The sequence below is a fragment of the Candidatus Marithrix sp. Canyon 246 genome (assembly GCF_001723685.1).
Classification (GTDB): Bacteria; Pseudomonadota; Gammaproteobacteria; order Beggiatoales; family Beggiatoaceae; genus Marithrix.
In genome coordinates this window covers 1-57671 of the sequence record NZ_MCBX01000018.1, presented here as the reverse complement: position 1 = coordinate 57671, position 57671 = coordinate 1, and the positions used below count along the sequence as shown (strand labels likewise).

The 57671-nt window shown below is 34.1% G+C and carries 59 protein-coding genes, 1 tRNA gene and 1 pseudogene (1 of these 61 running past the window's edge); 22 read left to right on the top strand and 39 right to left on the bottom strand.

Annotated features, from left to right (window positions below; all coding sequences use genetic code 11):
* From BHU68_RS10615 to BHU68_RS17925, 8 genes are all read right to left on the bottom strand, one after another.
* Nucleotides 1–1237: the 5' portion of an ABC transporter ATP-binding protein gene (locus BHU68_RS10615; protein ID WP_069471164.1), read on the bottom strand. 317 nt of this gene lie to the left of the window's left edge; 1237 of the gene's 1554 nt are visible here — the first part of the coding sequence; the start codon lies at nucleotides 1235–1237; its stop codon lies beyond the left edge, outside the window.
* Nucleotides 1234–2598 carry an ABC transporter permease gene (locus tag BHU68_RS10610; protein WP_069471163.1) on the bottom strand — a complete coding sequence of 455 codons (1365 nt, stop codon included), beginning with the start codon at nucleotides 2596–2598 and terminating at the stop codon, nucleotides 1234–1236. The genes BHU68_RS10615 and BHU68_RS10610 overlap by 4 nt, the downstream gene beginning before the upstream one ends.
* Nucleotides 2598–3557, bottom strand: coding sequence for an ABC transporter permease (locus tag BHU68_RS10605; RefSeq protein WP_069471162.1), 960 nt, complete (start codon nucleotides 3555–3557; stop codon nucleotides 2598–2600). The genes BHU68_RS10610 and BHU68_RS10605 overlap by 1 nt, the downstream gene beginning before the upstream one ends.
* A 63-nt stretch (nucleotides 3558–3620) precedes the next feature.
* Nucleotides 3621–3905 carry a type II toxin-antitoxin system PemK/MazF family toxin gene (locus tag BHU68_RS10600; RefSeq protein ID WP_216092880.1) on the bottom strand — a complete coding sequence of 95 codons (285 nt, stop codon included), beginning with the start codon at nucleotides 3903–3905 and terminating at the stop codon, nucleotides 3621–3623.
* Entirely contained in the window at nucleotides 3889–4110 is a 222-nt protein-coding gene (locus tag BHU68_RS10595) for a hypothetical protein (protein WP_069471161.1), read from the bottom strand. The genes BHU68_RS10600 and BHU68_RS10595 overlap by 17 nt, the downstream gene beginning before the upstream one ends.
* 13 nt (nucleotides 4111–4123) lie before the next feature.
* Nucleotides 4124–6193, bottom strand: a complete 2070-nt coding sequence (locus BHU68_RS10590; RefSeq protein WP_069471160.1) for an ABC transporter substrate-binding protein — start codon at nucleotides 6191–6193, stop codon at nucleotides 4124–4126.
* A 182-nt stretch (nucleotides 6194–6375) separates the two neighbouring features.
* On the bottom strand, nucleotides 6376–6837 hold the full coding sequence (locus BHU68_RS10585) for a hypothetical protein (protein ID WP_253181233.1): 462 nt from the start codon (nucleotides 6835–6837) through the stop codon (nucleotides 6376–6378).
* Nucleotides 6809–6955, bottom strand: a complete 147-nt coding sequence (locus BHU68_RS17925) for a hypothetical protein (RefSeq protein ID WP_253180972.1) — start codon at nucleotides 6953–6955, stop codon at nucleotides 6809–6811. Before BHU68_RS17925 ends, BHU68_RS10585 begins: the two co-directional genes overlap by 29 nt.
* Before the next feature lie 60 nt (nucleotides 6956–7015).
* Here BHU68_RS17925 and BHU68_RS10580 point away from each other — a divergent pair, with 60 nt between their 5' ends.
* The 4 genes from BHU68_RS10580 to BHU68_RS16955 all read left to right on the top strand — a co-directional run bounded on the left by BHU68_RS10580 (nucleotide 7016) and on the right by BHU68_RS16955 (nucleotide 8985).
* Entirely contained in the window at nucleotides 7016–7591 is a 576-nt protein-coding gene (locus BHU68_RS10580) for a Uma2 family endonuclease (RefSeq protein WP_069471158.1), read from the top strand.
* Nucleotides 7592–7944: 353 nt separating this feature from the next.
* Nucleotides 7945–8505, top strand: coding sequence for an InlB B-repeat-containing protein (locus BHU68_RS10575; protein ID WP_069471157.1), 561 nt, complete (start codon nucleotides 7945–7947; stop codon nucleotides 8503–8505).
* On the top strand, nucleotides 8438–8818 hold the full coding sequence (locus BHU68_RS16960) for a hypothetical protein (RefSeq protein ID WP_141699488.1): 381 nt from the start codon (nucleotides 8438–8440) through the stop codon (nucleotides 8816–8818). Before BHU68_RS10575 ends, BHU68_RS16960 begins: the two co-directional genes overlap by 68 nt.
* Nucleotides 8788–8985 carry a C13 family peptidase gene (locus BHU68_RS16955; RefSeq protein WP_141699487.1) on the top strand — a complete coding sequence of 66 codons (198 nt, stop codon included), beginning with the start codon at nucleotides 8788–8790 and terminating at the stop codon, nucleotides 8983–8985. Before BHU68_RS16960 ends, BHU68_RS16955 begins: the two co-directional genes overlap by 31 nt.
* Before the next feature lie 133 nt (nucleotides 8986–9118).
* Here BHU68_RS16955 and BHU68_RS10565 read toward each other — a convergent pair whose 3' ends face one another.
* The 8 genes from BHU68_RS10565 to BHU68_RS10540 all read right to left on the bottom strand — a co-directional run bounded on the left by BHU68_RS10565 (nucleotide 9119) and on the right by BHU68_RS10540 (nucleotide 13068).
* On the bottom strand, nucleotides 9119–9364 hold the full coding sequence (locus BHU68_RS10565) for a hypothetical protein (protein WP_069471155.1): 246 nt from the start codon (nucleotides 9362–9364) through the stop codon (nucleotides 9119–9121).
* Between the two features lie 46 nt (nucleotides 9365–9410).
* The gene (locus BHU68_RS10560; RefSeq protein ID WP_069471154.1) at nucleotides 9411–9623 is read right to left on the bottom strand and encodes a hypothetical protein; all 213 of its coding nucleotides are present in this window, start codon (nucleotides 9621–9623) and stop codon (nucleotides 9411–9413) included.
* Nucleotides 9589–9765, bottom strand: a complete 177-nt coding sequence (locus tag BHU68_RS17295; protein ID WP_171899553.1) for a hypothetical protein — start codon at nucleotides 9763–9765, stop codon at nucleotides 9589–9591. The genes BHU68_RS10560 and BHU68_RS17295 overlap by 35 nt, the downstream gene beginning before the upstream one ends.
* Nucleotides 9766–9863: 98 nt before the next feature.
* Nucleotides 9864–9992, bottom strand: coding sequence for a hypothetical protein (locus BHU68_RS18090; RefSeq protein WP_256359163.1), 129 nt, complete (start codon nucleotides 9990–9992; stop codon nucleotides 9864–9866).
* A 130-nt stretch (nucleotides 9993–10122) separates the two neighbouring features.
* Nucleotides 10123–11859, bottom strand: coding sequence for a two-component system response regulator (locus tag BHU68_RS10555; protein ID WP_069471153.1), 1737 nt, complete (start codon nucleotides 11857–11859; stop codon nucleotides 10123–10125).
* The gene (locus tag BHU68_RS10550) at nucleotides 11846–12235 is read right to left on the bottom strand and encodes a response regulator (RefSeq protein ID WP_069471152.1); all 390 of its coding nucleotides are present in this window, start codon (nucleotides 12233–12235) and stop codon (nucleotides 11846–11848) included. The genes BHU68_RS10555 and BHU68_RS10550 overlap by 14 nt, the downstream gene beginning before the upstream one ends.
* Before the next feature lie 129 nt (nucleotides 12236–12364).
* Nucleotides 12365–12835, bottom strand: coding sequence for a sulfur carrier protein DsrE2 (gene dsrE2 / locus BHU68_RS10545; RefSeq protein WP_069471151.1), 471 nt, complete (start codon nucleotides 12833–12835; stop codon nucleotides 12365–12367).
* A gap of 2 nt (nucleotides 12836–12837) precedes the next feature.
* Nucleotides 12838–13068 (bottom strand): sulfurtransferase TusA family protein, encoded by a 231-nt coding sequence (locus tag BHU68_RS10540; protein WP_069471150.1) that lies wholly within the window; start codon nucleotides 13066–13068, stop codon nucleotides 12838–12840.
* A gap of 99 nt (nucleotides 13069–13167) precedes the next feature.
* Here BHU68_RS10540 and cysG point away from each other — a divergent pair, with 99 nt between their 5' ends.
* Nucleotides 13168–14541 carry a siroheme synthase CysG gene (gene cysG / locus BHU68_RS10535; RefSeq protein WP_069471149.1) on the top strand — a complete coding sequence of 458 codons (1374 nt, stop codon included), beginning with the start codon at nucleotides 13168–13170 and terminating at the stop codon, nucleotides 14539–14541.
* A 55-nt stretch (nucleotides 14542–14596) separates the two neighbouring features.
* Here the strand turns inward: cysG and BHU68_RS10530 are convergent, their stop codons facing one another.
* Nucleotides 14597–15850 (bottom strand): MJ1477/TM1410 family putative glycoside hydrolase, encoded by a 1254-nt coding sequence (locus BHU68_RS10530; RefSeq protein WP_069471148.1) that lies wholly within the window; start codon nucleotides 15848–15850, stop codon nucleotides 14597–14599.
* A 5-nt stretch (nucleotides 15851–15855) separates the two neighbouring features.
* Entirely contained in the window at nucleotides 15856–16107 is a 252-nt protein-coding gene (locus tag BHU68_RS10525; RefSeq protein ID WP_069471147.1) for a hypothetical protein, read from the bottom strand.
* Nucleotides 16108–16260: 153 nt separating this feature from the next.
* Here BHU68_RS10525 and BHU68_RS10520 point away from each other — a divergent pair, with 153 nt between their 5' ends.
* Complete coding sequence (locus BHU68_RS10520) at nucleotides 16261–17430, top strand: DUF481 domain-containing protein (RefSeq protein ID WP_069471146.1); 1170 nt, start codon at nucleotides 16261–16263, stop codon at nucleotides 17428–17430.
* Nucleotide 17431: 1 nt separating this feature from the next.
* Nucleotides 17432–17917, top strand: coding sequence for a hypothetical protein (locus tag BHU68_RS10515; protein ID WP_069471145.1), 486 nt, complete (start codon nucleotides 17432–17434; stop codon nucleotides 17915–17917).
* Between the two features lie 12 nt (nucleotides 17918–17929).
* On the opposite strand, the gene BHU68_RS10510 is transcribed toward BHU68_RS10515, so the two are convergent.
* Complete coding sequence (locus tag BHU68_RS10510; RefSeq protein ID WP_069471144.1) at nucleotides 17930–18805, bottom strand: phosphoribulokinase; 876 nt, start codon at nucleotides 18803–18805, stop codon at nucleotides 17930–17932.
* 24 nt (nucleotides 18806–18829) lie between these two features.
* Between BHU68_RS10510 and argH the strand changes: the two genes are divergently transcribed.
* The 8 genes from argH to BHU68_RS10470 all read left to right on the top strand — a co-directional run bounded on the left by argH (nucleotide 18830) and on the right by BHU68_RS10470 (nucleotide 27037).
* Complete coding sequence (argH, locus tag BHU68_RS10505) at nucleotides 18830–20206, top strand: argininosuccinate lyase (protein ID WP_069471143.1); 1377 nt, start codon at nucleotides 18830–18832, stop codon at nucleotides 20204–20206.
* A gap of 22 nt (nucleotides 20207–20228) precedes the next feature.
* Nucleotides 20229–20302, top strand: a tRNA-Arg gene (locus BHU68_RS10500).
* A 35-nt stretch (nucleotides 20303–20337) separates the two neighbouring features.
* A complete protein-coding gene (locus BHU68_RS10495; protein ID WP_069471142.1) occupies nucleotides 20338–20703 on the top strand; it encodes a hypothetical protein in 366 nt (121 codons plus the stop codon).
* On the top strand, nucleotides 20704–21450 hold the full coding sequence (locus BHU68_RS10490) for a sulfite exporter TauE/SafE family protein (protein ID WP_069471141.1): 747 nt from the start codon (nucleotides 20704–20706) through the stop codon (nucleotides 21448–21450).
* Nucleotides 21451–21513: 63 nt separating this feature from the next.
* The gene (locus tag BHU68_RS10485; RefSeq protein ID WP_069471140.1) at nucleotides 21514–23199 is read left to right on the top strand and encodes a c-type cytochrome; all 1686 of its coding nucleotides are present in this window, start codon (nucleotides 21514–21516) and stop codon (nucleotides 23197–23199) included.
* A 91-nt stretch (nucleotides 23200–23290) separates the two neighbouring features.
* Nucleotides 23291–24601 carry a sulfite oxidase gene (locus BHU68_RS10480; RefSeq protein ID WP_069471139.1) on the top strand — a complete coding sequence of 437 codons (1311 nt, stop codon included), beginning with the start codon at nucleotides 23291–23293 and terminating at the stop codon, nucleotides 24599–24601.
* A gap of 5 nt (nucleotides 24602–24606) precedes the next feature.
* Complete coding sequence (locus BHU68_RS17705; RefSeq protein ID WP_069471138.1) at nucleotides 24607–25347, top strand: hypothetical protein; 741 nt, start codon at nucleotides 24607–24609, stop codon at nucleotides 25345–25347.
* A gap of 43 nt (nucleotides 25348–25390) precedes the next feature.
* Nucleotides 25391–27037: a c-type cytochrome gene (locus tag BHU68_RS10470; protein WP_069471137.1), complete on the top strand. Its 1647-nt coding sequence runs from the start codon at nucleotides 25391–25393 to the stop codon at nucleotides 27035–27037.
* Nucleotides 27038–27097: 60 nt separating this feature from the next.
* Here BHU68_RS10470 and BHU68_RS10465 read toward each other — a convergent pair whose 3' ends face one another.
* Nucleotides 27098–28915: a multiheme c-type cytochrome gene (locus tag BHU68_RS10465; protein WP_069471136.1), complete on the bottom strand. Its 1818-nt coding sequence runs from the start codon at nucleotides 28913–28915 to the stop codon at nucleotides 27098–27100.
* A gap of 123 nt (nucleotides 28916–29038) precedes the next feature.
* Between BHU68_RS10465 and BHU68_RS10460 the strand changes: the two genes are divergently transcribed.
* Nucleotides 29039–31315: a hypothetical protein gene (locus tag BHU68_RS10460; protein WP_069472818.1), complete on the top strand. Its 2277-nt coding sequence runs from the start codon at nucleotides 29039–29041 to the stop codon at nucleotides 31313–31315.
* A gap of 197 nt (nucleotides 31316–31512) precedes the next feature.
* Here the strand turns inward: BHU68_RS10460 and BHU68_RS18160 are convergent, their stop codons facing one another.
* The 10 genes from BHU68_RS18160 to BHU68_RS10410 form a co-directional block, all read right to left on the bottom strand.
* Nucleotides 31513–31734, bottom strand: a complete 222-nt coding sequence (locus tag BHU68_RS18160; RefSeq protein WP_253182187.1) for a hypothetical protein — start codon at nucleotides 31732–31734, stop codon at nucleotides 31513–31515.
* Between the two features lie 651 nt (nucleotides 31735–32385).
* Nucleotides 32386–33807 (bottom strand): C13 family peptidase, encoded by a 1422-nt coding sequence (locus BHU68_RS10450; protein WP_069471133.1) that lies wholly within the window; start codon nucleotides 33805–33807, stop codon nucleotides 32386–32388.
* 4 nt (nucleotides 33808–33811) lie between these two features.
* The gene (locus tag BHU68_RS10445) at nucleotides 33812–35398 is read right to left on the bottom strand and encodes an AAA-like domain-containing protein (protein WP_069471132.1); all 1587 of its coding nucleotides are present in this window, start codon (nucleotides 35396–35398) and stop codon (nucleotides 33812–33814) included.
* Nucleotides 35399–35795: 397 nt separating this feature from the next.
* On the bottom strand, nucleotides 35796–36080 hold the full coding sequence (locus BHU68_RS10440) for a hypothetical protein (RefSeq protein ID WP_069471131.1): 285 nt from the start codon (nucleotides 36078–36080) through the stop codon (nucleotides 35796–35798).
* Nucleotides 36068–36967 carry a WD40 repeat domain-containing protein gene (locus BHU68_RS10435; RefSeq protein WP_069471130.1) on the bottom strand — a complete coding sequence of 300 codons (900 nt, stop codon included), beginning with the start codon at nucleotides 36965–36967 and terminating at the stop codon, nucleotides 36068–36070. Before BHU68_RS10435 ends, BHU68_RS10440 begins: the two co-directional genes overlap by 13 nt.
* Nucleotides 36968–37022: 55 nt before the next feature.
* Entirely contained in the window at nucleotides 37023–39638 is a 2616-nt protein-coding gene (locus BHU68_RS10430; protein WP_069471129.1) for a PKD domain-containing protein, read from the bottom strand.
* A gap of 61 nt (nucleotides 39639–39699) precedes the next feature.
* Nucleotides 39700–42051 (bottom strand): C13 family peptidase, encoded by a 2352-nt coding sequence (locus tag BHU68_RS10425; protein WP_083234205.1) that lies wholly within the window; start codon nucleotides 42049–42051, stop codon nucleotides 39700–39702.
* A 10-nt stretch (nucleotides 42052–42061) separates the two neighbouring features.
* Nucleotides 42062–43087, bottom strand: coding sequence for a hypothetical protein (locus tag BHU68_RS10420; protein WP_069471127.1), 1026 nt, complete (start codon nucleotides 43085–43087; stop codon nucleotides 42062–42064).
* Between the two features lie 107 nt (nucleotides 43088–43194).
* On the bottom strand, nucleotides 43195–45198 hold the full coding sequence (locus tag BHU68_RS10415; RefSeq protein ID WP_069471126.1) for a clostripain-related cysteine peptidase: 2004 nt from the start codon (nucleotides 45196–45198) through the stop codon (nucleotides 43195–43197).
* 199 nt (nucleotides 45199–45397) lie between these two features.
* Entirely contained in the window at nucleotides 45398–46990 is a 1593-nt protein-coding gene (locus BHU68_RS10410; protein WP_069471125.1) for a two-partner secretion domain-containing protein, read from the bottom strand.
* 165 nt (nucleotides 46991–47155) lie between these two features.
* Here BHU68_RS10410 and ppc point away from each other — a divergent pair, with 165 nt between their 5' ends.
* Nucleotides 47156–49963 (top strand): phosphoenolpyruvate carboxylase, encoded by a 2808-nt coding sequence (ppc, locus tag BHU68_RS10405; protein ID WP_069471124.1) that lies wholly within the window; start codon nucleotides 47156–47158, stop codon nucleotides 49961–49963.
* A 167-nt stretch (nucleotides 49964–50130) separates the two neighbouring features.
* Here the strand turns inward: ppc and trxB are convergent, their stop codons facing one another.
* The gene (trxB, locus tag BHU68_RS10400) at nucleotides 50131–51081 is read right to left on the bottom strand and encodes a thioredoxin-disulfide reductase (RefSeq protein WP_069471166.1); all 951 of its coding nucleotides are present in this window, start codon (nucleotides 51079–51081) and stop codon (nucleotides 50131–50133) included.
* 51 nt (nucleotides 51082–51132) lie between these two features.
* On the opposite strand from trxB, the gene BHU68_RS10395 reads away from it, so the two are divergent.
* On the top strand, nucleotides 51133–51570 hold the full coding sequence (locus tag BHU68_RS10395; protein ID WP_069471123.1) for a hypothetical protein: 438 nt from the start codon (nucleotides 51133–51135) through the stop codon (nucleotides 51568–51570).
* Here the strand turns inward: BHU68_RS10395 and BHU68_RS16950 are convergent.
* The 4 genes from BHU68_RS16950 to BHU68_RS16945 form a co-directional block, all read right to left on the bottom strand.
* A complete protein-coding gene (locus BHU68_RS16950) occupies nucleotides 51533–51847 on the bottom strand; it encodes a hypothetical protein (protein WP_141699973.1) in 315 nt (104 codons plus the stop codon). The two genes, BHU68_RS10395 and BHU68_RS16950, sit on opposite strands and share 38 nt — an antisense overlap.
* Nucleotides 51804–51974 (bottom strand): ATP-binding protein, encoded by a 171-nt coding sequence (locus BHU68_RS16515; protein ID WP_083234969.1) that lies wholly within the window; start codon nucleotides 51972–51974, stop codon nucleotides 51804–51806. Before BHU68_RS16515 ends, BHU68_RS16950 begins: the two co-directional genes overlap by 44 nt.
* A gap of 44 nt (nucleotides 51975–52018) precedes the next feature.
* Complete coding sequence (locus tag BHU68_RS10385; protein WP_069471121.1) at nucleotides 52019–52423, bottom strand: hypothetical protein; 405 nt, start codon at nucleotides 52421–52423, stop codon at nucleotides 52019–52021.
* Nucleotides 52424–52520: 97 nt separating this feature from the next.
* Nucleotides 52521–52709: a hypothetical protein gene (locus tag BHU68_RS16945; protein WP_141698812.1), complete on the bottom strand. Its 189-nt coding sequence runs from the start codon at nucleotides 52707–52709 to the stop codon at nucleotides 52521–52523.
* Between the two features lie 243 nt (nucleotides 52710–52952).
* On the opposite strand from BHU68_RS16945, the gene BHU68_RS10380 reads away from it, so the two are divergent.
* Nucleotides 52953–53798 carry a multicopper oxidase domain-containing protein gene (locus BHU68_RS10380; RefSeq protein ID WP_069471120.1) on the top strand — a complete coding sequence of 282 codons (846 nt, stop codon included), beginning with the start codon at nucleotides 52953–52955 and terminating at the stop codon, nucleotides 53796–53798.
* Between the two features lie 74 nt (nucleotides 53799–53872).
* On the opposite strand, the gene BHU68_RS16940 is transcribed toward BHU68_RS10380, so the two are convergent.
* Together BHU68_RS16940 and BHU68_RS16510 are read right to left on the bottom strand one after the other, a co-directional pair.
* Nucleotides 53873–54028 (bottom strand): PIN domain-containing protein, encoded by a 156-nt coding sequence (locus BHU68_RS16940; protein WP_141699486.1) that lies wholly within the window; start codon nucleotides 54026–54028, stop codon nucleotides 53873–53875.
* A gap of 5 nt (nucleotides 54029–54033) precedes the next feature.
* Nucleotides 54034–54207 carry an antitoxin gene (locus BHU68_RS16510; protein WP_083234968.1) on the bottom strand — a complete coding sequence of 58 codons (174 nt, stop codon included), beginning with the start codon at nucleotides 54205–54207 and terminating at the stop codon, nucleotides 54034–54036.
* A 189-nt stretch (nucleotides 54208–54396) separates the two neighbouring features.
* On the opposite strand from BHU68_RS16510, the gene BHU68_RS10375 reads away from it, so the two are divergent.
* Nucleotides 54397–54795, top strand: coding sequence for a hypothetical protein (locus BHU68_RS10375; protein WP_069471119.1), 399 nt, complete (start codon nucleotides 54397–54399; stop codon nucleotides 54793–54795).
* 15 nt (nucleotides 54796–54810) lie between these two features.
* Nucleotides 54811–55167, top strand: a pseudogene (locus BHU68_RS18075) (InlB B-repeat-containing protein); the annotation flags it as partial.
* Here the strand turns inward: BHU68_RS18075 and BHU68_RS10365 are convergent.
* A complete protein-coding gene (locus BHU68_RS10365) occupies nucleotides 55133–56380 on the bottom strand; it encodes an RNA-guided endonuclease InsQ/TnpB family protein (RefSeq protein WP_069471117.1) in 1248 nt (415 codons plus the stop codon). The pseudogene BHU68_RS18075 and the gene BHU68_RS10365 sit on opposite strands and share 35 nt — an antisense overlap.
* A gap of 184 nt (nucleotides 56381–56564) precedes the next feature.
* On the opposite strand from BHU68_RS10365, the gene BHU68_RS10360 reads away from it, so the two are divergent.
* Nucleotides 56565–57008, top strand: coding sequence for a hypothetical protein (locus BHU68_RS10360; protein WP_069471116.1), 444 nt, complete (start codon nucleotides 56565–56567; stop codon nucleotides 57006–57008).
* Between the two features lie 41 nt (nucleotides 57009–57049).
* Here the strand turns inward: BHU68_RS10360 and BHU68_RS10355 are convergent, their stop codons facing one another.
* Nucleotides 57050–57484: a DUF29 domain-containing protein gene (locus tag BHU68_RS10355; RefSeq protein WP_069471115.1), complete on the bottom strand. Its 435-nt coding sequence runs from the start codon at nucleotides 57482–57484 to the stop codon at nucleotides 57050–57052.
* Between the last annotated feature and the right edge of the window lie 187 nt (nucleotides 57485–57671).

Genomic DNA, 57671 nt, shown 5'->3' with positions numbered 1-57671 from the left:
GCCCACCAGAAAATTCATGTGGAAAACGCGCTTTCATTTCTGTTGTTAAACCTACTTTTTTTAGTAGTTCATTTATTTGTTGTTGCCGCTCAATTTTATTATTACCAACCTTTAAGGCTTGCATACCTTCTTCAATAATATCGCCAATTCTCATGCGCGGATTTAAGGAGGCATAAGGATCTTGGAAAATTATTTGTATATCTCCACGATCTTTACCATCAAATATTATTTTACCATCTGTAGGTTTTAATAGTTTTACTATCGTATGTGCTATTGTGGTTTTGCCGCTGCCTGATTCTCCAACTACAGCCAAGGTTTTACCAGCTTCAATTTCTAATGAAATATCGTCAACCGCTTTAATATGATCTACTACACGGCGAAATAGCCCTTTATGTATTGGAAAATAGACTTTCAAGTTTTTAACTTTCAATAAAGCCGCTGAATTTGGATCAGATTCTACTTGTTTGCGCTTGGTTAAAACAGCGTTCAGCAGAGTTTGGCTATATTCATGTTTAGGTGCTTTAAAAAATTCTGCCGCTGTTGCTTGTTCTAAAATTTCTCCATCACGCATCACCGCAACTCGATCAGCCATTTTGGCTACAACGCTTAAATCATGAGTAATCAACAGAATTGCTAAGTTTTGCTGTTGTTGTAAATTCTTCAGTAAGCCCAAAATTTGCATTTGAACTGTGACATCAAGCGCAGTTGTTGGTTCATCGGCTATCAATAATTTAGGATTGCAAGCTAAAGCCATCGCAATCATCACTCGTTGCTTCATACCACCGGAAAGTTGATGTGGATATTGGCTTATAAGTTTTGGAGTTAATTCTACCAATTTGAGCAATTCAATTACACGATCCTTAGCCGCTTGGGCTGATAAATCAGTATGTAAATTTAAGATTTCAATGATCTGTTGTTCAACCGTATGAACAGGGTTTAAGCTGGTCATAGGTTCTTGAAATATCATTGAAATACCTAAACCACGAATAGTTCTCATTTGTCGTTCTGAGAACGAAAAAATATTCTGTTTGCCAAAATAGACATTACCAGAATCAATTGCTGCCGCTTCGGGCAATAATCTTAAAATTGACAAGGCAGAGACAGATTTACCGCTACCAGATTCTCCAACCAGAGCAAAAACTTCTCCCTGATTGATATGAAAATTGATATTTTTAACGACTTGTTCATCAGCAAAACGAACCGATAAATTTTCAACTTTAAGTAATTTTTTTATCATGAATTGCCCCTAGGATCAAAAGCTTTACGAACAGCGTCAGAAAATAAATTAGCCGCTAAAACTAAAACAAACATAAAAATAAATGCCGCCGCAAGTGACCACCATACCACTGGTTCACGCGCCAATTCTAGCCTTGCAGCATTAATCATATTACCCCAACTAGAAGTACTAGGATCAACACCAATGCCTAAATATGACAGAACTGCTTCTGCTAACACTAAAATACTAAAATCAATGACGATTGAAATTAATACAATGTGCATTAAATTAGGCAATAAATGGCGTTTAATAATTTGTAACTTGCTAACCCCAAATACTTGTGCTGCTTGAACATAACCTAATTCACGCAATTTTAAAGTTTCAGCTCGTAATAAGCGACATAAACCAGTCCAACTGGTTATTCCTAATATCATACAAAGAAATAACAACCTCATATCAGCCCGTTGAGCTTCAGTCTGGAATAAATCAGCATGACCATCTATATAAACATTTAAAGTTAAAATAGCGGCAGCAATTAATAGTATGCTGGGTATTGAATTTAAAGTGGTATATAAGTATTGAATAATATCATCAACCCAACCGCGAAAATAACCAGCCATAATACCAAGCATTATTGCTAAAGGCAGCATAATCAGCGTTGTAACAGTACCTATAATTAAACCGGTTCTAATACTTTTAACCACTTGATATAAAACATCATCACCAACTTTATCAGTACCAAATACATGATAGCCATTTGACATTTGTATAAACCAACTAATACACAATATCAAAATACCAGCAGTAATTAAGGCTACATTCCAAGGAATATCACTATTTTTATTTACCTTAGCTCTGACAATAATAACAATAATTCCCCAAATGAAAACTGCCCATAAAATTGCAATAAAACTACGATATAGAATATCTGAAGTTTTATCACTAAGATCAGCTTTTAAATGACTACCAGCATATTCTAAACGCGGATATTCACGTTTAAAAGTACCATCTGGCTGCTCAATATTTTCCTTGTTCAACTGAGTAGTAGCAAAAGGAGCCGAATAAGTTTTTTCCTGATTTTCACGAACAGAACTAAAAAGGACATCTAAAACACTATAAACCTCAACTGAATAATGAGTTTCAGACGACTGCGTCGAAGCGGGCAAAGCGGTTCTAAAATGCAAACTATCTAAAAAACCCACAGCAATATAAAAACTCAATACCACAAAAGCCGACATACTGAGTCTGCTGCGAAACACTTGGTACCAAGTATTTCTTAAATAAGGACTTTTTAAAATATGAAACACACTAAATAGTGCTAAACCAAGCAAGAGGAACAATAAACTATCTGTCCAAAGTACAACTATTTTAATATCACCCATTATGACAATCTCACTCTTGGATCAACCCATGTATAGGATATATCAGTTAAAATTAATCCAATTATATATAATACTGAACCTAAAAATACCATTGAACGAACTATCGCAAAATCTTGTGCTTGAATTGCATCTATGGTATAACTACCAAGCCCCGGAATCGCGAAAAATGTTTCCATAATTAAACTTCCCATAAATAGTGTTGGAATTACAACTACTACACCTGTTAATATTGGAATCATGGCATTGTGTAATACATGAGTAAATAATACTTTGAATTCTGATAAGCCTTTAGCGCGTGCTGTTCTGACATAGTCTTTATTGATTTCTTCAAAGAAAATGCTGCGATACCAACGAGTTCCTGTACCAATACCACTAATTACGCCAATTACAATTGGCAAGATTAAAAATCGCCACGCATCGAAACTATAAGCATAACCAGAAATTGGTACTAAATGCCATAATTTGCTCATCAAAAATTGTCCACCAATAATATAAAACATACCAGAAATAGACATCAACATAACTGCAATCACAACACCAGTGGTATCAAGATAAGTACCACGAAAAAAGATCAATAACAGTGCTAAACTAATATTTATCAACAAGCCAACAATCATAGTAGGCACTGCTAAAGCCAAACTTGGCCACATACGCTGACTAATATCATGGTTAATATTACGCCCTTGATCAGAATTTCCAAATTGGAACAAAAACAGAGGTACTGATTTTTGATAAAAAATAGTTTCAGTTATATCAGTATTGAAAAATAAAGGTAAATCATAACCGCGCTCATGTTTCCATTGTTCAACTTGCTCTTCGGTAACATTCTTATCACCTAAATGAACACGCGCCATATCATCAGGCGTATTCACCATAAAGAACAAGACAAAAGTTATTATATTGACTCCTAAAAGTATAGGAATACTATAAGCCAATCTTCTTAGAATGTAATTAAACATTAAGTTTTTTCTCCATTTGTTAAATCGAGTAACAGATTGCGAATCTTATTAATAATATTATTATTAACCTGTCCAAAATTTAGATACTATAATATCTTGTGATAAGGTATAGATTTTATCTACACGCACTTTACCTGGTCGATTTAACTGCCCTTTTATTAAGTCAGATGAGGTAATAGTAAAACTGTAATCAACCTCGACTGGATTAGATGTCATCGCTACAACAACAATGTCTTTTGTTTTTTGGTTATAGCTTTGGTTAGAAATAATAATCACTGGGCGTCTCCGTTGTGACGATAAATCAGTGAATGGAACTGGAATTAAGACAATATCACCTTGTTGGTACATAATTCCAATCCTCATCATCAAAATGGTTATCCCAAAAGTCAAGGCTACTATTTGTAGCAGCTAAAATATCATCAAAATTATCAATTACTTCTGGTTCTGAAATCACAAAAACCGTGATATATGTGCCAACTTGGAATGGTACTGATAATTCTAATTTCCCATTTTGTCTTATTTCAACGTCGTATTTCAATGCTGTTTGATGCATAAATTCACCTTTTTTAACTAACCACCTTACGTTCAGATTTTCGATATGACAAAACGGCTGGAATTACAATAATAACCATAAAAATCAATAATAACCATAAAGGCAATACAATTGGTGTATTATGTTGTTGACGATATTGTTCACGTTTTTCAGGATCAATACGCTTATATTTTAAAGTATTATTCGCCATCACATTAGGTTTGAAATTTGTTAGATATTCATGTAGTAAACTATAATCCATTGGATGATAATTCCAAACCCAAGGCGCATCATAACGAAGTATTTCAATCATATCATCAATTATCTTTTGTCGCGCTTCGCCATTATCCATATTTATCATTTGTTCAAACAAAGCATCAAAACGTGGATTTTGATAATTAGCAGCATTTTCTCCTCCAAATTTAGTTTTTCCATTTGATCCATAAAGCAAAAATAGGAAATTTTCTGGATCAGGATAATCTGCATTCCAACCCCAACCAAATATTTGCGCACTACCAGTTTTCATTTTGTCTTGAAAGCGATTGTAATCTGTAGCCCTTACAATTAACTGAATTTTCAATTTCTTAAATTGTTTGCGATACCAATTTAATCTTGATTTATCATCAGCACCGCCGCTCATGGAATCAAAATACAATACTAATGGTTTGCCAGTTTTTGCATCAATTCCATTTGGATAACCAGCGTCAGCAACTAGACGACGTGCTATTTCAATTGATTTACGTTCAGGTTTAGCATTTTTCCAGTCATAAACATAAGGGTTTATTCCATCTTTACCATCTCGATAACCGTAAATACCCGGAGGTAAAGGGCTTTGAGCCGCTATACCACGATCATTTAGGAAAATAGAAATATATTCTTCTACATTTATAGCAATAGAAATTGCTTGTCTAAGTTTACGCGCTGATTCACCACCTTTATTACCCAAAACTGGATCTAACATATTAAATCCTAAATAATATGTGCTAGCACGAACACTGGTAACTAATTGAATGCCTTTCTGTTTCATGTCATCACTTAATGTTGCATTACCATTATCTATACTTACAACTTGATCAAAATTCTCTGAGGAAATACCTGATGCGTCATAATAACCTTGTAAAAATTTATTCCAATAAGGAATCGATTCCTTTTCGAGGCTATAAATTGCTTTATCAATAAAAGGTAGATCTTCACCAGCTTCTGAAGGATAAGTTTCACCATGAAAATTAGGATTTTTTTCTAATACCATCTGATAGTTAGGATTATTAACCGTCAACATATAAGCACCTGTTCCAACTGGATACCAATCAAGACTAATATTGCGCTTAATCAAACCTTGTTGCGCATAAAACTTAACAGCTTCAGGCGGCATAGCGGCAAAAAACGGCATTGCTAACCAATAAATAAATTGCTGATATTTACCTTTAATTTTAATTTTATAAGTATATTTATCTACAATTTCGATTCCTGATAAGGAGTGCTGAGTGAGATCAATATTTTGATCTTTTTTAAGTTTTTGTCTCAAATCCTTTAAACCAACAATATATTCACTCATTAATCCATAAATAGGAGAATGAAGCTTTGGATGAGCTAGCCGCTTAATTTGATAGACAAAATCACTAGCCACTAATTCACGACTAGCAGTTTTTTCAAAGTCAGATAATTGATGAATATTTGATAATTGCGACTCAGACAGTGTCTGATATTCAGCAACAAAACAAGGATGTGGTTGATATTGAATACCTTTTTTAATTTTGATCTCATAGACGCTATGATCAATTTGATCTACAGCAACATCATCAGCTAATTGATTACCATTTTTATCAAAATATTGTGGTTTAGGCACCTCAGTTGCGCTGAGAGGCGTGAGAGTATAAGGGCGTTTTAAATAATCATACTGCAAAGGCGGCTCATAAATCTGCGCGATGAAAGTATATTCATTAGAACTATAAGAACGCACAGGATCAAGATGTTTAGGGCGTTCAGAAAAGGAAGTAAACAAAATATTTTTGCCATTTAAAGAACTTGGATAAGGATTATTCCAAGTGTCACAGCTTGTTAATAATAACAAGCTTAGAAGGGGAATGATTGTGTTTTTATACATATATTACCTCTGAATTAACTACTATAATTATAACATATTCCAACAAAAGCCGTTCTCCGATATTGTAATTTGTCGTGGGGCAAGGTTTATTACCTTCAAGCCATAATTTAAGGTGAGCTTAAAGCCAGAGACTATGATCCTCCATCAATTAGGAATGAATTAATACAGGTCTTTGAACTATATTATAAAGTAGCTAAGTCATCAGAGGAAAGTCCAGTGTATTTCATCACAGTGGCTGAATCTAATCCATCAGCTAACATTTTGCGTGCGGTTTCTTGTTTTTCAGCAAATTGACCTTGTTTAAATTTATCCTGCTGAAGTTGCTCAATAGAAGATTCTTCTTTCATGCGAGCATATTCTTTCGGGGAGATTAAATCTTGTGCAATCAAGTCAAAAATTCGTTTAATCTCCGTTTTGTGATACTTCGTTTCATTAACTTCTTCATCCAAACTGTCGGAAATAGCTAATAACCATTCACGATAAGGTTCTGGCGTATCCTCAGTGGCATATTTTGGACAAATATACAAAATTTTGTGTTCAATTTCGTTTAAAGGATTACCCTTGCGATCTTTTGGATCGAAATCAATAGTTGCCATATCAACTACATGCTGAATATCAACTATGATCCGATTTTTCCGTTTCAACCTTATTAATATTAAGTTCAATTCCCAGAAAGTCTTTGACAAAGGCTTTGAAAATATCTGATTGAGAAAAAGCTTTTTTAAAAATCACGCTGTAGCGTAAGGAAGCTACTTTTTTCATATAGATACTAGATTTACATGTTAAAATGTTTCAAGAGTAAAATGCAACACGGAGTTTAACATGAGTGCTATAAAAATAGCTGATAATTATATCTCAGAATGTGAATATCTTGATGGTGAAAAAATAAGTGAAATTCGTCATGAGTATATTGATGGAGAAGTCTTTGCTATGGCTGGTTCTAGTGTTCAACATAATAGAATAGCTATGAATATAGCGAATTTTATTTATAATGAGGCTGATGCTAAGGGAGGAAATTATGAGGTATTTACTTCTGATATAAAAGTACGTATTAAATCTCGTAAAAGTTTTTATTATCCAGATGTTATTCTTAGCTGCGACGATACCGATGATGAAGATCCTTATTATAAAAATAATCCTTGTATAATTTTTGAAGTGTTATCTGATTCAACTCAGGATAAAGATCATATTGAAAAGCTATTAGCTTATCAAACCATATCTAGTCTTAAATCTTACCTTATGGTTGCACAAGATAGAACTTCTGTGATTGTTGTCAGTAAAAATGATGATGGAGAATGGTTTGCAACTACTTATATTGAGGAGAATGAATCTATTCATCTGCCTTGTTTAGATGCTGAATTGAGTTTATCTCAGATTTATAAGCGTGTTAATTTTTAATTTTGTAGTTTTGTAGGTTGGGTTAGATTTTTTTACGCAGTAAAAAAACGTAACCCAACAAGAATGTGCTAAATTACCCTTTTTTTGAACATGATTATAAAGATTTTAGGATTACCATGATTTATTCCGCTGCGCTCCACTACTTAGCTTCGCTGACTTCGTATCGTTTATTTATTAACCAGTATTAAAATTCATGGTAATCCTAAAATCCTTATAATCATGTTCAAAAAAAGGGTACGATATCCGAAAATTTTTATGATATACTCATTTACTATAAGTAAGGTAATAGGCACAAGCCATAATAAAGCTTAAATTACCTTACATAAGGTATATATCTATATAGTAGAATTACTATGAAAATTAAATGTTACAAACCCTTGAGCAATTGGCTAAGTTGGGTAGTATTAATTTTGATGATAGGAACAAGTCCAATCATACAAGCAGCAACTAACTGCGATGCAGTCACTGAAATTTCTAAAGGTGAATGTGAATCGTTGTTAGAGCTTTATAACAGTACTAATGGTGCTAATTGGAAAAACAATAGTGGTTGGAATGTTACTAATACGCCTTGTAGTTGGTATGGTGTTAGTTGTAGTAGTGGTGGTGTTATTAAAATAAAGTTAGAGAATAACCAACTAAGCGGCAGCATTCCCAATTTTAATGCTTTGCCTAATTTACAATATCTTCAGAAAATGGAGGTAGCATCTCAGGTTCTACTAAAGAGAATTATAATAACCGCAACCCCTGAACAATGTTATAAATTTACTGCTTGGGGCGGTGCTTGTAGTGGAACTAGTTCCAGTTGTCGATTAACTATGGATAGCAATAAATCAGTTACAGCCAATTTTGAAATTCAATCATTTCAGCCTACAAGAAAAATATGCCATAATAATTGCAGCCAGCGGCGCACATAAACAAAATACACTATTTCCTTACAGCAACGATTTAGCATTACGTATGTATAGAACCCTATTTAGCAGAGCTTATAAGCATGAAAATATCATTTACATGAATCCCCAAAAATGGCAAGATTTACATGGAGGTGGTAGAGATGCAAAAATTGTTGATTATGAATTATTTCAGCCACAACAAGAATTAGAAACAGCATTTAACACTGCCGCTAATGCAACTAAGCAATTTGTCTTTTATATACATGGACATGCTCAAAAGGATAGTCTGCAAATCGTGAATATTGGTTGTCATCTCAGCAATTACAACAACAATTAAACAAAATTTATGCTGAACAAATTATCATAATAGATACCTGCTACAGCGGCTCATTCATAGATGACATCAGCGGCACTAAACGAACAATATTAACCAGTTCCGACGCTGAAAGTGTTGCATGGAACAATTCAAAATTTTCTGAGACACTAATTCCTGCATTATGCTGAGGTTATGATATAAACACAGCCTTTTTAGCAGCAGTAGCAGAAATAAAAAGCAAACAAGTTCCACAATTAGATGATGATGGTGATGGAATATATAGCAGTCGTGATGGAGTTCATGCCGCTAAACAATATATAATCATCCACACATTAACTTGCCAGCAGAACAAGCGAGTGCAAAATTATGGATAAAAACCTCACCCAGCGGCGAAGGAATCAAAAAAGCACGATCAACTCTAATTCCCCCCGAAGTAGCTAAGTCATCGGAGGAAAGTCCAGTGTATTTCATCACAGTGGCTGAATCTAAGCCATCAGAAATAGCTAATAACCATTCACGATAAGGTTCTGGCGTATCCTCAGTGGCATATTTTGGACAAATGTACAAAAATTTGTTTTATCCTGAAAACGATTATAATCTGTAACTCTTGCAATCAATTGAATACCCAACTTTTTAAATTGCTTGCGATACCACAAAAGTCTGGCTTGATCATTAATACCCTCCTCACCCAGTCAAGATACAAAACCAATGGTTTACCAGTTTTTGCATCAACTCCATTTGGATAACCAGCCTCAGCAACTAAGCGACGTGCTACTTCAATTGACTTAGATTCATCCTTCCAATCGCGATAAACTAGAAGTGTCATAATAACCTTGTAAAAACTTATTCCAATAAGGAATAGATTCCTTTTCGAAGCTATAAATTGCTTTATCAATAAAAGGTAGCGGTTTACCGCCTTCTGAAGGATAAGTTTCACCATGAAAATTAGGATTTTTTTCTAATACCATCTGATAGTTAGGATTATTAACCTTTAGATAATTGAGACTCAGACAGCGTCTGATATTCAGGAACAAAACAAGGATGTGGTTGATATTGAACACCCTTTTTAATTTTGATCTACAGCAACATCATCAGCTAATGGATTACCATTTTTATCAAAATATTGTGGTTTAGGCACCTCAGTTGCGCTGAGAGGCGTTAGAGTATAAGGGCGTTTTAAGTAATGATACTGCAAAGGTGGCTCATAAATCTGGGCGATAAAAGCATATTCATTAGAACTATAGAAGAGAAATTATAAGGATTAAAAGATTTACATGATTTTCAATGCTGGTAATCCTTAAATCCTTGTAATCATGTTCAAAATATTATTGAAAAATTGCCTGCCTTCCAATTTTTTCAAATTTTTTAGTCATATCACCTGTTGATAATGGGCGGCTAAAATAATATCCTTGTATAACTTCACATTCTCGTTTTTTCAAAAACGCTAATTGATCAGCATCTTCAACACCTTCTGCCACTATTGATAAACGTAAACTATGTGCCATCGCAATAATTGCACTAGTAATCGCAGCATCATCATTATTAGTACAAACATCTTTCACAAAAGAACGATCTATTTTTAGAGTATTAACTGGAAAACGTTTTAAATAACTTAAAGATGAATAACCAGTGCCAAAATCATCAATTGCAATCTTGACACCCATTGTTTGTAATTCGCTTAATGTTGAAAAGATACTATTTTTCTTATCTATACTATCTTCTAATAATACACTTTCTGTTAATTCTAACTCTAAATATTTTGGTTCTAATTCACTTTCATCTAAAGCATCTTTAATAACTTCTAATAAATTTGGAATTTGAAATTGCCTACTTGATAAATTTACTGAGACACGAGTTGGTGAATGCCCAGCACGTTGCCAAGCTTTATTTTGTTTGCAAGCTGTTCTTAAAACCCATTCCCCAATATCTATAATTAAACCAGTCTCTTCAGCAATCGGTACAAATTTAGCCGGTGACACTAATCCCCATTCTGGATTTTGCCATCGCACTAATGCTTCCATACCAATTAATTTGCCATTACTTAATTCTATTTGTGGCTGATAATATACACGTAATTCATCTTGCTTTAAGACTTTACGTAGTTTATTTTCAAGTTTTAGACGTTCAAGCGCGACTTCGTTCATTTCGCTAGTAAAAAATTGATAGCTATTTTTATCTGAGCTTTTAGCACGCGATAATGCTAATTCTGCATGTTTTAATAAATCTCCAGAATCTTCAGCATCATTAGGAAAAACGCTTATACCAATGCAGGCAGTGACAACCATTTCATAGTCATCAATAGTCATCTGTTTCTGAATATTAGCTAATAAAGCTGGTGCAATCTCATTAATATCTTTAACCGCATTTTCGGTATCAAAAATAATCACAAATTCATCAGCACTAAAATGAGATACTGTGGCACCATTAGAAATAGTATTGTTTAAACGTTGTGTAATTTCACATAATATTTTATCGCCTATTTCATGCCCAAGCGATTCATTTAATGTTTTGAAATTGTCTAATTCTAAAGCTAATACTGCAACACTTTGACTAGAACGAGTTGCACGTTCTATACTTTGACGTAAACGTTCCGTCAATAAACTACGATTAGGTAATTTGGTTAAACTATCGTAGTTAGCTAAATTAAATAATTGTTCTTTAGTTTCTACTAATCGGCGATAACGATTTAAGCGGGTAATCGTGCGAATACGAGCGCATAACTCTTCTTGATCAAAAGGTTTGCTCATAAAGTCATCGGCACCAGCTTCAATACCACGCAAACGTGATTTTCTATCATCAAGTGTTGTTACCATGACAATCGGTAATTCAGCTAAATGATGGTGAGTGCGTAAACGCCTACATACTTCAAAACCATCTATACCCGGCATCATTACATCAAGTAACATTACATCAGGTATTATTTCTAAGGCTTTTTTTAAACCCTGTTCTCCATTTTCAGCAAATTCTAAATTATAAATTTTTTCTTGTTCAAGTAAGGCTTTAACTGTAAAACGAGAAATTGGATCGTCATCAACAATTAAAACTGTGCTATTTTCTGACATAATTTTTATTTAGATAATAATCAACCATAGTATTTAAATCCGCATATTCAAAAGGTTTACTTAATACATCGGAAGCACCGTGTTTTAAGCAACGTAAATATGTTTCTTCATCATCCCAAGCTGTCATCATCACAACAGGTAATTTAGTGAAACGTGAATTGGCGCGTAAATATTTGCAAACTTCAAAACCATTCATACCGGGCATTATTAAATCTAATAACATTAAATCGGGGGTTAAATGTTCGAGTTTTTCTAAACCTTGTTTGCCATTTTCAGCAAAAATTAAATTGAATTTTTTTGGTTCTAAAAGAACATTTAAGGTATAACGAGACATCATTTCATCATCTATAACTAAAATGGTTTTTTTAGTTACCATAATCTTTCCCTCTAATATACTCATTAAATATTCAGTATTGCACAGTATATTCCAAGATTGTGTTTTTAGGTAGGGTATATGACAGGGGGTTCAGAAAAGAACCCCCTTTTTTAGAATTTGTTTTGAAGTTTAAATATATAAACAAATGTCGGATTTGCCTGCAAACTCAAAGAAAGTTGCAGCACCACCATATTCGACTTCATCAATAAAGTCTTTAGTATCGAAGTCAAATAGATCTACCGTCATTTGGCAAGCTACCATTCTAACTTCAGCTTCTAAACATAAATCACGCAATTCTTCAACGCTAGCAACACCTTTTTTCTTCATGGTCTTTTTCATCATGCTAGACATCATTGCTTGCATACCGGGCATTGCTTGCATTATTACAGGTACAGGCATTGGCATTGGCATTGCTGGATTACCAAGTGGTGATACTTGTAAATTCAGCTTTTTCTTTAACATGGCTAAGCCATAAAAAGTAAAGAAAATTTCAGTTTCATAACCCAATGCTGAGGCTGTTGAAGCCAGAATCAATGGTGGATAAGCCCAATCAAGACTACCTTTTGTAGCTATAATAGCTAATTTTTTTTCGTCAGACATAATTATTTCTTTTTAATAAAAAAAGCGTATTTATCGCCTTCTTCTTCTGTGCTGAGTAATGTATTGCCAGTTTGTTTAGCAAAGGCATCAAAATCTTTGACAGAACCGGGATCAGTTGCAATAATACGTAATACTTGACCACTTTCCATTGTATTCAGTTTCTTTTTAGCCCGTAAAATCGGTAAAGGGCAATTTAAACCTGAAGCATCTAATTCTTCGTTATAGTCAGCCATAGTTTTTATCTCCTATTTTAATAAAAATAACAATAAATGACTTTAAAACTTTATTGTTATATACTAATATAGATTTTAAATCAAGTCTTTTCAAGTAATATGAATTTTTTACCCATTTTTTTTAATATCCGTGATCACAAAACATTAGTGGTTGGTGGTGGTGCTACTGCGGCTCGTAAAGCGGCATTGTTACTACGAGCTGGTGCTAAAGTTACTGTCGTCGCACCTGAATTAAAATCAAAGTTTGATAATGTTGAATATCATCAGGATTATTTTGCCCCTAAATATTTACAGGATTGTCGTTTAGTTATAGCCGCAACTAATGATAAAAATGTTAATGAACAAGTTTCAAAATTAGCTCAACAACAAAATATTCCAGTTAATGTTGTCGATCAACCAGATTTATGCAGTTTTATTATGCCGGCAATTATTGATAGATCACCTATACAAATTGCGGTTTCTACGGGTGGAACCTCTCCAGTTTTAGCTAGGTTATTACGTACTCGTTTAGAGGCTATGATACCAAGCGGTTATGGTAAGTTAGCAGAGTTTGTAGCATCTTTTAGAGATAAAGTAAAACAACGCTTAGATTTTCCAGCGCGTCGCCCATTTTGGGAAAAGGTATTACAAGGTAATATTGCCGAAATGGTATTTTCTGGAAAAACTAATGCTGCTAGTAAGGCTTTAGAAGATTTGCTTGCAAACACTAAGCAAGAACATGGTGAAGTATATCTAGTTGGCGGTGGACCGGGGGATCCGGATCTTTTAACCTTTAAAGCAGTGCGGTTAATGCAACAGGCTGATGTGGTGCTTTATGATCGTTTGGTTTCAGCAGAAGTCTTAGATATGGTTAGACGTGACGCTGAATTAATTTACGTAGGTAAACAGCCGACTAATCATCCTGTGCCTCAAGAACAAATTAATCAGTTATTAATTCGTTTAGCAAAAGAGGGTAAACGTGTATTACGTTTAAAAGGTGGTGATCCATTTTTATTTGGGCGTGGTGGTGAAGAAATTGAAACTTTAATGGAGCAAGGAATTGCTTTTCAAGTTGTACCTGCCGTTACCGCAGCGATTGGTAGTTCTGCTTATGCAGGTATTCCATTAACACATCGTGATTATGCACAATCCTGTATTTTTGTAACTGGGCATCTTAAAGATAATAGTATTGATTTAAATTGGCAAGCTTTGACACAACCTCAACAAACTGTTGTGATTTATATGGGCTTAAATAATTTAGCTACGATTTGTAGTAAATTGATTGAACATGGAATGTCAAAAGATAAGCCGATAGCATTGATTCAAAAAGCCACTACTTCAGAGCAGCGCGTTTTAGTTGGAACTTTAGAAACGCTACCGGCTATTGTTGAAGAACAAAATATTAAATTATCTAGTATTATCATTATTGGTGATGTGGTGAAATTGCATCAAAAACTAGCTTGGTTTAAACCGCATGACTTGAATCAAACCTGACAGGTTTTAAAAACCTGTCAGGTTTAGTAGCACTGTCATAACAATAACACACGTGTCATTCTTGTATGCCTTTAATAATATGAAGAGTGTCTAAAGCACGATCAGAGATTCCGACATAGGGTATAAAACCTTCATCTTGGGCTTTCTCTCGAAAATCATCAATTCTAGTTTTATTCTCGCCTTGATAGCCTGAGCCATCATCAAGATAATCAACAAGCAGTACTTTTTTGCCTGCTTGTTTGATTTTCATTATAAATTCTAATCGATACCAAGTCTCATCATCTGAGACTGGTTCGATTTCATTATAAAATAAATCTTCAACACCAATACCACTAATTGTTTCTAAGTAACTATTATCTGTATCAAATTCTAAAATAGGTGCTCCATTTTGTGGAAAAATATAGAAGTTAGTTTTACCGCGTACAACTCTAGCATGATAGGCAATACGTTTTACTAGATTAATCATACGTTGTGCAATACGAAACATATCCAGAACTAAGTTTTGACCATTATCTAATTTTTCACCATTATTTGGATTACTCCAATAATAATAAGCATCTGTAATATCAAGATAAACCCCATCATAACCTGCATCTATTACTTTATCAAGATAACCGATGAGAATTTGTTGCCAAGTTTCTGACCAATATTGGGTTTTATAATTACCATGCCATTCTTCGTTAGTTAATCCTAACCAACAGGGGGCTTTGGTTGTGGGTTGTGAAGTAGTGGATTTAGCATTTTTTGCTACCCATTGGTTATCAAAATAATAACGATATTCTTCAGCTTCTCCTATACTTAAATAAGCTAAAACTACTTTATTATTAGCATGTAAAGAATCAATTTCAGCGTTTGAATAGCGTTGATTATCAGTACCGTCTCTTGAATAATCAAGCGTCAATATATCGAAGTTTGATTTATTGATAAAAGGAATTGAGGCTGCTTGTAATTGATAAAGCCACTTACTACCGGGAGGAGTAGAACCTTTTGTGGTTGGATAAGTATCAGCAAAGTCTTGACATAAATCAGTATTTGCTATATTTGGTTTACTAGTAGTTTTAGGGCTATTATTATCAACCGGAAGCACATTGGTAAGAGAAAATAGCAATTCATTGTCTTTATTTGGAACCTTCTTTAGATAAGCTTGATAAGCCACTAAACTACCATTGCCTATTGGTACTTCTAGGCAAGGGATATTGATATTATCATTTGTCAGATAGAATGTAGATTCTGTGACTTGAGAACTACAAGGGCTTTCAGCATGAGCAATATTATTGAATATAAAGCAAAAACAAATAATTTTTTTCATAATTTTTAATTTAGATCATTAACATTTATAAAAGCAGGTTCGATTAACAATAACTGTATTTGTCCATCAGGGCTAATTATAAGTTCTAATTCCGCCTCATAAGACACAGACTTACCCTCAGCATCCTTTACAATTAAGCAGGGAATATGAACACGAGCTTCGTTAGGAAAATACTTAGGATAGCTATTAGGGATACAAGGTTTTGCATAAGCAAATTGACTTATCAATATTAATAATATTGCTATTAATGTTTTCATTATATAATGATAAATTGAGGGAGGGGGATAATATTATTATATACTAATTGTTGCATCACAATTACAATTAGCGAGCCAAGAATGTATAATAATCATTTTTTTTAAAGGATTTGGTAAATAAATATGTTCAAGTCAAAATACATTGGATTTATAATGTTATTGCTAATTATAAATCCAATCAAACTATTAGCTATTGAATTAACTGATTTTAGAGACCCTGATAGAATCTTTGATGAAGCATTTTTTAATGGTAGATTTAATTTAAATTCAGGCAACCAAGATCAAACTAGTTTTGATGGAACTACTTCTGGATTTTATCAAATGAATTATAGTACTTTACCTTTTGTATGGAAAATTAGATTTGAAGGTAGTCTTGATATTAATCGCGATTCTGCTGCAAACGCAGAGACAGAAGAAAGCTATCTTTTTAATGTAAAAAGTAATTTTGATAAATATCTGACGGATAATTTATTTGGTTTATTTGGCTTTGGTGGAATTGATTTAGCTTTTCGTCGTCAAATTGGCGATGATGAAGCTGATAATCCTTATTCAAAGCTAACAACAGGTATTGGTTATGGTAGAGTTATTGATGCCACACCATTAGCAGATGTATTACGTGTGGTAGAATCTTTAAAAGAATACGGTGTTATTGTTGGAAAAGTGGATGATAGTACATATTTAGAATTAGCTGCTATTGTGGGTAAGCGGCGCGAATTCCAAAGTAGATATGGATTTGAAGATTATGAGCAATATTGGATCGAAGCTTTAGAAAAAGTCATGCAAAAGGCTGGTATATTAAAAAATAATGCGCTAGGTGCAGTTGGCGTTATTAAAACACGTTATGTATTAGTTTTAGAAAGAATTAGCCCTCGTAAACATGGTTGGTCAGTTAGAGGTGGTGTAGGTTATATCACTTCAACCTTTGAAGATGCTGATGATGATGATCCGAGTTTAGATTTAGGATTTGAATATGCTAAACCCTTTGGTTATCAATTGCAATTTACTGAAGAAGCTAGTTATTCAAGAATTTTAGCTGATAATCAATTTGATTTATTTGATAACCGTATGGGATTAACTTATGAGTTATCAGATAGAATTGACTGGGAAAATATATGGACAATTAATGCAGTTTTTCCTAGCAGAGTAGGTACAAATGATTTGATGACTAATAAATTAAGTTCTATTTTTCGATATTATGTTACTAATCTAGTAACAGCAGATTTAACTTTTAGTTTAACTAAATATGATGATGGTATTGATGATAATGGTAATGATGATATAGACAAAGTAGCATTTTTTGGTTTTACTTATCGACTGAAATAACATGAACTTATTCTCTAGCAGCCGTAGTTTTGTAACATTGTTATTATTATTAATAATAATCAGTATTACTTATGTAAATTATAGTGTTAAACAAATTAATCGTGAAACTAAAGTATTTATAAATACAACCATGCTAGTTTTGTTAGCTGATTGGGATGAAAAAAAATTTTTTAATTATAGCAGCTATGCTTTACAACAAAATCTTACTGAAACACAGTTAAATCAAATTAATGATGTTTTCATCGAATTAGGCAGTTTATTAAATTATCATGGTGCATATGGTGGATTATTTCGTTCTAGCACTAGTTGGTGGTTAATGAATCCTCGTTATACAGTGGTTGCAAGTTTTGATGGCGGAGAGTTTATAGGGGTTATTACTTTAATTAAGCAAAATTCTCAATGGAGTATCGGTAGATTTGAATATAAATATAATTTTTTTCCTATTCAACGCGATAATAGTTCATTAAAACTTGTAGGGGCTTATTAAGCCCCTAGATAATTACATTGCTTGACGGCGTTGTTCCATCAGAGTTTCTAGAAGTGGTCTAAAAATAATTTGCATAGCAAATCCCATTTTGCCACCGGGTACAACTAAAGTATTAGGGCGTGACATAAATGAGTCATGAATCATACTTTGTAGATAAGCGTAATCTTGTAATTCACGGTACTTATTAAAACGAATTACAACTAAACTTTCATCAGGAGTTGGAATATCACGTGCTATAAATGGATTAGAAGTATCTACTAATGGCACTCGTTGAAAGTTAATATGGCTATGAGTAAATTGTGGTGTTATGTATTCAACATAATCAGGCATACGTCTTAAAATTGTATGAGTTACTGCTTCAGGCGAATAGCCACGCTCTGCAACATCACGACTAATTTTTTGTATCCATTCCAAATTTACACTAGGCACTACACCTACTAATAAATCAACCCATTGTGCAACATTGGCTGTATCTGTTACAACCCCACCATGTAAACCTTCGTAAAATAACAAATCTGAGTTAGCTGGAGTATCTTCCCATGGTGTAAAAGTACCAGCTTTTTGATTATAAGGCGCACCTTCTTCGTCGTTATGTAAGTATTTACGAACTTTACCAGTGCCAGTTTCTGAATATTGTTGAAATAGCTCAGCTAATTTTTCAAATAAGTTAGCATCAGCACCAAAATGGCTTAAATTTTTACCTTCTTTTTCAGCCGCTGCTACTGCTACTTTCATTTCAGCGCGATCATAACGATGGAAACTATCGCCTTCTACAATAGCTGCATCATATCCACCTCTACGGAAAGTATCTTCAAAAGCCTTTTTTACTGTAGTAGTACCTGCACCAGATGAACCGGTTATTGCTATAATAGGATGTTTAACTGACATTCACTTCCCCCTAAATAATTTATAATGGATTTAGAAAAACCTTGGGGTGGGCGTTTTACTGCGCCCACTAATAGCTTCGTTGAAGCCTTTACTGCTTCTGTTAATTTTGATCAACGTTTATATGAATACGATATAAAAGGATCAATTGCACATGCCACTATGTTAGCACATGTTGGAGTTTTGACAGATATTGAATGTCAAAAAATTGTTGATGGCTTAAATGAAATTGAACAAGAAATTGCCGATGGCACATTCAATTGGTTAGAATCATTAGAAGATGTTCATATGAACATTGAAACGCGATTAACCCAAAAAATTGGTGTAATTGGTAAAAAGTTACATACTGGCAGATCCAGAAATGATCAAATTGCTACCGATATTCGTCTTTATTTGCGTGATGAAATTGATATTATCAGTCAGCAATTAATAAGGCTAATTACCGCATTAGTTGAGCTTGCTAAGTGTGAAGCTAATACTATTATGCCCGGTTTCACTCATTTGCAAAGTGCCCAACCAATTACATTTGGACATCATCTGTTAGCATGGTGTGAAATGTTGATGCGTGATAAACAACGTTTGCAAGATTGTCAGAAACGAGTTAATACTATGCCGCTTGGTGCTGCTGCATTAGCTGGAACATCTTATCCAATTGATCGTGATTATACCGCCAAGTTATTAGGCTTTGACGCTATAGCTCAAAATTCTTTAGATGCAGTAAGTGATCGTGATTTTGCTATCGAATTTACTAGTATAGCATCTATTATAATGATGCACTTATCACGTTTTTCTGAAGAATTAGTATTATGGTCATCTGCACAATTTAATTTTATAGAATTAAGTGATGCTTTTTGTACGGGTTCGTCTATTATGCCACAAAAGAAAAATCCTGATATACCAGAATTAGTGCGTGGTAAAACTGGACGTGTATATGGTCATTTAACTTGTTTATTGACCTTAATGAAATCACAACCATTAGCATATAATAAGGATAATCAAGAGGATAAAGAACCGCTATTTGATACTGTAGATACCTTAAAAGGTAGTTTGCGTGTTTATGCTGATATGATACCAAGCTTAGAAGTAAAGCGCGATAATATGCGTAATGCGGCTAAGTTAGGATTTACGACTGCTACTGATTTAGCTGATTATTTGGTACGTAAGGGCGTGGCTTTTCGTGATTCTCATGAAATTGTTGGTACAGCAGTAAGGTATTGTATTGATAATAATTGTGAGCTAGATTCTTTAAATTTAGAGACTTTACAGACTTTTTCACCACATATAAATGATGATGTATATGAAGTATTAACTTTAGAAGGATCGGTATCAGCTCGCAATCATATTGGGGGTACAGCTCCAAATCAAGTAATATCAGCAGCAAATCGACTAGCAAAATTAATTTAATTAGTATAGAATGAGTGAGTCTGCCTTGGTAGCTCAGTTGGATAGAGCGTCCCCCTCCTAAGGGGAAGGTCAGAGGTTCGAGTCCTCTTCAGGGCAATTACTTTTTTTGAATCCATTAGGAGGATTATTATATGAAACATTTAAAATCTATCATTCCAGCTATAGCATTTTTGATGTTAGCTATGACTAACGTTACTTATGCACATGAGTCTAGAGGATCAGTTGTTGACAACTCACCTTATTTGTTTTATGCCACTAAAGCTACTGGTCGTTTAAGTCAAAAGGGATGTTTAAATCGTGCTAAAAAAGCAATGAAAAGATCCAAAGTTCGTGTTATTAGTAGTGGACGTACTTTTGTAGTTGGAACTAATGGTGCATATAAAGGAACAATTATTTGTTCTAGTAGAAAAAAACAAGCTATAATTCTCGTAAGTGGTAGCAATCGCGCTAAAACAGCCGCTTTAAGAACTAAAATTAAGAAAAATTTTAGAAGATAGTTGGAACAAATATTCTTATTTGTTATTTCCTTCGTTGCAAATGCTTTTTCTGCATTTGCAGGCGGAGGAGCTGGATTAATTCAATTACCCCTCCTCATTTTTTTAGGCTTACCATTCGCTATAGCCTTATCCACACACAAAATTGCCAGCGTCGCTTTAGGAGTTGGTGCCACTATACGTTATTTACGAGACAGTAAATTAGAACGCCGCTTTGCTTTATATATTTTGATCACTGGTCTGCCGGGTGTCATTATTGGCGCAAATATAATTCTACTAGTTCCCAGCCGCACTGCTGAAATAGCTTTAGGTTTACTTACTATTAGTTTAGGTTTATATTCTTGGTTCAAATCACAGTTAGGTCAACAATATATGCCATTACATCGTAATACTTATGGTTGTATTATTGGTGGTTGTGTAATATTTAGTATTGGTATATTAAATGGTTCCTTAACTTCTGGTACTGGTTTATTTGTAACAATTTGGTTAATTCGCTGGTTTGGTTTAGATTATAAACGTGCGGTTGCTTATACCTTAGTTTTAGTAGGATTGTTTTGGAATGGAACTGGAGCAATTACCTTGGGATTGTTAGGGGATGTAAAATGGGATTGGTTGCCAGCATTATTACTTGGTTCATTATTAGGCGGGTATTTTGGAGCGCATTTGGCTATTACTAAAGGTAATCGCTGGATAAAGAGGATATTTGAAATTATTACTTTGTTGGTGGGGATAAAGTTAATTTTAGGCTAATTAATAGCAAAAATATATTAAATTATATATTATATTTTCTTTAAATAAAGTATAGGATTTTTAATGAAACATATAATATATATATTATTGTGTGGTTATTGGCTTAATTTAGCCGCTGATACTAATAAACCACCAATCTCTCTGAATTTTAAAGAAGTAAAAGCTGATTATTATATTCATAATAATCCATTATCGATTAAATTGCAAACTCATATAAATGACAAGTCATTGATTAATGAACCATTGGATTTATGGGTGAATATTCAAATGCCGATACCTAAAGCTAAAGTGGATTTATTTATTAATGCTGGTGGAATTAATGGAAATCTTGAACCATTCAAAAAAAATATTACAGTTAGTGATTTGACTGATGGAATTTTAGAAATGCCTGCTATTCCTGCTAGTATTCCGGCTGGTAAGTATGTTTTTTCTGCTTATTATAGCAAAGCTGGTAGTGCATTTGCGCCACAAACAGCGTCATTATCTAATTGGGCAATTGCGGAAATTAGAATTGGTTCTCATTTAAATGGCTTTGATACTGATCCTCGCATTCAAAATACTACCTGTATTGCACCAGCGCGTGCTGCTATTGCTAGTAAATTGTCTGAAACTGGCTGTGTTATCATTAATGAAGGAAAAATAAAACCAGCGGCAGGAGTTATACCTTATAATGTTAATTTAATGTTTTGGTCAGATAATGCTTCTAAGGAACGTTGGATGGCTTTACCTGCTGATAAAACCATTAGTATTAATAAGGAAGGGCGTTGGGTATTTCCAATTGGCAGTATTTTATTTAAGCATTTCTATTTACAAGATAAGATTTTTGAAACACGCTTACTAGTTCATCATGATGATGATCGGTGGGCTGGTTATAGCTATGAATGGGATGCAGATGGAAAAGACGCAACTTTACTTCAAGGCGAAAAACAGAAACAAATTAATGCTCAAACTTGGATTTATCCTAGTGGAGAACAGTGTTTAGAATGCCATACTAAAGTTGCTGGAGATGTTCTTGGTTTAGAAACTAGGCAAATGAATCGTTTACATCACTATTCAAGCACCGGTCATATTAGCCCACAAATTGATACTTTCATGAATCTAGGGCTGTTAACAATTGCAGAAAAGACATATGACCAAGTAAATTTTGCTCAACCAAAATATAATATGCCGCTAGAACAACGTGCTAGAGCTTATTTGCATACTAATTGTAGTTATTGCCATCGCCCGGGCGGACAAGGTGGAAATGATTTTCGTGTTACAGCTGACTTCTCAGAAATTTGTTATAAATCAAAACCTCCACAAATTCATGTACTGACTGCTGGTGATCCAGAACATTCTTTGATTTCACAAAGAATGCACAAAGGAGAAATGCCACCATTAGGTAGCACTGTTATTAATCAAGAAGGTATAAAACTGATTGATGAATGGATTAGGACTTTAACAGATTGTTCTATTCCTCCTACTCCATCTTGCCCACCACTTTCAGCAGTTGACTTTAAGCAGACTAAAAAGACTTATTTTAAATATTGTGATCGTTGTCATGGTGAATTGCGAGAAGGTGGAACTGGGAAACCCTTATTACCAGAAAATATTGTCAAATTAGGGATCGAAAAAACTAAACACGTGATTTTTAATGGTGTAACGGGTGGAATGCCAGCATGGGGGCAAAAGGGCACTTTAACTCCAGCAGAAATTGATCTTATGGCTTGTTATTTACAATATCCTGTAACATATCAAGATGAAGATTAAGGATTAACCTATATCTTGTGTAACAAAAAAATTTTCTTGCCATAGATAAAAAAATATGTATAATTATATTTTTTTTATGGAGAAAAACAAAATGAGTAAAAAAACACGAGGTATTCATAATCTCTACGCAGAAGATGCTGAAAAAGCTGATTGGCTCGTTTGGGGCCGAGAAGCTGATCCTATTAGTCGCCGAGGTTTTCTAACTAAAAGCAGTTTACTCGCAATGACTGCAATAGTTGGAGCCAGTATTCCTTTTGCTAAGTATATGCCCAGTGGACTGATTCCAGCAGCACTTGCCGAAAGCAACGATCCTTTTCAAATACCGGGTAAAGATGGTTTGATTATTCTTAATGATCGACCACTGAACGCGGAAACACCACCACATTTGTTGGATGATGACATCACACCCGCTAATCGCTTTTTTATTAGAAACAATGGTATTCCTCCAGAAAACATCGATATCAATAACTGGACCTTAGAAATCGCAGGCGAGTCTTGCGAAAAGCCTACCACATTTACTTTAGCCGAACTAAAGCAAAAATTTGAGAATCATACTTATCAATTGACACTAGAATGTGGTGGTAATGGCCGAAGTGAATTTAATCCGCCAGCTAGTGGTAATCAATGGTCAGTTGGAGCCATTGGTTGTGCTAATTGGACCGGTGTTAAACTGAAAGATGTTCTGAACTTTTGTGGTATTAAGAGCGATGCGGTTTACATAGGCTATTATGGAGCTGATACTCATACTAGTGGCGATCCAAATAAAGTACCTATTTCCAGAGGAGTACCAATATCCAAAGCTTTGGAAGATGAATCCTTGATTGCTTGGGCAATGAATGGCGAAGATCTTCCGTTTCAGAATGGTTATCCATTAAGAATGGTCGTCGGCGGATGGCCGGCTTCTGCTTCGGGTAAATGGCTCAAAAAGATTGTGATTAGAGACCAAGTCCACGATGGTGCCAAAATGACTGGTAAATCTTACCGTGTGCCTCGTAATCCAGTGGCTCCGGGTACGAGAGTGCCAGATGAGGATATGCGTATTATTGAGTCGATGCCAGTTAAATCCATTGTGACTTTTCCAAAATCAGGCATCATACATGAACAGGCTAAATCATTAGCAGTCAGAGGTCATGCGTGGGCTGGTGATTTAGAAGTGAGCGAAGTTTATGTTTCCAACGATTTTGGCGCAAGTTGGAAAAAGGCAGATTTAAAAACACCAGTGAATCGACTGGCTTGGCAACACTGGAATGCGACGCTTGAGTTTCCAAAAACTGGTTACTATGAAGTCTGGGCAAGAGCAGTAGATAGTCAAGGTCGTTCACAACCGATGGTGCTACCGGGTTGGAATCCTAAAGGTTATCTTAATAATGCTTGTCATCGCATTGCTGTACAAGTGGTGTAAATATCATGAAGATTTTTATAATAATTTCATTATTACTGGTGGCACCTGTTTCGGTTGCAGAAGTTGACGCTGAAACTGGGTTAATTATTGCCGATGGTTATAAAGTGGTGAAAAAGACTTGTACTCGTTGTCATTCGGCAAGCAATATTATCCAATATAGCGGCACAAGGCTTACTTGGTTAGGACTGATTCGTTGGATGCAAAACACTCAGGATTTGGAGGAGTTTGAAGCTGATAAAGAAAAGCAAATTTTGGACTATTTGGAAACCAATTATGGTCCCAAAGAAGCAGCTTATCGACGCGCACATATTCCCTCTTTTTTGATGCCACCCAATCCTTATAGAAGCTTGGCGACTATTAAATTTGTCGGTTTAAAGGATCATTATAAATTGGATGAGACGCTAACAGTGGATTTAGTGATAGCAGATTTTCCTGCTTATAGTAAGGGACGTTTTGACTTGTGGGCGGCTATTCATTTGCCCAATAAACCAGATGATGAATTTGTGTTTTTAAAAGGCACTGCTTCTGAACCATTGTTCAACTCACTGAAACCTCAATCTTTCCAAGTATCATTGGAAACAGTAAACAGTACTTATAGTGTTTTGAAAAACTTCACAATACCTTCTGTTGAGATAGGAAAATATGTATTCTATGCAATATTGGTTGAAAAAAGTGCCAACCCACTGACAGGAACCGATATTACTCGCTCCAATTTAGCTGTTCAAACCATAACTGTAGGAGATTAACTTAAAATTGGATTAGCAAACAGCTAATCCAACTGGGTTTTGAATGATGAAAAAGATATTTTATATTTTATTATGTAGTTATTGGTTAAATTTAGCCGCTGAGACTAATGAACCACCAATATCTTTGAATTTTAAAGAAGTAAAAGAGGATTATTATATTCATAATGATCGATTATCCATTAAATTAGAAACTCATATCAATGACAAATCACAGATTACAGAACCAGTAGATTTATGGGTGAATATTCAACTTCCTACTACGCCTAAAACCGATTTATTTATGACTGCTAATGGTTTTAGTCCAACTCCGGAACCATTTAAAAAAAATATTATACTTTCTAAGGATTCTATTGATACAATTTTAGAGTTTTCTAATATTCCAGCAATAGCTGCTGGTAACTATGTTTTTTCTGCTTATTATAAACAATCTAATAGGGCTATTGCTGAAATTAGACTTGGTGATCATCTACATGGCTTGGATACTGATCCTCGCACTCAAAATACCTCCTGTATTGCACCAGCGCGTTCTGCAATTGCTAGTAAATTGTCTGAAACTGGCTGTGTTACAATTGCCGATGGAAAACTTAAACCAGTAGTAGGAGTCATACCTTATAATGTTAATTTAATGTTTTGGTCAGATGGTGCATTTAAAGAACGTTGGATGGTTTTACCTGCTGATAAAACCATTACTATTAATAAAGAGGGGCGTTGGGTATTTCCAATTGGTAGTATTTTATTTAAGCATTTTTATTTACAAGATCAGATTTTTGAAACGCGCTTACTGGTTCATCATGATGAAAATGGATGGGCTGGTTATAGCTATGAATGGGATGCAGACGGAAAAGATGCAACTTTACTTGAAGACGAAAAACAGAAAAAAATTAATGATCAAACTTGGATTTATCCTAGTCGAGAACAGTGTTTAGAATGTCATACCAAAAATGCGGGGGATGTTCTAGGTTTAGAAACTATACAAATGAATCGTTTACATCACTATTCAAGCACCGGTCATATTAGCCCACAAATTGATACTTTGATTCATCTAGGTATAATTGATGGAAATAAATATGATCAAGTACATTTTCCTCAACCACAATATAATATGCCGCTAGAACAACGTGCTAGAGCTTATTTGCATACTAATTGTAGCTATTGCCATCGCCCGGGGGGAAAGGGACCACATGATTTTCGTGTGACAGCTGACTTATCAAATATATCTTATAAACAGTCAAATCCACAACAATATCATATAATTACAGTTGGTGATCCTGAACATTCCTTAATTTCGCTTAAAATGCAGAAAGGAGAAATGCCACCACTAGGTAGTACGGTTGTTAATAAAGAAGGGGTTGAATTGATTGATGAATGGATTAGCAGTTTAACAGATTATTCTACATCGCCTACTCCATCTTGTTCTCCACTTTCCGCTGTTGAATTTGAAAAAACTAAACAGATTTATTTTAATAAATGTGCTTATTGTCATGGAGATTCAAGAGAAGGGAAAATTGGTAAATCTTTGTTACCAAAAAATATAATAGAATTAGGGATAGAAAAAACTCAGTCTGCTATTTTTTATGGTAAAAAAGGTGCAATGCCTGCATGGGGAGAAACTGAGATTTTAAGTGAAGAACAAATTGATCTTATGACTTGTTATTTACAATATCCTGTGCCATATCCAGATGAAGAATAACAATTAAATTTCAAACAAGACCTGACAGGTTTCAAAAACCTGTCAGGTCTAAAACTCGCATTATTGTGTAATATTCACATCAATAACTTCTGGTGCTTTAACCAGTGTTCCATCTGCTAGGCGCGACCATATATGGAATTTGATATTTCCTGTCAGTTCCATTTTGCTACTCCAGATTTTGATGCTTTCAGTAGTTGGTACTGATACTGGATTGGCATCTCTTTGGAATGTTCCTAGTTCTTCAGGTTTTTTTTCATCCCATACAAATCCTTGTCCATTTGCTGTGACATTGTATTTAATGTTTGCTGTTTCTGCTATTACTACCATTTCTGCCGCTTTATCACCAGCAATAGTAGCACATATTTCAATTTTATCAGCTTCGCGCTGTTGCATTGTTTTTTTATGTTCTCCATCATTAACTGAGATTCCACCAGCAAATTTATAACCTTGAGCTTCTCCTAAACTAGGTAAGACTTTTTTATTATTGCAAGGTTCTGTCAGACTGATTGCATCAAAATACCATTCATAGCCCGGAATCGGTTTCATGTATTTCTGCAACAGACGATTAGCTTCTTTTTTACCTACAACATTTTTAAGTTCTGTAATAAAGTCAACATAAGTGTGCTTAATTAAAGTGTAAGCACCTTCCCACCAAACATAATTGGGTCCACTCATAGCTGAACCTTGACGGGTGCGACGACCATCACGATGCCAAATTTCCCACCAAATCCATTCAATTTTATCATCAAAAGGAACTTTAGTTATTTTGCCCATTTTAACCAAATCATCCATAATTGATTGTAATGGTTTAGCAAACTTATCATTATATAATCCAACAACATCTTTTAATTGTTTGTAATGTCCATCAATAAAATCGGTGGTATGACAAGAATAACAAACAGTCTTCATAGTACTACGGCGTTTTCTCCAATTAACAATGTCTTTAACAGTACTGCCTTTTACTGCATCACCTTTTTCAGGTTGAGTTTTACTATCATCTAAATCATATTGTGTACCGTTTTCTAAACGAACTAAATTAATATGATAAGACAAAGGGTCGCGTAAATTCCAAGATAAACGTTCACTAACATCATGTGTTTTTGTAACGCCGGGGGCTGCACTCATATGACAAGTAGCACAAGTAGGTGCGACACTATAATCAATACCAGCCACCCATTTATCTGACTCTAAATTCATTTCTCCAACTTTGGAATGATAGATAATACCGTGTTTAGATTCATTATAGATTTCTAAATGAGAATGATCTGGACCTATGTGACATTTACCACAAGTTTGTGGGCTACGAGCTTGAGCGCGAGAAAATGTGTGACGAGCATGACAGGCTGTACAAGAACCAACAGAACCATCAGGGTTTATACGACCTACACCGGTATTGGGCCAAGTTTCTTTAGTAGGTTTGCCTTCTTCGTCAATTTCAATTTTGGTACCATGACACTGTTCACAACCACCTCTAACAGCGGCTGCACCAGCCATATGTCCTAATTTATAATCTAAAGAGTGAGCTATATTAGCGGCACTGGCATGACGAGAACGTTGAAATTGTTCATTTTGGTCTTTATGACATTTAGCACAGTCTTTTGGACTGACAATTACAGAAATATAATGTCCTTCATGCAAAAAGGCATCTGAATCTGCTGTTTCAGCTTTGTGACAATCAAGGCAGTTTACTCCACGTTGACCGTGTTGACTTTTATTCCATTCTAAATAAAGCCCAGCATTTGTCATGCGGTGACAATTAACACATTCTTTACCTTCTTCTAAACCCCAAGAACTAGGATCGGCAGATATGACCAGTGCATTGGCAATACTAGCTTGCCATAACAGTAAACTACTTATTATAAGTTTTTTAACTTTCATTAATTAAATTGCTCCTAAATTGATTTGATTAAATTAAAGTATGATATTATCATGATCATGTATAAGTTTAAAGACTTTTACATAATACTAAATTATTAACTATGGGAACATAAATTATTTATTATGATACGTATAACATATATTATACTACTGTTAAGTTTCAGCTTATCAGTGTGGAGTGGCGAATTATTTGCTCCTAGAACAGTATTGAGTGGCGATAATTCTCAATTAATAGCAAAAGCCAGATTTGATCATCCAGAATCTGGTGATTTATATTTATTTACTAAGTTGGCTGGTAATATAGCTTATTTAACTCCACCACTAAATGTAAGTCCATCTCCAGTTCCATTTAAAGCAAATCAAACATTTCAAGGTGAATATACTTGGTTAGATTTTAATGCTTTAGAATTACCACCGGGTAAATATCCACTTTATCAAGTCGTAATGCCTCATGGTAAAAAGCCTAATATCAATGATAATTCCTTAGCATCAATGATTTTTCATGTAGGATTAGAAAAATATATAGCTTATGATTTTGATGGTGATGGATTTGCCGATGATGATAAAAATAAAGATGGTTTTCATGATGATGATCGTAATCGAGATGGTTTCCATGATGATGATAAAAACCAAGATGGTTATCATGATGATGATGCAAATCGAGATGGATTACATGATAATCCGCCGCTGATCAATACAAAATATAAAGTGTTGCCTTTTAACGACATTGGTATGCACTGTATGGATCCAGATTATTCTATTTTGTCTATTTTGCCACCATATAACGCCATTAATGCACAAGTTGTCAAAATCAAGGATGATGAGCCAGAATTATTAGATGCTAGTGAAGTTGAAGTACGTTATTCAGCAGTAGCAGATCGCAGTGGTTCGATCAATTCTACTAGCGTCAACAAAACTAATTTTTGGCAATATGCAGAAAAATTATTTGGTGCAGCATTGCAACCGGGAGAAGGTTTAACTGGTTTATATATGCCAGCAGATAAACCCGGGGCGAAAACATTCACTTATGATGATAAACATAAATGGTTTAGTGCTAATGGTGTGCCTATAACACCTATTGATGATAAGGGTGATAAAAATAGTTATCCAATGTTAAAAATTAGTGCCCATGATAAACAAACTGGTGTTGAATTAGCAAGTACTAATATTGTAGTACCAGTGAGTATGGAAGGTCATTGTGAAAATTGTCATCTTACTGGTAAAATAGCCGCTAATAATCCTAATATTACTTGGGAACCTGATAGTGATATTATTAAGCAATCGCTCACAAATATTTTAATATTACACGATCACAAACACAAAACTACTTTAAAAGATGAAACACCAGTGCTTTGTAGTCGTTGTCATTATTCACCGGCTGTAGATTTAAAACAACAGGGACCACAAGGAGAACAACAAGGTAAATCTACTTTATCTTATGCTTTACATAAGGGTCATGGAGAATGGCGTGATTCTCAAGGTAAGTCAATGTTTCCTGAAAAGGGCAAACCAGAAGATACTTGTTATCAATGTCATCCCGGCAAAGATACTCAATGTCAACGAGGAGTAATGAAAAACGCTAAGATAGAATGTGACAATTGTCATGGCGATATATTAGCGGTAGCTGGTGTAGATCCTTTACAAAAAAACGGTAGTATTGATTTTAAAAATGATGGTGGAATGCGCCGCCCTTGGAAAGATTTACCACGTTGTCAATCTTGTCATACTGGTGATGCTGTTCGACATTTAGAAGGCGAAGGTTTAGAAGTGTTTAATAAAGAATATACTGTCACTGTTATTGAATATGAAGAAGAAGTAGAGAAAAAGAAAAAAGTAGAGAAAAAGAAAAAATTTAATTTCCGTTTAAAACAAGCTTATAAAACTGGTGATCCTTCAGCTTCTCCTTTATTAGCAGAAAATACTCGTTTTGCTGAACAGAGAAAAAAATTATTTAAAGAAAGTAAGGATACACATGGTGAAGTTGCCTGTGAAGCCTGTCATGGTAGTACTCATGCTATTTGGTCAAATTCTGATTTTAATGCTAATGATAATTTAACTTCTTTACAATTACAGGGGCATGTAGGTACTATCATTGAGTGTGATACCTGTCATAAACCGGGTAGCTTGCCAATGACAACAGATGGTCCACATGAGATGCATAATGTTAATGATGATCGTTGGACAGATGTATTTACACCAAAACGACATAATTTCTTGTATTTAACTCGTCCAAGTCTTTGTAAAGCTTGTCATGGTAAAGAATTAGATGGTACGCCTTTATCTAGGAAAGTTACTGCAACTAAAACTTTTACATTCCCGACTAAAGCTGGTACGAAGTCAATTACCTTGAAGAAAGGGGAATTGGTTGGTTGTAGTCATTGTCATGAGAAACCGCGTTAGTTAAATTGGAATCAGACCTGACAGGTTTTAAAAACCTGTCAGGTCTTGCTACATGTAGGTCTAAAACCCGTGAGGACCAGACCTGACAGGTTTCCAAAACCTGTCAGGTCTTGCTACATGTAGGTATCAAACACGTGGAATCAGACCTGACAGGTTTCAAAAACCTGTCAGGTCTAACTACTTGTCAGGATTAAAATTTAGTCATCTTCAATTAAATGTTGAATTTCCAGTTCGTCTAATTTATCATGAGCTTCTACAAATAATCTTGGATTCTGAAACCAACTCATCACTTCTTGTCCATTTATCCTGCTCTTTTTCTGTTGGTAAATAGTTTGGTAAGATGAATAAGGATAAGTACGAAAATCGTCAGTAAAACCATGTTTCTGGGGATTACGGTGAATATAACTAACTAAATTCATTAGATAAGAATTTGAATTAACCAAGATACGTTTGAAGGGTCTTTCAAAAAGATTGCCGCTTCTCTGGTAAGTTTTGTTAATCGCTTTAGTATAAGCATTAAAGAAGTTTGAGAATTGCTTGGAATAATCAGGTGTACTTAGACCTGACAGGTCTGTATCCAGCCTTATCCTAACCAAAAAATGAAAATGATTTTTCATCAGACAATACGCATATGTATCAGCTATAGGATAGATGTAACGGATATATAGCTTAAAGAAGTATTCATAATTACGTTCTTCAAAAAACAAGTTTTCTCCATTATTACCCCGATTGTAGATGTGATAATATTGTCCACTGATTAAAGGTATTGGTTTTGACATATATTTGTTTCTAAAACTCGTTAGAACCAGACCTGACAGGTTTCCAAAACCTGTCAGGTCTTGCTACGTGTAAAGTCTAAAACCCATGAGGACCAGACCTGACAGGTTTCCAAAACCTGTCAGGTCTTGCTACGTGTAAGGTCTAAAACTCGTGAGGATCAGACCTGACAGGTTTCCAAAACCTGTCAGGTCTTGCTACGTGTAAGGTCTAAAACTCGTGAGGATCAGACCTGACAGGTTTCCAAAACCTGTCAGGTCTAACTAACTACGTGTCAGGTTTTTCGTCTTGATTTATTCTATCGCAAATTCACTACAAGTAACATCTATCCAATTAGTTTGATCTTCTAGCTTGAAAGTTTCATTTGGTGGAATTAATACTCCACAGGTACCATATCTACCCTTTTGTATATCTTCTGGTAAATGTGATTTTATGAAGTAAGTTTTTTGTCCATTTATTTTTAAATCTGATATATAAGCTTTGAAATTATTCACTTCTTCACTAAATTCATTTTGTGGATAAATTAGTATTTTTATATCATTTTCTGCATCTGTCATTCCTAGATATAAATCTACCATAATATCTTTGCCGCTTAGAGTTAAATTCCATTGCATATTGTTAGCGGCTCTATAAATACTTTTGTTTAATGATATATCCATCATAGTTTGTTTATTGTTTGGATTATTTACCTTTACTTCTCCGCTTACAATTTCTGACCATAAACCATTATTTCCTTGTGCTTGATATTGAATAGTCCAATTTCCTGCTTGCTTGAATTGGTCATAAACTATTTCATAGCGTTTTTGAGCAGGATTATAAATTAGTTCAATTTCTGTACGACTAAAATCAGTTTTTAATCCTTGATAGTCTTGAATACTGAAATTAGGTTTTATTAAGATTGCCTGTACTTTCTGAATGGTTTCTTGAGTCGGTGTTGCTTTTAGCCATAATGTAGCGGCTATTTTGTTTTCTATAGTTACACGAGGATGAACTTCTATTGTTGGCGGTAAAAAGTCATAAATACCTTGAGTGACTAAATAAACTGGTTTTTCTGGTTTATTATATAAAGCCGGTGCTTGGTTTTTAAAAAAATGAGTTTGAGTTTTAACTATTTGTTCAGCAAATCCAAATGCTTCACTGATACTATAACCTCGTTGCAATTCTCGTAATAATTGATCTCCAAAACTGGCATATTTGAGTTGCCATGTTAAACTTTTATCATCAGTACTGGTAATTATAATACGTTCTTTATTGTTAGCTAGCTCATCCACAAATGAACCTGAAAAACATGTATCAAGGATAATAACTTGTTGTACACCTTTTGGAATAGTGTCTAATAAATTACTTAATTCTGAAGCTGATAATTCATAATTGGGGTTGATTATGAAATGCTTTGAACGAGCATGACCATGTAAATAAAATATAAATTGTTGATCAGCTTGCAAATTTTCAGCGGCTTGTTTAAATGCAGCTTTAATATCAACTTCTTGTATATCAGATTTAAGATAAGAAATATCATTATCAGTTAAACGGCGTTGTTTAAGAATGCCATACATGCGTTGAGTATATTCCTTACTATAAGGATACAAACTGTTTGCAGAGTCTGCTCCACCAGCGGCTATAATAATAGCTTGACCAAATTTATTATTATCAGTAAAAGCAGCCGCTTGGCAGGTATAAAATAAAATCAGGATTATTTTTAATATTTTTTGCATTAGATTAATTCTTTAGTAAACTTCCAGTTTGCACAAATAAAGGATGTACCACAATTCCATTCTGATCAGTATAAGCCATTTCAAACCGTTGGCGATTATCATCATCAACAACTTCCACAAATAACACCAACCAAATTTCAGTAACTCCTAACTTTTTACCATATTTAGCGGTTTGTTTGAGGGCATTACGATAGCCCGGTTGATTGGCAAAACTTTTTAATTCTAAGCCAAACAATCGCCCGGAATAACGCATCAATAAATCAATAGCTCCATTACCAGTTGGGAATTCAGGCACTATTTGTACTTCATAACCATGAAAAAAACTAACCAAATAGAGATAAAGATGAAATTGAAATACAGCCTCAAACACACGTAGATCATTTTTACGACGTGGCGCATCTTTTAATACCATCTCTCGATTGGCTTGCAGATATTGCTCATATCGTTGTAATAAACGATGAATATCAATATTTTGACCAGTAATGGTATCTGACAAATCTTCAAATGGATCATACAATCCATCCATTCCTTGATACAATTCTCTGGCAAAATAATTGAACAATCGCTTTTGTATATATGGGCAAGGAAATTTGACATAATGTTCAGTCAAACTAACCTCATCTATAGAAACAACTCCATTCATATATAAAAAATTGATCATGGGATCATCATAAGTAAAATTTACTTTCTTTCTGGTTTGGAATAATTCCAATACATAAGGCTTATAAGCTTCTTGTTTCGCCTTACTGATGATATTTAAGATATTGTTATTGGGCAATAAATCTAGGGCTGTCGCATAAACACCCTTAAAAAGTGTCATCGTAATCGCTTGATCTGTCGCTTGATTATAAGTTTCTGTCAATAATTCCCCAAACCAACAAGTAAGCCCCGGTTGCCCTTTGAATTCATACCAGATTCGTTCTACAACTTCAGGCTCAATTTTTTGTTGCTGCTCTCGTTGATAGCAATCAAATAAATAAACTACTTCATCATGAGTAAGATTGGGAATATTCAAGCTACGCTGAACATTGAATGGTGAACCTTTGACATTTTCCACTCCTAAGACGGCACGCACTCCGATTAAAACTAGACCATGTAATAAATAATCTTTTTCCGCCGTGGATTTATTGGTTTGGCTACGGCGAGTATTATAAATATGACGCAACACTGCTACTAATCTAGCAATTACCAATGTATCAAGAGCATCAAATTCGTCTAGAATTAAGATCAAAGGCTTAGTGAGAGTTCCTCGTTTGAACAAACGATGAAAATCCTTTAACGAATTTATCGTTAGTTGTTCTAAATTCAACTTTTCCATTAATTCCTTAGCAAAGAGTTGAGCCACTATATTGGGATCGTTCTCTTCATAAAGAAATTGCAAGCTTAGATAAACTACATCAAATTGATCCTCTTTATCAATTCTTGAGACAACTTCTTGCATTAGCCAAGTTTTGCCAGTTTGACGTGGTGCCCATACTGTTATGTAATGTCCATCTTTTAATTGTTTGATAGCATTGGTAATTAATGCTTCTCTCGGTACGTAGTAATCGGTTTTGTTATTTGGTGAACCGTAAGATGAAAATCTTCGCATATTTTTTTGACTCCAAGTTGGTAAAGACTGTTTAATTATATCAGATTAAACCCAGTACAATCCAAAGCTAACCAATTACTCCCATCCATTTGAAATTCTTTTCCTGTTGCTAAGTAATCACCTAATGGGGAATCTTCTGGAATTGGAATATTAATAAAAATACTTTGTTGTCTTGCGAGTTGAATTTGTTTATTAAATTCAGTATTACTATTAATTGCTACAACATTACCATTAGGTAATTTTATACCTAAATAAAGTGTTTGATTTTCAGCATTAACACTAATATTCCAATTGATCTCTTCGCTGACTTTGTAATTAGGTTTATTTAAAACAATATCTATCTTAATATCTGTCAGATTATCACTAGTTTGTTCTATTTAGAATATTCCAAGTTCCTTTAGTCCAAAATTTTAGGATTGATTAAATATTGCTTTTCAGCTATGAAAAAATCATCATCTGATGATATTCCATCACTATTAGCATCTAACCAAGGGGTTTGCCGACTAAAACTCTTAGGGTTATCTTCTATGAATTTCTTAGCATATTTAAAAGCTCTACCTACCGTTTCACCTTTTTGTAACCCAGTTAAGAAGGCTTCTGCAAAACTATAATAAGTTACTTGCCATGTTAAACTCTTATCATCTGTGCTAGTAATTACGGTACGATTTTTTACACCTGCCAATTCAAAATTTGTTGTCGAACACCATCTGGTATTAAGTCTAATAATTCTCTAAATTTTGAAGCTTGTAATTTATAATCTTTTGTAATATTAAATTGATCTTGAGTTGCATGACCATGTATATAAAAGATAAATTCAGCTATTGGCGGTATTTTACAAATTTGCCATTGTTTCAATGTTTTATCTGAGCTGGCTGATATTAAAACCTTGCCATCTTTTGATACAGCAACTTTAAGAGTTTGATCTTCGCCACCTGATAGAGCATAATTACTATTAATAAGGAAATTTACATCTAATATCCTAGTCTTATCAGAATGAACTACATGTTCTCCAGTATGAATATTCCAGCGTCTGATTGTGTTATCCCATGAACTAGAAATAACAAATGAATCATTAGCAGAAAAAGCCGCTGATACAACTCTACCTGTATGCCCAGTAAAACTATGAGTTTCTTTCCCAGTTGCTACATGCCATAATTTTATTGTTCCATCCTTGCTAGCTGATAAGGCTTGGCTACTATCAGGAGAAAAACTAACATCAGTAACTTGATCAGTATGCCCAGTAAAAGTACGAAGTTCTTGCTTAGTATTTATATCCCATAAAATTATAGCTCCATCCAAATCACCAGAAATAGCTTGATTACCATCAGGTGAAAAACTAATTGAAGTGACTTCCTTATTATGACCATAACAAGTACGAAGCTCAGCTCCAGACTTAATATCCCAGACTTTTATTGTTTGATCCTTGCTGGCAGAAACTAGTAAATTATTTGAAATAGCAATTGAAGTGACACCATTTTGATGCCCGTTAAAGGTTTTTATTGAATCATCAGCGAAGGCTGAGTGATATGTTATGCAAATAATTGATATAAAAAATATTTGTATATTCATAATTTTCTTAAAATAAACCTGACAGGTTTTAAAAACCTGTCAGGTTTGGTTAAAACTACTGAACTTTAAACCCAGTACAATCCAAAGCTAACCAATTACTCCCATCCATTTTAATATCTTCTGCCGCTGGCACTAATACTCCGCAGAACATATAACCACTAACTGCTGCTGCTGCCTTTTTAGGAACAAGTGATTTGATGTAATAGGTTTTTGGTTGGTTGATTTTTAGTTTTCGTATATAAGGATTAATTTGATTGGCTTTACCAAATTTCTCATATGGATGAATCAATGTTTTAACACCTCCACCATTAGGCAATATCATACCTAAATACATTTTCGCTTGAATTGGATCTTTGCTATAAACATCAACAGTTAAATTTTGTTCACTAGCTGGTTTGTAGCTACTTTTATTTAGAAATAATTTTATAAATTTCTCTGGTACATTATTTATTTCTACTTCTGCCATTTTGACATCAGACCAAAAGCCATCCGTATCTTTTGCTTGGTATATAATATTCCAAACTCCGTTTATAAAAAATTTATCATAAACAATTTCATAACGATTTTGGGCAGCATTATAAATGAGTTCAATTTCTTCACGATCAAAATCAGTTTCCATACCATTATATTCGGCATTTACCAGATTTGGTCTTACTAATATTGCTCGCACTTTGCGTATTTTATCATGAGTTGGGCTAGTAACTTTGGTCCAAATAGTAGTTGATATTTGTTGATCTTTTAGAACTATGCGAGGATGAACTTCAAGCTCTGGTGGTGGGGCACCGTGAATACCACCTTTAACTAAAAATACTTTTTCAGCCAATCTGCCATCATCCACATATTGCCCATCGCTATTATCATCTAACCAAGGTGTTTGCCCGCTAAAATACTTGGTATTATTCAGTATAAATTGTTTAGCAAATGTAAAGGCTCCACCTAAGCTTTCTCCTTTTTGCAATTGAGTTAATAATTTATCAGCAAAACTCATTTCAGTTACTTGCCATGTTAAACTATTATCATCTGTACTAGTAATTACTATACGGTTTTCTACCCCTGCTAGTTCATTCAAAAATGAGCCAGAATAACAAGTATCAATAAAGATCAGTTGTTGCACACCAGCCGGTATTAAGTCTAATAACTCTTTCAATTTTGCAGCTGATAATTCATAATTTGGTGTAATATTAAAAGAGTCTTTACGTGAATGACCATGTATATAAAAGATCAATTGTTGTCCAGCTTTTAAATTTTTAGCCGCTTCTGTAAATGCTTTATTAATATCAGTTTCAGGATCAAATAGATTAAAATCTTGTAAATGATCTTCTTGAAATCCATCATCATCAAGATCAGGTGCTTGAGGATTCATATAGTAAACATCAGAATCGGTTAAACCGCGTTGTTTAACTAAGTTATACATACGTTGCACATAGTCATTACTATAAGGAAATAAAGTATTTCCACGTTGTGCCCCGCCAGCAGCAATAATTATTGCTTTGCCCAATTGATCTGGATTCAGATCCACTTGTTTTTGTAATTGAGAAGTCATACCATTACTATCAGTAACAGTTAAAGTAATAATATAATTACCGGTTGCTTGGAAAGTCAAACTAGTTGTAACTCCTGAACCTGTTTGACCATCTGATGTTGACCACTTATATTCAATAATATTACCATTAACAGCTTTGGATGCACTGGCATCTAATGTTACTGTCATTGATTTCTTAGAATAACTAAAGTCAGCTTTTGGTGGTATTTTACAAGCTTGCCATTGTTTCAATGTTTTATCTGAGCTGCCTGATAATAATATATTACTAGTTTTTGAGACAGCAACTGAAGTAATAGTCCCTTTATGCCCTTTTAAAGTACATAGGCTTTTTCCTGCATTCAAATCCCATAATTTCAGAGTTTGATCTTTGCCACCTGATAAAGCATAATTGCTATCAAGGAAAAAGCTAACATCTAATACCCAAGTTTGATCAGAATAAACTCTGTGTGTTCCAGTTTGAATATTCCAACGTCTGATTGTGTTATCCCATGAACTAGAAATTACAAATACACCATCAGATGAAAAAGCGGCTGATACCACCCATTTTGTATGCCCAGTAAAAGTACGAATTTCTTGCCCAGTTGCAACATCCCACAACTTTATAGTGGTATCCTTACTAGTTGATAATGCTTTGCTACTATCAGGCGAAAAACTAACATCACTGATTTGATCAGTATGTCCAATAAAAGTACGAATTTCTTGCTTGGTATTTGTATCCCATAGTTTGACCATGTTATTATCATGAGCTGATAATATATAAGCATTATTAGGCGACCAAGCAACTGATTTTACTTCACTTTCATTTGAAAAGTTATGAAGTACCTGACAAGTATTAATATCCCATAAAATTATAGTTCCATCCAAATCACCTGAAATAGCTTGATTACCATCAGGTGAAAAGCTAATTGAAGTGACATCATTATTATGTCCATAGCAAGTACGAAGCTCAGTTCCAGAATTAATATCCCAGACTTTTACTGTTTGATCCTTGCTGGCAGAAATAGCTAATTGACCACTATTTGAAATAGCAATTGATTTGACACCATTTTCGTGTCCGTTAAAAGTTTTTATTGAATCATCTGCGAAGGCAGAAAGGCATATTAGCCACAATATTATTGATAATCTCATAATTTTTCCTTGGTAAAAGACCTGACAGGTTTTTAAAACCTGTCAGGTCTATTAAAATTACTTATTCCACTTTAAAACTAGAACAATTAAAACCTTTCCAATTACTACCATCCAATTTGATTGGATCATTTGCATCAGTTAATACACCACAAGCCATATAGCCACCTAATGGTGAATTTTCTGCAAGTTGTGTGTGAATAAACAGGGTTTTTTGTTCTGTTAATAGGAGTTGTTGATAAGGCTTAATTTCTTGACTAAACTCACCCTCCGCATTAATAACGTTAATAACATTATTGGGTGATATAATCGCTAAATAAGCATCAAGTGTTTGATTTTTAGCATTAAGACTAACATTCAAATTGATGTCATCACTAAGTTTGTAGATGTTTTTATTTAAGGCAATATCTATCTTAGTATCAGTAATATTATCAGTAAGTTGTTGAACTTCACCAGTTTTAATCTCAGACCAAATACCATCTTTATCTAGTGCTTGATATTTAATATTCCAAATACCTTTAGTCCAAAATCTATCATAAAGGATTTCATAGCGATCTTGAGCGGCATTATAAATAAGTTCAATTTCTTCACGACCAAAATCAGTATTTAAACCTTGATATTCAGTATTGACAAAATTAGGTTTAATTAATACTGCTCGTACTTTAGCAATTCCATTCTCACTTTTAGAATTGACTTTTACCCAAATCGTTGCCGCTACATCATTTTCTAAACTAATAATAGGATGAACTTCAAGTTTTGCTGGTAGAGCAGAATGTATGCCGGGTTGGACTAAAAATACTTTTTCAGCCAATTGACCATCATTGAGATATTGTCCATCGCTATTATCATCTAACCACGGGCGTTGCCCTTGAAAAATAAGTGAATCAGCAAGTATCGTACTCTCTGCTTGTTGAAAGGATTTACCAAAACTCTCACCTTTTTCCAATCGTCTTAACAATTTATCAGCAAAGCTAGCATAAGATACCTGCCATGTTAAACTATTAGCATCTGTACTGGTAATAACAATACGATTTTCTACGCCTTTTAGTTCATCCATAAATGAACCTGAATAACAAGTATCCAAAATTATGACTTGTTGTATTCCTTTAGGTAAAGTATCTAATAAGCTATTTAATTCTAAAGCTGATAGTTCATAAGCTGGTGTGATGTTTATATTATCTTTACGCGCATGACCATGTACATATAATAAAAATTGTTGCCCAGCTTGTAAATTTTTAGCCGCTTGTGCAAAGGCATCTTTAATATCTGCTTCTGGATCAAATAAATTATAATCTTGCAAATCATAGTCTGGATGTCCATCATCATTAAGATCAGGGGCTTTAGGATTCATATAAAGAACATCAGAATCAGTTAAACCGCGCTTTTTGACTATATGATATAAACGTTCTGCATATTCATTACTATAAGGAAATAAAGTATTAGAACGTTGCGCTCCACCAGCGGCAATAATTATCGCTGCACCTAATGATTCTTTTGGAAGTTCGCACATTTGCCACTGTTTGATAGTTTTATCTGAGCTAGCAGAGAAAATGCTTGTATTATCTTTTGATACTGTCACTGAAGTAATTGTTCCGGTATGCCCTTGAAAATCGCATATAGTTTGCCCTGTTTCTAGGTTCCATACTTTCAGTATTTGATCCTTACCACCAGATATTGCAAAATTACTATCTTGTACAAAACTTACATCTGAAGCCCAAATCTTATCAGAAACAATTATCTGTTCTCCAGTTTGAATGTTCCAGCGTCTAATTGTATTATCGAATGAACTAGAAACAACAAATAAACCATCAGATGAAAAAGCCGCTGATACTACCCACTTTGTATGCCCAGAAAAAGTACGAATTTCTGTTCCAGTTTCTACATCCCATAATTTTATTGTTGTATCCTTACTAGCTGATAAAACCTTGCTACTGTCAGGAGAAAAACTAACATCACTAACCTGATCAGTATGCCCAGCAAAAGTACGAATTTCTTGCTTAGCATCCATATCCCATAATTTCACCATGCCATTATCATGAGCAGATAAAGCATAAAGTCCATTTGCAGACCAAGATACTGATTTTACTTCAGTTCCAGCGGTTGTAAACTTATGAATTATTTGACAATCACTAATATTCCATAAAATTATAATGCCATCTAAATCACCTGAAATAGCTTGATTACCATCAGGTGAAAAGCTGACTGAAGTGACATCATTATCATGTCCATAACAAGTACGAATTTCGGTTTCAGTATTAATATCCCAGATTTTTATAGTTTGATCTTTACTGGCAGAAAGTAACAAATTATTTGAAATTGCAATGGATCTAACACCATTTTCGTGTCCATTAAAATCTGCGAATGCAGACTGGCATATTAGCCAAAACATTGATATAAAGTATATTTTCTTTTTCATTCTAAATTCCTCAATTTATTTTAAATGTGCCCACATTCCATTCACCTTTATGAATATTCTTGAGGGCTTGTTCGATAGTTTCTGCTGAACGCAGAATATAAAGTTTGTATTCACCATTAGGCATAGTTTCGTTTATTGGCATATCAATTAAAATGTTATCATTGCTAATCCAAGCAATTGGAGCATTAGGATTTAATAGCTCTAATTTATTTTTATCTGCAATGATAAATAAGCGTCCATTTGGATAGCCAATTCCAAAATAGTAACGCACACAAGTTTGTGGCGATAATAGCTTCGAGTCAATTTCTACATGTAATCTTTCTCCTCTATGGTAAGTTTGTTTAAAAGTAAAAGGGGTAGGTATTTTTTGATCTATCGGTAATAAGGCTAAATTAACTTGTATAGGAGTCAGTTCTGGAATCTCTACATTACATATAATTGGTTTATAAGCCTCTTTTTCTGCTATTAATTCACAGTTACCTTTGTTGCTAGGTAAAATATAATGACCATTTTTATCACTAGGAACAAAGTAATTGCGACGACAAGAATTTGAAATAACTACATCCTCAACAGAATCTCCATAAATAGCATCTCTAATATAACCCTGAATTTGACCATAAAAAGTTGGTTTACCACCAGTATTGATTTCAAGTTCATATTGAATCTCTTTACGACAAGGCATTTCTTTAGTGTTCTGATCAATCACTTTAAAATAATAAAAACCTTGTGAAGGAGCATTCCAATCACCTTGTTTTTTTTCTTCTATCAATGATGTTTCATTATAGATTTGAATTATCGGATCAATGTCAGCCCCATGTTTTAGTGAAATTTCATATGTATCTAACTCATTAGCATAAAATTTAAACCAATCTTGATCAGTTAAACTATGTAAAGTATGTTGCTGACGCTGATCGTTATTAATATAAAGGATATTTGCTTGATCGCGCTTATTGTCAGGTTCATAAATATCTGAAAAAGCAAATACTAATTGATGTTGTAATCCAAGTAAAATTATTATTGCCTTTAGACCTGACATGTTTTCAAAACCTGTCAGGTCTTTCTCGTAGATTATTTGTAACAAATTCATTATTATTGCCTTTAGACCTGACAGGTTTTTAAAACCTGTCAGGTCTTTCTAGTTGGTTACTTCTTTAAAAATACACCTGCCTTAGTATTTAATTCTTGACAAGCGGGATCATAACTATCTTCTTCACAAAAACAATCCCCATTATCACATAAGCGTTCAAATTTAGGTTTTTGATTTGTGCCATAATATTTTACAGAAATCATAGCCTTGTTAATCTCACAATTAGTATTTAAATAAACCGGCTCTTCTTTAGCTACTATAAGTTCACTTTCTAATTGTGATTGCAATTTTTGAGTTTGACGATGTAAGCTAATTGGTACAATTTTATCATTTGGATAAAGTTTATCATAGCGTCCCCATCCACCTACTATTTCTGATGTTACTCCACAACTTGACCATCTTTCATTATCATTCTGGCAAAAAGACAATATAGCATCAGAACCATTTAATTTTATATTAGCTAAAAGTTGCTCATTTTGTTTAGTTAAAGTAATGTTTTGACATGTGTCTTCATCAACACAAATTTGATATTGGCAAGCATCCTTGCCATAAACAGGTAAATCTTCTTTTTGAGGTTGATAGAAGTTTTTATCTATAAGATAAATATCTTCTCTATTGTTTTCAGATAATTGCCCAAAATAGGCTTCAATACCAAATATCTCATCTGCTGGCAATTCTAACCATTGAGCATCAGCACAAATATAACCTTTATAGCAAGTATTTTTGCTTCTAGGAATATAAAAATCTTGATTTTTACGTTCATCATAAGCAATTAAAGCATCTCTAATATTCCTATAAGCTAGAGGTAAAAGGTGTAAATAACTTTCGTCGCTACCAATATTAATACTAAAATGCCCAGCATCTTGATTACCTTCATACTGAACCATTTCTGTAATATGACTTAACAATGGTTCAACATCTAAAGATAATTTTTCACCAATATTTTTTATAAAACTATAAAGATCAATACGAATATCGTCTGTACCAAAATCTTTGAGCTTACCAGTTTCAACCAATGGATAACCCGGAGAATTAATTAATCCATCACTTAAAGCTTGATATGGTTGAAGTTTCTGTTTTTCCATTAATGCTTTAAATGCTTCAGCTAATGGTTTCAGTTGATTATCAAAAGAATCTAATTGTGTAAGATCAGTGACGCTAATTGTAATCGGTGTTTTATCATCTTTACTGCTTTCGATATAGCCAGCTTTAATTAATTCACCAAGTTCTAAATGCGGATTTTTGATTAACTGTTTTAAAAAATATTCATAATCAAAACCATGTTCTGGTATTATTTCAACAGAGGCAACCATAGTATTTGCTACTATTTTTGTGATTTCAGCCACTTCAATTGCACCCATAAAACAAGCATCATAAGCAACTACATCCAATTGTTTATCAATATCTTCATATGCCTGTTTTAAATCTCTCAGCTTCATATGATCTTTTTGATCACCAAAACCACTAGAACCACCGCCATGTGACCATAGAATTAAGGCATAATGTTGAGCTGGAAACTCTTCTTTTGCCCAATTTACAAAACCACTAAGCGTCTTAGGATTGCCCATTTTCTGTTTACCTAAATCATCCAGCACATATCGTCGCCCATTTTCAATATAAATACGCTTCAAAGTTTTCCAACCAAGACGTTCTGAACTACCAGTTGTAAGAACCACATTAATAGAATTAGCACTGTTAGTTGTTCCAGCTAACATTTCCATAATATCTTTACTAGCGGCTTTACCACGCGATTCTAAATCAGAACCCAGCATATAAACCATTATTGTCCATTCTTTTTGCCCTCCTTTTTGAATTAGAGTAGGATCAAAAATTTTAGCGTAATTTTTGTTCTTTATTATTTCATCAACATTTTCACCTACACCAGCATAAATATCATCTGAACCCAAAGTAAAACAGGATTCCTCATTATTTGGTTTAGGATAATGATTTGGAATTGCTTTCAATTCATGGTTATAACTAGCTAAATAAGTTTTATCATTACCTGTATTATCAGGTTCAATACATACTTGTTTTGAATTAGGAATAATATCAATAGCCAACTGATCATAAACAGCATTAACATTAAACGGTAAGAAAAGTAAAAAAATAATTAAATTGTAATATCTGTAGGGTGGGTAGAGCGAAAGCGAAACCCACCTTGTCGTAAACGGTGGGTAGAGCGAAAGCGAAACCCACCTTGTCGTAAACGGTGGGTTTCGCTCTCGCTCTACCCACCCTACATCATTCTGTATATGCTTATTAATCTTTAAAAGCATCTGCAAGCCCATTACGTTTCTCCACAATAAAAGCAGATTTACCATTAGACAATGTACAGCTTGTAAGTAATAATTCTTCATTTAAAGCAATTGCTCCATTTTTTATAGCTAATAATTCATCACTAATGATAAAAACATTTCCAGCTTTACCACCTTTTTGAGCCAGATTTAGAATATCAGCAATTTCATCAGTAACAACATTTTTTGCTTGAGTAATAGAACTAACTTTTTCAGCGGCATTAATTTGATCATGAGGTAAAATCAGAAAAAGATTACCAACATTACCACTACCGGTGGTGCCGCTGGCTACCACAGCCGCTTCAGTAATAGTAATAGCATCATGTACACGTATTGTTATATCACCAGCATTGCCTTTACCAAAGCTCATGCTACTAATAGCACTTTTATAATTTAAATTCAAGTCATTTGTTTGGATATTAATTGATCCACTTTTACCATGATTAAATGAACTACTAATGATCCAAGCTCTATCTGTCATAGATAATTTATTAGCATCAATTTTAATATTGCCAGCGTTAAATTGATTAAAATAACTCATAGTATTTATAGTGGCATCATCAGCCATTGTAATTTCATCAGCAATTATCGTAATATTACCAACATTATTAGCGGCAGTTATTTGTGTATCACCAATCATGTCAAACTGATTAGTCTCAATCCTGACATTGCCAGCCTTACCAGAACCATAACTATCAGCATTAATTGAAGCCTGATCCTTAATAACAATATTATGAGCCTTTATATTAATAGCAGCGGCAGCACCATCTTGATAACTATTACCGACAATTAAACCATTAGCTTCTATAAGGAAATCAACAGTATCAAGAAAAATATTACCAAAACTATCAATATTAATAACAGCGTCTGTTGCTAAATGAATTGAATCTGTAGTAGCAATACTAATCTTAGTATTAGCCTGAATAAGACTATTTTTTGCCCAAAATTTTTCACCACGAATCACAATATTTGGTGCAGACAAACGACTATTAGTAAGCTTAATATCACCAGCAGTAATACCAAAAGTATCAGCTACAGATAAAGTGGTATTTTCAAAAGTTATCGGGGCGCGATTTGATCCTAAAAAACCAAAATCACTAGGTGGTGCGACTGTTAAAACACTATCCTCTGGATGAGTAGCATTAAATTTTCCATTTATACCTAAACGCAAATAATCAGCCGTACTAGCATAAAAAGAACCTTGCACATTAAGTTCAGCCTTTTCACCAAATACAATACCCGCCGGATTGATCAAATAAAAATCAGCATCTGGAATCGTAGATTCCAAAACACCATCAATAGTAGAAGTTTTACCACCTGTAACTCTACTAATAATATTAGTGACACTATTTGGTCCAGAAAAAGTAGCACGTTCATTAAGCTTAATATTAAATTGATCAAAACTATGAAATAAATTACCACCATATTGCTGACCCATATTAGCCTCAATGACAAAATTAGGACCATCTAAAGCACTACCATTTAATACAATCTCAGCAAATGCTACCCTACTATATATAAATTTTATACATATTATAAATAAAATATGATATTGCATATAAATTCCTTATAAATAAAACACTAGAATGCTTAAACAAATAAACAGGTCAGGCTAAAATTGATTTTTTTTAATTTTTTTTTTTTAACATTATATAACAATGACTTAAAAACTATATTGAAAATATGGTAAAATCATATATTTTTTAACATCATATAAATAAATATGACAAAAACCATAACTCAAGAATCTGAACTTGATCTCTTGAAACACCAAATTCGAGAGCTTGGTTCATTGCTTGGAGAAGTTTTAAAACAACAAGCAGGTGATCAGTTATACGATATAGTTGAACAACTTCGTATAGGTTATCGTGATTTACGTATAGAAAATAATAATATTGTACGTGAAAACATGATGAATGTAATTGCTGAACTTGATAGTAAAAGTTTGGAAACAGTAATTCGCGCCTTCAACGCTTTGTACACACTATCTAATATAGTAGAAGAAAATTTCTTATATCAACAACGAGAAAAAAAACGTACTGAAGGTGAAATAGATTGGGAAGGTTCTTTTTTTCAAACTCTAACTGAATTAAAAGCAGATCGAATTGACGAAAATGAACTGCAACGCCTAGTTAAACAACTTCGTTATACCCCAGTATTTACCGCACATCCTACTGAAGCGCGTCGTCGTCTTCTAATGGAAACCCAACGTCGATTGTTTCTTACCATTAATCAGATGTATCAACCTGAAATTGGTGACTATGCAAGAAAGCAACTAAAACAAAAGCTGAAAACTCAAATTCAACTACTGTTGCGAACCAATGAAGTTAGACCAACTAAACCTGCTGTAGAAGATGAGATTAAATATGGATTATCTTACTTTTCAGCTAGTTTATTTAAAGCCATTCCAGCAGTCTATCGCAATTTTGAAAGATCAATTGAACGTGTTTATAACAAAAATATAACGATTCCTAGTTTTTTACGTTTTGGATCATGGATTGGTGGTGATCGTGATGGAAATCCATTTGTTACACCTGAAGTTACCCGTAAAGCAGTACGTATGCAAATGGGCGAAGCATTGCGTGAATATATTCAGCGCGTTCAGGAATTACGCCATCTTTTAACTCAATCAGCCTTATTCTGTAAACCTACCCGCGCTTTTAGCCACTCTCTGGAAATGGATGACAGAGAAGTAGGTGATGTTGTTTTTCATGATAAACGTACTCGTGAAAACAATGAACCTTATAGACAAAAGCTCTATATAATGGAATATCGTCTCACCAAAACTCTGCAAATAGTTGAACGCAGATTAAATGGAGAAGACTGTCATATTCCCTCATCTGGTTATAGTAGCACTTTAGATTTACTCAATGATTTATATCTAATTCATGATTCTTTAGTTTCCCATCAAGATGAAGATATTGCAAACGCTGAACTGAAAGATTTTGTTAGATTAGTAGAAAGTTGTGGTTTTGGATTATTCAACCTCGATATTCGTCAAGAATCTACTGTACATAGTCAAGCAATTCACGAGTTGCTTCAACAAGTACAACCAGAAACTGCATACATAAATCAGACTGAACAGCAAAAACAAGCCATTCTAACTGAATTAATTCAGCAACAACAGATTCTGGAAATAAACACAGCTTCACTGTCTGAAGAAACTCTGAAAACTATAGAAGTTTTCAAAGTGATGAAACAAATGCGGGAAGAGTGTGGAACAGAAACTTTTGGTGCATATATAATATCAATGACTCATGAAGCTAGTCATGTATTAGAAGTCATATTATTAGCACATCAAACTGAATTAATTCGTAAAAATGAATTTGGTGATTATGAATGTGATATTCATACCTCACCTTTATTTGAAACCATAGAAGATTTATCTCATATTGATCGCGTATTAACTGATTTATTTGACAATCCCGTTTATAACAAACTACTAAAAGTATCTGGCAACAAACAAGAAGTGATGCTAGGTTATTCAGACTCCTGTAAAGATGGTGGCATTCTGTCATCACAATGGAGCCTATATAACGCCCAACAAAAAGTAATAAAAATAGCCAAACAGCATGACATAGAATGTTATTTATTTCATGGTCGTGGTGGTACTATTGGCAGAGGCGGCGGACCAACACACGAAGCCATCATGTCACAACCACCTGATACAGTATTAGGTCATATTAAATTTACTGAACAAGGCGAAGTACTGTCTAACAAATACAGTAATATAGAAACAGCAATTTATGAACTTGGGGTAGGTGTAACAGGTTTACTAAAAGCTAGTACAGGTGTAATTCGTCAACAAGGCGAATATAGTGATGACTATCTGGGAGCAATGGCAGCAATTTCTAAAGCTGGAGAAACAAGTTACCGTGATCTGACAGATCATACAAAAGGATTTTTAGACTTCTTTTATGAAATTACACCAGTACAAGAAATTGGACAACTAAATATAGGTTCACGCCCATCTCACAGAAAAACTGCTGATCGTTCTAAATCATCGATTCGCGCGATACCGTGGGTATTTGGCTGGGCACAAGCACGTTATACATTACCAGCTTGGTATGGCATTGGCACTGCATTAAAAACCTTTATGGAAACCAATCCAGAAGGAACTAAGCTATTACAAGAAATGTATAAAAAATGGCCATTTTTCCGCGCCTTGCTAAGTAATGTACAAATGGCATTATTTAAAGCAGACATGGAAACAGCCAAAGAATATGCTCAACTCAGTCATGATTCAGCGGCTACAGAAATTTACAATAAAATCAGACAAGAATATGAACAAACTTGCGAAAAAGTACTAGAAGTCGCACAACTTCAAGAACTAATCCAAGAAAGAGAAATGTTACGTTTTTCAATGTCAAGACGCGATCCGATAATAGATCCATTAAACCATGTACAAATAATATTACTACAGCGGCACCGCTCATACATAGCCGAATATCCAGACACACATTCACCATCAATTGAACTGCTACTACGCTCAATTAATGCAATTGCAGCAGGTATGCGTAATACTGGTTAATAGGATTTCGGGAAACTATATGAAATTAGCTTATGTTGATTCCTCAGCTTGGATTACTCGTATTGAAGGTTTAGAAGTTTATCGGAAAAGTATCAATGATTGATTTAAATACGAAAAAATAAATTTTTTTAAAACCTGACAGGTTTTTAAAACCTGTCAGGTTTTTTTTATCCCAAATTATCTAAATATTTTTCTGCATCTAGGGCTGCCATACAACCACTACCAGCAGATGTAATAGCTTGACGATAAATATGATCACATACATCACCAGCGGCAAATACTCCGGGAATACTGGTTGCTTGTGCATTACCATTATTGCCGCTATTAGTGACAATATAACCATTTTCCATTTCTACTTGATCAACAAATAAATTGGTATTTGGTTTATGACCAATTGCAATAAATACACCCATTAAATCAATGTCCTGAGTACTAGCATCATTTACGTTTTTAATACGCATTCCTGTTACGCCAGAATTATCTCCTAATACTTCGTCAAGTACATTATTCCACATAATTGTGACTTTACCCTCTTTTTCTTTTGCAAAAAGATGATCACACAAGATTTTTTCTGCACGTAAAGAATCACGGCGATGGACTAAGGTTACATGTGATGCAATATTAGATAAATAAAGTGCTTCTTCTACCGCTGTATTACCACCACCTATGACAGCAACTTTTTGATTACGAAAGAAAAATCCGTCACAAGTTGCACATGCTGAAACTCCTTTACCTTTAAAAGCCTCTTCCGAAGGTAAACCTAAATACATAGCAGATGCACCAGTAGCAACAATTAAAGCATCACAAGTATATTGAGAATCACCGGTTAAAGTAAATGGACGCTGTTGTAAATCGACTTTTTTAATATGATCTACAATGATTTCAGTATTAAAACGTTCTGCATGTTTACGCATACGTTCCATTAAATCTGGACCCTGCACACCATCATTATCACCCGGCCAATTATCTACATCTGTTGTGGTCATTAATTGACCACCTTGCTCTAAACCAGTAACAATAACAGGGTTTAAATTGGCACGAGCGGCATATACTGCTGCACTATAACCCGCTGGTCCAGAACCTAAAATTAATAATTTACAATGTTTTACATTACTCATATTTTTAATTTTCAATAAATTTAAACAATGATATGATATTATATCATTAATATGATATATCAAGAACTTTTTAAAGATTTTGAAAATACCAAAAATCTAAGCGGTAAAGCATGGGAACATGCAGTAGCTCTGGATCTGTTAAATAGTAGCAATATTGAAGATTGTTCGATTCACTGTTTCCATTATCAACAAATGTTTGAATGTTTTTTTAAGCATATTTTAGAAACTAAAAGTCAGTTTGGCTCATATTCTAAATCACATAAACTCAATAAATTATTAGAAGAAGTTATTCAAGCAACCGCATTTAAAACAAATAAATCCAAATATCGCAGTGATTTAATGGTGGTTACAGTCTGTGCAGAAGAATACAGATATAATTTTGATATAGACTGTCAAGGCTATCTTGATAGTGTAGTTATATGTAATGAATTACTCAAGGAAATTATTAGGTTTATGCCCAATAAGGCAAATATTGAAAATTTCGCTTAGCTTCAGGATTTGCTAAGCGAAGCAAAGATTTTTCACAAGTTTGTGCAATTACTTGTTTAGCCGCATTATCGCTACAGCGCAAACGTTGGCGCAAAGAGGTTCTTGTCATATAGCTTTTATTTATATATTTCAAACCAGCATGAAAATAACAAGTCATGATTCGCTCTTCTCGGCTCATTTTAGCAAAAGTCTTGGTTGCCGAAAGCGTAACACGGGTATGTTTTTCTAGTACTTCAAACTGTGGAGCTGGTAATGGATAATGATGTGTTTTTATCAATACCACTGCCACGTTCTTCACAAACTTCAATACGCCGCAAAAAAGCCGCTAATGCTTCATTACGCGACTGAGGCGGAATGTCTAAAAAACGTTGAGGATCAACTAATGGTTTACCTGTATTGATCATTTCTATACGATGATCAAAAATTTATACCATTGGTGAAGTGCCTTTTATATTAAAATTTTGATGAAATCAACTGCCTGAAAAAAACTAATAGCATAACCCTGCTTTTCTTCCCGTTCTCGCACAGTTTCGGTGCGGCTACTATTGGCATATTGAATCACTCTAATGGCTTTATGTCTAAGTTCAGGAAAAAATGCCAAATCTTTAGCAAATAAAATAGCCCCTAAATTGTAAATATCCCACTGCCCAGCTTGATTTTTTCTAATCATTTTTTCGGCTTCCAACTGTTGTAGAATACCGTTTTTATTGCTAGGTAAATTTTGAGCTGTTAAATCAAAATAAGCTGGGTAATCTAAACAGGTTAATATTTGATCGGCGTTTAGATTATTAAGGGCAATTTGATGTTCAAAAGGGGTTCCATTTTTATGAAATTCATCAATAATTTGCACCATATATTGGATTTAGGCTTATCAGAGGATGAAATTGATTGTATTATAGTAGGTTCGGCTGATGACAGAAAGCCCAACAATTGCATATTAATTGTCTGAATCAGAATTTTGAATGTGAAACAATGATATGGTATGATACATTCATAATGTCAAAAAAAGTCATCTTATATATACTAATAACTTCACTACTAATAGCAGGATGGGCAAAGCCATTTATGGATATGTCTTGCCATTCTACTATTGATGTATTTGATGATTGTTGTGAACAATCATTTGGACATTGTTGCATATTTTATGCGTTATTACCTGCCATTTTTCAATTCTTCAATGATAAATTAGTCAATATTTATCTACCCTCCTAAATTCATTTAATCTGTACTTATTTTCAACTAAACATTGGTTCACAAACTGTTAATGGTTCCTTGCCAGCACCGATATTACGTTGGCGTGAGGATGAGCAGGTGACGCTGAAACTAGTTCTATTCATTGGCATGGTATTATTTTACCTAATGCTATGGATGGGGTGCCGGGAATGACTTTTTTTGATGTGCGTATTCCGGGCTTGAAAATGACAGTTGTAGCTGCGGATGGGCAGTATGTTGAACCCATTTCGATTGATGAATTCCGTATTGGTGTGGCAGAAACTTATGATGTGATTGTGGAGCCAAAAGATGATAGAGCCTATACGATTTTCGCACAAGGAATATGGACCACATGTACTTATGCCGATTTACGTCATTTGCATACTACATCTGATCCTCGCGATCCTGAACGCGAAATTGAATTACATTTAACTGGTAATATGAGTCGCTATATGTGGTCAATCAACGGTGTCAAATTTGCGGATGCTGAACCATTAGTTATGAAATATGGTGAACGCCTACGTATTACTTTAGTTAATGATACGATGATGAATCATCCTATTCATTTACATGGATTGTGGAGTGATTTGGAAACTGGTGATAATCAACATATTCCACGTAAACATACGGTTATCGTACAACCGGGTTCTAAAATCAGTTATCGTGTAACTGTAGATGCTAAGGGGCGTTGGGCTTATCATTGCCATTTGCTTTATCATATGTCTGGTATGTTTCGCGAGGTGCGTTTAGTATGTTTAAAACCAGCTTTTGCTGATATGGAAGCTGATCCTTTATTGTCTAAGCTCATGATTGATAAACTAGAAATTAGTGAAGCTGATGAGGGCAATCCACTAGCATGGGAAGCAGAATTACAATTGCTTTACAGTCGTGCCATTTCGCCCTATTGGGATTTACAACTAGGTTGGCGTGGAGATATGCAGCCGACACCTACTCGTAATTGGGCAGTCATAAGCACCATATATTGGAATAAATTGGTTAAAACAATATATGACTGATGACTGATGGTGAGATTCAAGATACGCAATTTGTGGTTGGTGTTCGAGCTTGGTTCTAAAGTTTTCTGCCTCTTTTAAAGAGGCGAGACTAATACCAATTTTAAATCAGAATAAACAATAGATGAAATATGAACTTGTTCAATTTGATTGAATTTGACTCTAATATGTTCTGGATGTTCTTTTAGTATATAAATACATATATTAGTATCAAGCATATACATTATAAACATTGCCTTTATTGTGGTAATTCATTATCTCTTTCAGAAAGAAAATCGGAAGAAAATAGAATTACTTCATTCCCTGCTTTTCTGATATAAACTTCATTACCTTCAAACCTAAATGTTTTGGGTAGCCTCACAGCCTGACTACGTCCATTAAATTTATTTTTGGCGAATCTGGATGTTGCCATAGTATAACTACATGGATTGCATATAAGCATGGATTTATTACTTAAGTTTGGTAGTTTTGTAGCTTGGGTTACTTAATAATTCAATTTTTAATTTTTTATAGTTTTATGATATACTCATATACTATGAGTAAGGTTTAATAAAACTTCAATTACCTTACATAAGCTATATATCTATATATGAGGATTACTATGAAAATTAAATGTTATAAACCCTTGAGCAACTGGCTCAATTGGGTAGTATTAATCTTGATGATGGCAATAAGTCCAATCATACAAGCGGCAACTGACTGCGATGCAGTCACTGAAATTTCTAAAGGCGAATGTGAATCGTTGTTAGAACTTTATAATAGTACTGATGGGGCTAATTGGAAAGACAATACTAGTTGGAATGTTACAAATACGCCTTGTAGTTGGTATGGTGTTAGTTGTAGTAATGGTGATGTTTCTAAGATAGATTTAAATGAGAATAAACTAAGCGGCACCATTCCCAATTTTAGTGCTTTGTCTAAATTAGAGACACTTTCTTTTAATAATAATAATGTTTGTAAAGACAAAAATACAAATTGCTTATATAATTTTACCTTATAAACATCTTCTGGAAATGGTGGTAGCATTTCACGTTCTCCTGACAAAGAAAATTATAATTCTGGTGAAACAGTAAATTTAACCGCAATACCAAATCAAGCTTATAAATTCAAAGCTTTCCGTGGTGATGCTAATGGTTCCAATGAAAACATTACAATTAATATGGACGCTAATAAGAATATTACTGCTACATTTGAACCAGTAACTTCTAATAATGAAAAATATGCCATAATAATTGCAGCCAGCGGCGCACATAAACAAAATAGCCTATTTCCTTACAGCAACGATTTAGCATTACGTATGTATAGAACAGTTACAAAAAATGTTACTTTTTGTTATTTTATTGATATGCCACATCTAATTTTAAAAACTTAGGCGTGGCGCAATGATGGATAAACTGCTTATCCGATACCAAGTCATCTAATGAATTCTTGGCTACTTTTTTGATGATATTTAATGCACCATTAACATCTGCATTAATCAACAAACCTTGCAGGGTTTTGTATAAACCTCTTTTTACTCGCTTGCCTGAAAAATCAGGTTTTTTGTTGCTGCGTTTGGAAAACTTGGGTAGTTCATCTCCGTCTAAAGCGCTGGCTTTAGACGTATAACTTTCTTCATTGATGACAACTATTCCATTTTGTTGTTCAAACTTGTATTTTACAAGTTCTATCAGTCGGGCATGAGGTAGTTGTACAAAGTTTTGGTTATTTCGTTTACCAATCTTGATACCTGTTTTCCATTGTGCATTTTTGCCAATAATCAACGTACCAATGTTGTTCTTTATCAACCAATCAACAACGGTTCTGCTGGCAACGTGTAAATAAGTATCAATTTTATTATTACGTTTTTCAGTCAGTTGGTTAATTTGGTGTGAGTTAAAAATGCCTTTTTTGAGCTTTGATTGAAGTTTAGCTTTTTGTTTGTTCCAGTGATGATTTATACTTTTCAATGCTCTGCCGTTGACCATGATGGGCACAATATCAGCTTGGTTAGTTGCTACAGTCATTAAATTGTTTAAACCTAAATCAATTCCCGCTATCCTGTTGTAATCCAATTTGTTGTTTTTCATTTCCTCCGTATAGGTTGCTTTAATGATGAATTTACCTTTTTGTGGAATTATCTTAATTTCTTTAACTTTTCCTTTAATCAACGATGTGTCTAAAATTATGTTGGTTTTGGATAGCCTAATCTTATTTTCAGATAATCCTCTTGTTCCTAAAGCTCCTTGCTCATAAGTAACAATGTTCATGGCTTTGTTATATTTAGGTAATCTTGGTCTTCCAGTAAATTTACTGGGATTCTTTTTATATTCCTTTAATGCTTTTAACCAATGTGACCAATTGCCTGTAACTTGCTTCCAAACCTTGTTTGAGATTTTCCTTGGTAGGGCTGTCCAGTTTTCGTTGTTTTTCATCTGCTGATAAAGAACCTTGTAATTTAGAAACTCACTATGATTAAATAATGTTTGTCTAAGTTCATAAAGTCCTACGTTATACAATTGCTTGGATATCACGCACAACGAGCCACACTCCTCATATAAGGGGTTGTTTGGTTTAATAGATTGCAAAGTTATTGTTTTATTCATAGTTTACTAATGAGTTATTTTGCTTTTTTACCACCGCGCCTTTGACCATGTTGATAGTTTAATTAAATTAATGCAGCTAATATAACATAAAAAGCAATAAAAAGTCATGTTTTTAGTGATTATTTACAACACTATTTAGCAGAGCTTATAAGCATGAAAATATCATTTACATGAATCCCCACAAATGGCAAGATTTACATGGAATACTTCAAATTTTTCTGAGACACTAATTCCTGCATTACGCCGAGGTTATGATATAAACACAGCCTTTTTAGCAGCAGTAGCAGAAATAAAAAGCAAACAAGTTCCACAATTAGATGATGATGGTGATGGAATATATAGCAGTCGTGATGGAAATAATGCCGCTAAACAATATATAAATCAAGAAGGAGAATATCAAGGAGAACAAACCAACTTTGGCAGAACACAAATAGAAATGTTATACAATCAAGCCCAAGATCGCTATGAAGCAGTATATAAAAACTTCTCAATACCCCAGTATCAAATACCCACCGGCTGGAAAAAAGGTCAATATTTTGGCTGCGGCGTAATAATGACAGCAAAAGGCGATCCTTGGCAAAGTACCAATTGGATAAGCCTTGATTGTAAAGAATTTAGTTTGCGCTAAAGAAGTAGAAAGTTTAGACCTGTCAGGTCTTTTAATCCGTTTTAATTTAACGGCCAAAAATCTGGATTCATAAACTGTTCGTATGACCATGGGCATTGTTGTGGAAATATTTTAACAGCAAACCCGGTTTCACGAACAGCACTTGTAATTGCATAACTATAAGATTTTTCAATCAAATCAGGCAGTTTGCTTTTTAAACCCGGATTTTCTTCTAAATGGCTTTTGATACGTTTGCGTTGTTCAATAATGGTGAATTTCCAGCTTCTACCTTGATAGGCTGGTTGATATTGCCATTTCAGCAGGTGCATAAGCAGAGTTTCCAAAAAAGATTGTAAGGCACGTCTTTCTGATTTGCTCATATCTTCTATTTCTTCAATGATGTGTTCAAGATCAATCTGGTCAAACTTATGTGCCCGCAATAGGCTTGCCTGTTCTAATGACCAAGTATAAAGATCTTCATCATAAGTTGCTGACATGTAAGTTTCTCCTGTTATGTTTTTAAACTAGTTTATCCAATTAATAGAAATTTTGCAATATGTATTCCATAGAAACCCATAATTTATGTAAGAATTTTCCGCTACTAAAATCTTATAGCGATATTGTTTTGCATCCTTTTACAAAACGAGAGGCTGTGGCACTGCGGAATATTAATCTTAAAGTTAA

Coding starts and splice junctions, on each gene's coding strand:
- BHU68_RS10425 (WP_083234205.1), bottom strand. CDS start 42,051: ATGAAAAAGAAAATATACTTTATATCAATGTTTTGGCTAATATGCCAG.
- argH (WP_069471143.1), top strand. CDS start 18,830: ATGGATTTAGAAAAACCTTGGGGTGGGCGTTTTACTGCGCCCACTAAT.
- BHU68_RS16515 (WP_083234969.1), bottom strand. CDS start 51,974: ATGATCAATACAGGTAAACCATTAGTTGATCCTCAACGTTTTTTAGAC.
- BHU68_RS10590 (WP_069471160.1), bottom strand. CDS start 6,193: ATGTATAAAAACACAATCATTCCCCTTCTAAGCTTGTTATTATTAACA.
- BHU68_RS16945 (WP_141698812.1), bottom strand. CDS start 52,709: ATGCAACAATGTCCAAATGATTGTTCACAACAATCATCAAATACATCA.
- BHU68_RS10605 (WP_069471162.1), bottom strand. CDS start 3,557: ATGTTTAATTACATTCTAAGAAGATTGGCTTATAGTATTCCTATACTT.
- BHU68_RS10540 (WP_069471150.1), bottom strand. CDS start 13,068: ATGGCTGACTATAACGAAGAATTAGATGCTTCAGGTTTAAATTGCCCT.
- BHU68_RS10355 (WP_069471115.1), bottom strand. CDS start 57,484: ATGTCAGCAACTTATGATGAAGATCTTTATACTTGGTCATTAGAACAG.
- cysG (WP_069471149.1), top strand. CDS start 13,168: ATGAATTTTTTACCCATTTTTTTTAATATCCGTGATCACAAAACATTA.
- BHU68_RS10560 (WP_069471154.1), bottom strand. CDS start 9,623: ATGACACTTCTAGTTTATCGCGATTGGAAGGATGAATCTAAGTCAATT.
- BHU68_RS10460 (WP_069472818.1), top strand. CDS start 29,039: ATGATACGTATAACATATATTATACTACTGTTAAGTTTCAGCTTATCA.
- BHU68_RS10600 (WP_216092880.1), bottom strand. CDS start 3,905: ATGTACCAACAAGGTGATATTGTCTTAATTCCAGTTCCATTCACTGAT.
- BHU68_RS10465 (WP_069471136.1), bottom strand. CDS start 28,915: ATGAAAGTTAAAAAACTTATAATAAGTAGTTTACTGTTATGGCAAGCT.
- BHU68_RS18160 (WP_253182187.1), bottom strand. CDS start 31,734: ATGAATTTAGTTAGTTATATTCACCGTAATCCCCAGAAACATGGTTTT.
- BHU68_RS10385 (WP_069471121.1), bottom strand. CDS start 52,423: ATGGTGCAAATTATTGATGAATTTCATAAAAATGGAACCCCTTTTGAA.
- BHU68_RS10430 (WP_069471129.1), bottom strand. CDS start 39,638: ATGAGATTATCAATAATATTGTGGCTAATATGCCTTTCTGCCTTCGCA.
- BHU68_RS10410 (WP_069471125.1), bottom strand. CDS start 46,990: ATGCAATATCATATTTTATTTATAATATGTATAAAATTTATATATAGT.
- BHU68_RS10420 (WP_069471127.1), bottom strand. CDS start 43,087: ATGTCAGGTCTAAAGGCAATAATAATTTTACTTGGATTACAACATCAA.
- dsrE2 (WP_069471151.1), bottom strand. CDS start 12,835: ATGTCTGACGAAAAAAAATTAGCTATTATAGCTACAAAAGGTAGTCTT.
- BHU68_RS10550 (WP_069471152.1), bottom strand. CDS start 12,235: ATGGTAACTAAAAAAACCATTTTAGTTATAGATGATGAAATGATGTCT.
- BHU68_RS10530 (WP_069471148.1), bottom strand. CDS start 15,850: ATGAAAAAAATTATTTGTTTTTGCTTTATATTCAATAATATTGCTCAT.
- BHU68_RS10365 (WP_069471117.1), bottom strand. CDS start 56,380: ATGAATAAAACAATAACTTTGCAATCTATTAAACCAAACAACCCCTTA.
- BHU68_RS16940 (WP_141699486.1), bottom strand. CDS start 54,028: ATGTTTATAATGTATATGCTTGATACTAATATATGTATTTATATACTA.
- BHU68_RS10360 (WP_069471116.1), top strand. CDS start 56,565: ATGGCAAGATTTACATGGAATACTTCAAATTTTTCTGAGACACTAATT.
- BHU68_RS10610 (WP_069471163.1), bottom strand. CDS start 2,598: ATGGGTGATATTAAAATAGTTGTACTTTGGACAGATAGTTTATTGTTC.
- trxB (WP_069471166.1), bottom strand. CDS start 51,081: ATGAGTAATGTAAAACATTGTAAATTATTAATTTTAGGTTCTGGACCA.
- BHU68_RS10480 (WP_069471139.1), top strand. CDS start 23,291: ATGAGTAAAAAAACACGAGGTATTCATAATCTCTACGCAGAAGATGCT.
- BHU68_RS10525 (WP_069471147.1), bottom strand. CDS start 16,107: ATGAAAACATTAATAGCAATATTATTAATATTGATAAGTCAATTTGCT.
- BHU68_RS10595 (WP_069471161.1), bottom strand. CDS start 4,110: ATGCATCAAACAGCATTGAAATACGACGTTGAAATAAGACAAAATGGG.
- BHU68_RS17705 (WP_069471138.1), top strand. CDS start 24,607: ATGAAGATTTTTATAATAATTTCATTATTACTGGTGGCACCTGTTTCG.
- BHU68_RS16510 (WP_083234968.1), bottom strand. CDS start 54,207: ATGGCAACATCCAGATTCGCCAAAAATAAATTTAATGGACGTAGTCAG.
- BHU68_RS10515 (WP_069471145.1), top strand. CDS start 17,432: ATGAACTTATTCTCTAGCAGCCGTAGTTTTGTAACATTGTTATTATTA.
- BHU68_RS17295 (WP_171899553.1), bottom strand. CDS start 9,765: ATGGTATTAGAAAAAAATCCTAATTTTCATGGTGAAACTTATCCTTCA.
- BHU68_RS10580 (WP_069471158.1), top strand. CDS start 7,016: ATGAGTGCTATAAAAATAGCTGATAATTATATCTCAGAATGTGAATAT.
- BHU68_RS10510 (WP_069471144.1), bottom strand. CDS start 18,805: ATGTCAGTTAAACATCCTATTATAGCAATAACCGGTTCATCTGGTGCA.
- BHU68_RS10555 (WP_069471153.1), bottom strand. CDS start 11,859: ATGTCAGAAAATAGCACAGTTTTAATTGTTGATGACGATCCAATTTCT.
- BHU68_RS10445 (WP_069471132.1), bottom strand. CDS start 35,398: ATGCGAAGATTTTCATCTTACGGTTCACCAAATAACAAAACCGATTAC.
- BHU68_RS10485 (WP_069471140.1), top strand. CDS start 21,514: ATGAAACATATAATATATATATTATTGTGTGGTTATTGGCTTAATTTA.
- BHU68_RS10395 (WP_069471123.1), top strand. CDS start 51,133: ATGATATATCAAGAACTTTTTAAAGATTTTGAAAATACCAAAAATCTA.
- BHU68_RS10380 (WP_069471120.1), top strand. CDS start 52,953: ATGACTTTTTTTGATGTGCGTATTCCGGGCTTGAAAATGACAGTTGTA.
- BHU68_RS10520 (WP_069471146.1), top strand. CDS start 16,261: ATGTTATTGCTAATTATAAATCCAATCAAACTATTAGCTATTGAATTA.
- BHU68_RS10435 (WP_069471130.1), bottom strand. CDS start 36,967: ATGAATATACAAATATTTTTTATATCAATTATTTGCATAACATATCAC.
- ppc (WP_069471124.1), top strand. CDS start 47,156: ATGACAAAAACCATAACTCAAGAATCTGAACTTGATCTCTTGAAACAC.
- BHU68_RS17925 (WP_253180972.1), bottom strand. CDS start 6,955: ATGAAAAAAGTAGCTTCCTTACGCTACAGCGTGATTTTTAAAAAAGCT.
- BHU68_RS10470 (WP_069471137.1), top strand. CDS start 25,391: ATGATGAAAAAGATATTTTATATTTTATTATGTAGTTATTGGTTAAAT.
- BHU68_RS10575 (WP_069471157.1), top strand. CDS start 7,945: ATGAAAATTAAATGTTACAAACCCTTGAGCAATTGGCTAAGTTGGGTA.
- BHU68_RS10450 (WP_069471133.1), bottom strand. CDS start 33,807: ATGCAAAAAATATTAAAAATAATCCTGATTTTATTTTATACCTGCCAA.
- BHU68_RS10495 (WP_069471142.1), top strand. CDS start 20,338: ATGAAACATTTAAAATCTATCATTCCAGCTATAGCATTTTTGATGTTA.
- BHU68_RS10375 (WP_069471119.1), top strand. CDS start 54,397: ATGAAAATTAAATGTTATAAACCCTTGAGCAACTGGCTCAATTGGGTA.